The following is a 55,749-nucleotide window of genomic DNA, read 5'->3' as shown; positions in this document are numbered from 1 at the left end:
CCCGAGGCGGCTGCCGAGTTCACGAGCCCGTTCTCGCCGGGTGGCGGCTACCGCTGAGCCGTGTTCCCTGATCTTTCTCGGTGGCGACGGCCGAGGCGGACAGGAGCGTCGAAGCGGCGAGGCTGCCCCAGAGGGCGACAGGGCCGTGGGAGGCGAGAGAGGTCATGACAGCCGGGGAGACGGCGAGGCCGAAGCCGGTGGAGAGCTGGAAGCGGGAGAGGGCGCGTCCGAGGACGGGGGACGGGGCGAGGGCGGTGACGAGCGCGGTGGCGCTGCCGGCGTAGATGATCTCGCCGATGGCGCAGACCACGGAGACCGCGGCGACGGCCGGGGCGCTCCAGCGGTGTTCCGGCGACGTGGCCGCCAGGAAACCGAGGTAGGACGCGGCGAGCACCACGCCGGCCAGAGTCAGCACGGCCCGGCGGGAGAAGCGGGACATCAGGACGGTGACCGGGACCTGCAGGATGACCACCAGCACCGTGTTCGCCACGAAGATGGCCGCCGACCACAGCGGGGATGCGTGCAACTGGGTCACCAGGACCAGAGGCACCGCGATTTCGGGGACGTTGAGACAGAAGACGTAGACCACGTTGGCGGCCAGCAACGCACGCATCCGAGGTGCGGGCCCGCTGGCCCCGCCTTGGGACGGAACAGCGGCCGGATGCGCACGCAGGCGGACCGACCATGCCAAGGCCGCCGCGGCGAGATAGGCGAGCCCGGTGACGGCGGCCAGCGCCTGCAGCGCTGTGGTGCCGCCCGTAAGGCATGCGGTGGCGAGGAGGGCGCCCGCGCCCAGGCCGGCGTTGCGCAGGGCGCGGCCTCCCGCGAGAGCGGCGTCGCGTTCGCGGCCGTGGGCGACCGTGGCCACGAGGGCGGCGTGGGCGGCAGGCCATGCCTGGTTGCCGATGCCGAGGAAGAGCGCCGCCGTCGCGAACAGCCAGACGTGCCCTGCGGGGGCGGCCAGCAGCAGCGCCACGCCCAGCACCCGCACCAGCATCGACGCCGCCACGACCGTGCTGCGTGCGCCCCGGTCCAGCCAACGGCCGACAGCGGGCATGCACACCAGACCCACGACGATGCCGGCCGTCATGGCGATGCCGGTGGCCGACGCGGACAGCCTCAGCACCATCACCCCGTAGAGCAGCAGGAAGGGCCGTAGCAAGCCGGTGCCGAGCGCGTCCACGGCCAGGGCGATGGCATAGCGGGGGCCTCCGGAGGCGCGGAGGAGGGCGCGCGCATGGATCTTGGTGGTGGTCGCCATGGCGTCCACGGTGCGTTCGGCCGCCCGGCCCACCCATGCCGGTTGACGAATACCGTCAACCGGGACGGTCGTCGGCCATCCAACCAGCGAGGATGTGGGGATGACGTTGAGGATCGACATCGGCGGCCTGCCGTCCGGGGGACTGCGGTTCGCCGCCTCCCCGCTGGCGGAGCTGACCGCGATGCTGCACGTGCTGGCCGAACCCGGGCATCACCCGCAGCTCGCCGGCTGGGCCGGAGGCGTCTGGGCCGGGCTGCGACCGGAGCTGGCCGAGCGGCTCAGGGAGGCGGAGTTCCTCTGGCGTTCCTCACGGGCGGACTTCCTGGTGCCCGCTCGTCCCCGGCCGACCCTCGCCGAGGAGTTGGACGAGGTGGACCGGATCGATGACGAAACCTATGTGACCGCCGCGCTCATCACCACGTGCGGCAGCAACCGGGTCCACTTCGCCGCACCGTCGCCGCTCGCCGACGCGGCGGCGCGCGATCGGGCCCTGGACCTTGCCCAGGCCCGCGGCGCGCTCCAGGAGGCGTTCGCGGAACGGTTGCTCGCGGACCCGGCCGGCGTGCGAACCCGGGTGCGCGGCACCCTCGAACAGTGCGCCGAGGCCTTCTTCGACCTGGCCTGGACGGACGTCGCCGTGCGACTGGCCACCGACCTGCGTCTGAAGAACGACCTGCTGAAGCAGCAGGGCATCGGGGCGGCGCTGGCGTCGGTCTCCAGCGCCGTGACCCTGGCGCCGGACGGCGACCACATCATCGTGGACAAGCTGCAGGACAGCGCGACCACCGCCCGCGGCACCGGGGTCACCTTCCTCCCCAGCGTTTTCGGCCGCCCGCACCTGGTGGCGGTCTACGCGCCCGGATGGCAGCCGGTGGTGCAGTACCCCGTCGCCGAGGCGAGTCCATCGGAACCGGTATCGCTGGAAACGGTCACGCTGCGTCTGGAGGCGCTCGCCCATCCGGTCCGGCTGCGGCTGCTGCGCACCCTGGCCCGAGGCCCGCACACCACCGGTGAGCTGGCCCACGCTTGGGGACTCTCGCCCCCGGAGGTTTCCCGCCACCTCGCCGTCCTGCGCCGCGCAGGTCTGCTCACGGCCCGACGGCAGGGCCGTTACGTCCGCTACACCGCCAATTTGACCGACCTGACCGCCCTGGGAGCCGACCTACTGGCGGCCGTCCTGCGCTGACCAGCTTCGATCCCCGAACACGGGCAACCGGGATCCCGAAACGGAACAACGCCGAGAAGTCACCTCAGGCGGGCAGCGGCGGCGGGGTGGTCAGAGCGGGCTTCAGGCTTGTTCTGTCTCATGCGTCCGGTTCATTGGCTCCCATGTCGGAGTGGCACGGTGGTGGACATTTCCGTCCGGCTCGAAGACCAGGTAGCGGTCGAAGTCTTGGGCGAACCAGCGGTCGTGCGTCACGGCCAGGACGGTGCCCTGGTAGGCGGTCAGGCCGTCCTGCAGAGCTTGGGCGCTGGCGAGGTCGAGGTTGTCGGTCGGCTCGTCCAGCAGAAGGAGGGTGCAGCCGGACAGCTCCAGCAGCAGGATCTGCAGGCGTGCCTGCTGACCGCCGGACAGGGTCTGGAAGGGCTGGCGTCGCGTGGGGGCGAGTTCGTATCGGGCCAGTGCGCGCATGGCGTCGTTCAGGGTCGTCCCGAAGTCGGTCGTGATGATTTCGGCAGGGCCGCGGTCACGCAGGTCGGGGCGCGTGTGGGTCTGGACGAAGTGGCCGGGAGCGACGCGGGCGCCCAGCCTCGCCGTGCCCTGATGGGGGACTGAGGACGGGTCGGCGAGCAGCTTGAGGAACTGTGACTTGCCCGACCCGTTCGCGCCGAGGACGGCGACGCGCTCGCCGTACCAGACCTCCAGGTCGAACGGCTCGGTCAGGTCGGCGACCGCGAGTCCTTCGCAGACCACGGCGCGTTTCCCGGTGCGTCCGCCGCGCAGGCGGACCCGGATGTTCTGCTCGCGCGGCGGCGGCTCCGGCGGCCCCGCCTCCTCGAAGCGGGCCAGGCGGCTGCGGGCGGCCTGGTAGGTCGAGGCGACGGCGTCGTTCGCGGCGGCGCGCTGGCGCAGGGCGTGGACCGAGCGGCGCAGCCGGGCATGCTCCTCGTCCCAGCGGCGGCGCAGTTCGTCCATGCGGGCGGCGCGGTCGCGGCGCGCGGCCGGGTAGGTGGCGAAACCGCCGCCGTGCACCCAGACGGTGCCGGACTCGACGGTGATGATCCGGTCGGCGGCCCCGGCGAGCAGGCGGCGGTCGTGGGAGACCAGCAGCACGGTCTTGGTGGTGGCTCGCAGCCGTTCCTCCAGCCATTGCTTGCCGGGGATGTCCAGGTAGTTGTCCGGCTCGTCGAGCAGCAGGACCTCATCGGGTCCGCGGAGCAGCGTCTCCAGCATGAGCCGTTTCTGCTCGCCGCCGGACAGGGTGCCCGCGGGCCGGTCGCGGACGCTTTCGTACGGCAGGCCGAGGGCCAGGGTCGTGCAGGCGTCCCAGACGACTTCCAGGTCGTAGCCGCCGGCCTCGGTGAAGTCGCTGATGGCCTGGGCGTAGGCGATCTGGGTCTCTGGGGCGTCGGTCAGCGCGGCTTCGGCGCGTGCGAGCGCGCCGGTCGCCCCCCGGATCCGCGGCGGTGCGACCGACAGGAGGAGGTCGCGGACGGTGCGGTCCTCCGCAGTGAACTGGCGCATCACACCGAGGCCGCCCGTGTTGGCGACCTTCCCCGCGGAAGGGGCCAATTCCCCGGCGATGAGCCTGAGCAGGGTCGTCTTGCCGCCGCCGTTCGGTCCGACCAGGGCCGCCTTCGCGCCCTGCCCCACACGGAAGGACACCTCGCGCAGCAAGGGCCGTCCATCGGGCAGCGCATAGGCCAGGTCGCTCACATCGATGTGCCCCACGAACCACCTCTGAACGATGATCGGGTGACTAGGCCATTGATCCGGTACTCGTTCACCGTACTAGGCTGGGCGGATGGGGACGAGCCGAGCGGGCGACATCTGGTTGAAGCAGCCGCGCGGACGGCGGGAGGCGCCGCCGCTGTCGCGGGAACGCATCGTCGCCGAAGCGGTCGCGCTCCTGGACGAGGAGGGCGCGGACCGGCTGACCATGCGGCGGCTGGCCGAGCGGCTCGGCACCGGCTCGACCACGCTGTACTGGCACCTGGACACCAAGGACGACGTGCTCGACCTGGCCCTCGACAGGGTGTTCGCCGAGGCCGAGGTGCCGCCGGCGACCGACGACTGGAGCGCCGACGTCACCGCGATGGTGGAGCGGTGGCGTGCGGTGATGCTCCGGCACCGATGGACCGCGACGCTGATGGGCCGGCCGATGCTCGGCCCGAACGTCCTCACGCGCACCGAGTTCCTGCATGCGGCCCTGCAACGCGCCGGGCTCACGGGCGCGCCGCTGACCGCCGCGGCCTACGGACTGTCGCACTTTGTGATCGGGGCCGCGATCAGCCAGCTGTCCTGGCACGGCGGGGACGAGCCGTCCACCCGCGACGCCGCCGACAAGATCCTCGCGGCCCGGCGCGAGACGTATCCGACGCTGGCCGCGCATGGTCATCCCAGCGACAACGACTGGGACGACGCGTTCCACCGCGGCCTGGGATACCTGATCGACGGAATCCGCGCGAACGGCACCGGGTAGCCGGCGCCGCATCTTCGGCGGCCCACGCTGCGCCGTCGCTTCCGGCGCTCGGGGTCTTGGTCAGGCCGGAAGGAGACCCGCCCCCGACTCGGGGGTGTCGGGGGCGGGGCTCGAGCATGGGGCGGTCCGCAGTCCGGTCGGGCGCACCCCGCCGACGGTCACGGTGGGGTTTCCGTGGCCGTCGTCTACCACTCAGCGTTCTGGATGTCCGAAACGTCACTCATGCCCCCGGTCCAGCCGCCGGGCAGCGGAGCCGACGGGTTACCAGGGCACCACGCCGGCGTCTTCGAAGAAGGAGCCGGTGGGGCCGTTGTCGGGCAGGGTGGCCAGGTGGATGGCTACGGCGGCGCCTTGTTGGGCGGTGCGGACGCCGCGGAAGCCATTGAGATCGGTTGCGCAGTAGCCGGGGCAGGCGGCGTTGATCAGGATGTTGGTGTCGTGCAGTTCCTTGGCGTATTGAAGGGTCACGGCGTTGAGGAAGGTCTTGGAGGGCGAGTAGGCGGCGGAGATCGGGCCTACGGCCTCCACGCTGGACTGAGAACTCTGGCGGGTGAGAGACCCGACGCTGCTGGACATGTTCACGATTCGTGGTGCGGCGGACCGCCTGAGCAGCGGCAGCATGGCGTTGGTGACGCGGATGACGCCGATCACGTTGGTCTCCACGACCGTTCGCATGGTCGCGGGGTCGACGGTCGTGGGCGTCTGCGGCATTCCGCCGGTCACCCCGGCGTTGTTGACCAGCACGTCGAGCCGTCCGAAACGCTCGGAGACCAGGGAGGCCGCGGCGGCGACGCTCTCGTCGGAGGTCACGTCGAGGGGTACCGCGAACGCGTCGACCCCCTCGGCGCGGAGTTTCTCGACGGCCTCCGAGAGCCGCTCCGGGGACCTGGCCCCCACGCCGACGGTGTGGCCAAGGGCGCCCAGCCCGACGGCGATCTCGTATCCGATTCCCTTGTTGGCGCCGGTGATCAGCGTGATCGTCTGTTCGCTCATACCCGAAATCCTGGCCGCTCGGCCGAAAACACTCCAACACCGCCTGGGTAGCGTTCGATACCTCACGGGTATTGATCCCCGGGTACGGTGAGAGCATGGAGACGCGGGAGTTGCGGTACTTCGTCGCCGTCGCCGAGGAATTCCATTTCGGCCGCGCCGCCGAGCGCCTCGGGATCGCCCAGCCGCCCCTCTCACGGGCGATCAAGCAGCTGGAACGCCGCCTGGGCGTTCAGCTTCTCGAACGTACCAGCCGTACCGTCGAACTCACCGAGGCCGGAAAGGTCCTGCTCAGGGAGGGCCAGGCTGCCCTCGACGCGGTCGACGCCGCCGCCCGCCGCACCCGCCGCGCCGCCGCCGGGGAGCCGAAACTGGTGCTGGTCACCAAGGCCGGGGCGTCGAGTGAACTGCTGCCGAAGCTCCTGGACGCCTACGCCGCCGAGCCCGGCGCGGTCGCCGTCGAGGTCCTGCTGTGCGGGATCGGAGAGCAGGAGCGGCTGCTCCGCGACGGCCGGGCCGACGTTGGCCTGCTGCACAGGCCGTTCGACTCGACGACCGGCCTGGACATCGAGGAGCTGAGCACCGAGGGCCAGATCCTGGTCCTGCCGAAGGGGCATCCCCTCGAAGGCCGTACGGACCTGCGCATGGCCGACATCGCCGGCCTTCCGCTGCCACGCTGGCCGCACTGCGACGGCGGCTACCCCGACGGCCCGGGACCCGAGGTGCACGACCACGCCCAGCTCTTGCAGCTGATCGCGCTGGGCAGGGCGGTGGCCCTCCTGCCGGAGACCGCCCGGATCCATCTCCGCCGCGACCTCGCGTTCGTGCCGATCCTGGACGCGCCGACCGTCACCACCGTGATCGCCTGGCCGCCGCACAGCCGGTCCCTGGCCCTCGCCGGGCTGATCCAGACGGCCACCCGCCTTTAGAGCGGGAGCCATGTGGCGAGGCCCTTTCATCGCTCACATGTTCACTGAGTTATCGCGCATGCCTCTCGTGATAATTGTGGATTGTCGCTATCCGTTTCTTAGGGCTGGCGCAGTTTCGCGGCGTGCGATCGGGCGGTGGTCGCGGTGGCCGCGTCGCCGAGTGCTTCGGCCACGTCGGCGTGCTTGAGCCAGTTGAACGGGCTGGACGGTCGTACGCTGATCCGCTCGCTGACCAGGACGCGGGCCAGATCGAGGCGGCCGGAGCGGAGGGCGGCCTCCAGCAGGGTCTTCTGCACCGCGTCGCGCTGCGCGTGGCTGCCGCCGAATTCGTTGACGTGGTGCCTGATGGGGGCGAGGAGGTCGACGGCGGTGGTGTGGTCTCCGCGGCCGAAGGCCACCAGAGCGCGGCAGACCGGAAGGCCGACGCGTGCGGTCATCGCCTGGTTGGTGACGTCGGGCAGGGGAGCGGCCAGGTAGGCCTCGCGGTCGGTGATCAGCCGGTCGGCGTCGCTGAAGCGGCCGGCGCCGACGAAGGCCATCACCGCGTGCATGTCATTGAACGCGTAGAAAGGCTCCTGGGCTTTCGACGCCCATGCGTCGGCCAAGGCGTTCCACCTTGCGTTCTGGTCATCGCCTTCGAGAAGCAGGCGCCAGAGCAGGGCGGCGGCGTCCAGCAGTTCCATCGCGGTGCCTGTCGACTCCGGGCCGTGGAGTACGGCGTCGTAGATCTCCAGGGCCCGGGCCGTGTCTCCGGCCTCCAGTGCGTAGAGCGCGTAATGCCACCATGCGTGCACGTTGAAGAACGTGCCGGTCGACCAGTCGGTCAGACGTTCGTCCAGGTAGGTGGTTCCTCGCCGGAAACGGCCTTGCATTTCGTAGGTGTGAACGACCGCGTGGATGCCCCAAACGTCCTGGGGGTCGAGTTCGACCGCGCGCAGCCCGACCTCTTCCGATCGGTCGTAGTGCCCGGCCTCCTCCAGCCCGAAGGCGTACATGCCGAGCAGTTGGCCGAAGTGCCGGTCGGTCTCGCTCCATGCCGTCAGCGCACCGCCGACCCGGTCGCGCAACGCGCGGGCGTCCCCGGTGAAGTAGTCGATCTGATGGCCGACGAACAGCGCGAGGACGTCGCGCGGATACTCCTCGCTGATCTTGCCGAGCAAGCGGCCGCAGCCGGGGAAGTCGCCTTCCAACAGGCGGTCGACCGCCGCGACGTGTGCTCGCTCCCGGGGGAGGAGCCCGGAGCCGTCCACGCGCGACCGGAACTGTCGGAAATGCTCCGCCGCGGCCCGCGCGTTCTCGGGCTCGGTGCTCAGCAGTTGGAGGTATGCCGAAAGGACGTTGCCCAGCGGGAAGTCGGGATCCGCTTCGAGTGCCTGCTTCGCTTCGGTGTCGACCTCCGGGCGGAAGTGCAGCAGTTCATGGATGGCGTTGTCGTAGTGTTCGAGTGCGGTGCGGCTTCCCGTACCGATGGCCTGCCCGTGCTCGTCGGTCCTCATGGCTGTCCGGGGTCCGCCGGACGCTCGACGTGCGCCCACAGGCTGGGCAGGTTGACCACGATTCCCTCCTGCGTGCTGCGGGCGATGACCACGACTGCCTCCTCGTCGGGGGAGGGGTTCTCTTCACGGTGCGGGACATAGGGCGGGACGAAGATGTAGTCGCCAGGCCGGGTCTCGACTCGGACCTCCTCGGTGCCTTCGGCGAAGACGAAGACCGGGCGGCCGGAGACGATGTAGATCGCCGTTTCCGCCTCGCCGTGGTGATGGTCGCCGGAACTGGTCGCGGGCCCGACGTGGGTGCGGCCCATCCAGAGCCGTTCCGAGCCCACCCTCCTGCCTGAGATCGCCTCGTACCTTCGCATTCCCGATGTCTGTGCGGTGTCGGGGTCCAGGTCGGCGCCGCGGACATGCTCGATGCGGCCATGCCAGGCAGCCGTCCCCCATGCGTGATTAGTCACTTGTGTCCCTTTTTGGCCGTTCCGATGGGGAACCCCGGCGTGGCCCGGGTTCCTCGCGCCGTGCTCGTGGTCGTCGCCGGCGGCACAAAGCGGCAGTGATCTCCGCGGGCTTGTGCACCGTCCAGTCCGAGAGGGCGCGGAGTGTAAGCGGAAGAGATTCTTGTGAGGACGATTCAGCCTTGCATGCGATAAACCGTCCGGGCAACGGGCCCCGCCGGGTGGCCTGGGGGAGTACCTGAGTGGCTGGCAGTCGTGGGAATACCCAACGCGGGTTTCGCAGCTGCCCGCGGGCGAGCGGGTTCTCGGTCTCGGGCGAGCATCTCGCGCACGACCGCGCCTGGCTCTATGTGCTCCTGGGCGGCCCGATCGTGGGCACCGCGACGATCGCGGCGGTCCTGGCCGCCTACAGCTCCGAGATCTACCCGACGCGGATTCGCTCGCGCGGGTCGGGGCTGTCGGCGGGCGTCGGCAAGCTGGGCGGCGTCGCCGTCACGGTCGTGCTGGTGGCGGGCGCGACGGTGCCGTCGATCAACACGACCGCGCTGCTCGGGGCGGTTCCGCTGCTGCTCGCTGTACTGGTCGTCGCGGTGTTCGGCGTGGACACCAAACGGACCGCCGGCGCCGCCGAGGGCACGGCCGTCCAGCCTGCCGACGCCTGACACACCGGCCAGGACCCAACGGTCGACCCTGCCCGACAAGCCAGCGGTGCCCAGATGCGCTGGCTGTGGCTTCAGCGCCAGCCGAGTTCGGGTGCGACGTGGGTCAGGATGTTCTCCAGGACGTGTGCGTTGTAGTCCACGCCGAGCTGGTTGGGGACCGTGAGCAGGAGTGTGTCCGCGGCCTGGATGGCCTCGTCGTCTGCGAGCTGCTTGACCAGCACGTCCGGTTCGGCCGCGTAGGAGCGCCCGAAGATGGCCCTGGTGTTCTCGTCGATCATCCCGATGTGGTCGTCAGAGTCGGCGTTGCGGCCGAAGTAGGCACGGTCGAGATCGCTGGTCAGCGCGAAGATGCTGCGGCTGACCGACACGCGCGGCTCGCGTTGGTGCCCGGCGTCCTTCCACGCCTGCCGGTAGGCCTCGATCTGCTTGCGCTGCTGGACGTGGAGCGGCTCGCCGGTCTCGTCGTCCTTGAGCGTGGAGCTTTGCAGGTTCATGCCCAGCTGGCCCGCCCACACGCTGGTGGCGTTGGAACCCGAGCCCCACCAGATGCGGTCGCGCAGTCCCTCGGAGTGCGGTTCGACACGCAGGAGCCCGGGCGGGTTGGGGAACATCGGCCGCGGGTTCGGCTGGGCGAAGCCCCTGCCCTGCAGCACCGTGAGCAGGACCTCGGTGTGCATGCGCGCCATGTCGGCATCGGTGTCGCCCTCGGACGGCTCGTACCCGAAGTACCGCCACCCGTCGACGACCTGTTCCGGTGATCCCCGGCTGATGCCGAGCTGCAGCCGTCCACCGGAGATCAGGTCGGCGGCCCCGGCGTCCTCGGCGAAGTACATCGGGTTCTCGTAACGCATGTCGATCACGCCCGTGCCGATCTCGATGCGCGAGGTCTTCGCGCCGATCGCGGAGAGCAGCGGAAAGGGCGAGGCCAGCTGCCTGGCGAAGTGGTGCACCCGGAAGTAGGCGCCGTCGGCGCCCAGTTCCTCCGCGGCCACGGCGAGCTCGATCGACTGCAGCAGGGCGTCCGCCGCCGACCGGGTCCGCGACCCCGCGGTGTCACTCCAGTGACCGAACGAGAGAAAACCGATCTTCTTCACACCCACGTCAACCGTCTCAGCGCCCACGAGATTCCAGCACGGCCGGCCACACGCCCACCCCGCGCTCCTCGACCGTCGCACCTCAAGAACAGCGCGATCACCCGGCATCGGCCGAGAGACCGGCCAGATCCTCGACGATCAGGCCTCATCGGGACTCGTCCCTGCGCATCCCGTCTCATTGCGATCGGGGGTCGCTGGGCAGGACGCGGTCGAGTTGGCTGCGGGAGGTGATGCCGAGCTTGGTGAAGACCTTTCGCAGGTGGTACTGGACGGTGTGCGCGCTGATGTAGAGGCGGGTGCCGATCTCGGGGTTGGACAGCCCGTCGCGGGCCAGGCGGGCGATCTGGGCCTCTTGGGCGGTCAGTTCCTGCTGCCTGGTGGGCCGGGCGCGTTGGTGGGCGGTCGCGCCGGTGGCCCGGAGTTCGCGTCGTGCCCGTTCGGCGAATCCCGCCATGCCCATGGTTTCGAGCATGTCGTGGGCGGTGCGCAGTTGCTCGCGTGCGTCGAGGCGGCGGCGTCGGCGGCGGAGCCATTCCCCGTACAGGAGGTGGGCGCGGGCGAGGTCGAGGCGGAGCCGGGTCTTGCCGAGGCGGGCGATCGACTCGCGGTACAGGCGGTCGGCCGTCTCACCCTCGGTCAGCAGCGCGCGCGAGCGGGCCAGAACGCCCAGTCCCCAGTCGGTTTCGGTGGCGCCGGCCATCTCCTCGAGACGGTCGCCGGCCCATGCCGCGGCTTCGGCCATGCCGGTGCGGGCGGCCGCCTCGATGAGTTCGGGTACCGCCCAGACGAGCGAGCCCAGGTCGTCGTCGAAGGCGCAGGCGCGTTGCGCCGCCGCGGCGGCCTTGTCGTAGCGGCCGAGGCCGTTGTTGAGCATCGCGTTCGCCCATTGGGCGAAGGTGATCCCGACTCCCTCCCCGCGCCGGGCGGCGTCGTCCACGGTGGCGTCGATCAGGGCCAGTGCTCTGGTCTCATCGCCGCGGAGCGCGGCCAGGCCGAAGGCGCCGTAGGGCGCGAGCCCGCTTCCGGTCGCCTCTTTGACCGTCTGGATCTCGTCGGTCAGCGTCACCGCGGCCGTCAGATCGCCGGCGAGCAGCAGTGCGTAGGTACGTGAGGTCAGGGCGAGTGGAAGCTCGCTGAGCGCTCCGGTCTCGCGGGCCAGCCGGACATGGCGGACGGAGAGCGCGTCCCAGCGGTCGTAGTCCCAGACTCGCAGCGCCGCCGAGGTGGACGCCAGCCACAGCCAGTGCAGTTCCTCTTCGGCCGACATGCCGTCACCGAAGACGGCCAGGGACTCGCGCAGCAGCGGGAAACCCGCCGCATACCCCTCGTTGAAATGTGCGGTCAGGCCGTCCAGGAGCAGGTCGGGTGCGCGCGGGGCGTGTGCTGCCGGCGGAGCCGTACGGGCCTGGCGGGCCACCTCCAGGATGCCGCTGCCGGGTTCGGCCAGCCGACCGGTGAAGATCGCGGCCGAGATCGCGTCGAGGTACGTCGCGCGGGACAGCTCAGGGTCGACGGGTTCGAGTTTCTCGGCCGCCTTCAGCAGGAGCGGCGGGGCTTGCGCCCCTCGGCTGGTGATGAACGCGAGCTGGGCTCGCATCAGGTCGATACTCGCCCGCTGGTAGCGGCCGAGCGGCCCGGATTCCGCCATGGCCAGCAGATCCCGCGCCGCGTCGAGCGCACCCGCCTGGATCTTGGCTTGGGCGGCGGCCAGCGCCCGCTCGGCTCGTCGCGCCGGATCGAGCGTGAGTGCGGCCGCCTGGTTCAGGAACGCGGCCGCCGCGGCGAGGCCGCCGCGCGCGAGCGCTCGCCCGGCCGAGCGTTCCAGCTCGGTCGCGATGTCCTCGTCCGGGCCGGGGGCCGCTCGCGCCTGGTGCCAGGCGCGCCGGTCGGGATCGAGCTGCTGGTCGGTGACTTCGGCCAGGGCCTGGTGCGCCCGCTGCCTGTCGTGGGTGGACGCCGAATGGTAGGCGGCGGAGCGGGCCAGCGGATGGCAGAACCGTACGCGGGTGCCGAGCTCGGCCAGGCCGGCGTCGGCCGCGGGTGCCGCCGCGCCGGCGCCGATCCCGAGCCTGGCGGCCGCTCTCCAGACCAGCGCCGGATCGCCGGTCGGGTCGGCCGCCGCGAGTGACAGCAGCCGCCGGGTCTGGTGCGGAAGCGCGCCGATGCGCCGCCGGAAGCCTTCCTCGATGCTGCCCGCGAGCGGTGCCGGGCCGGGGAGGCCGAATCCGCCGGCCAGTTCCGCCGCGGTCAGGCCTCGCGGCAGCTCCAGGAGCGCCAGCGGGTTGCCGCGCGTCTCGGCGATGATCTGGTCCCTGATCCGCCCGTCGATCGGCCCGGTCAGTACCGAATCCAGCAGCGTGCGCGCGCCCTCGTCCCGCAGGCCGGGGACCGCCAGCTCCGGCAGCCCCGCGAGGTCGACGCTCGGCGTCCGGGCCGCGAACACCAGGCCGACCGATTCCGATCCCAGGCGCCGGGCGGCGAACGCGAGGGCCTGCGCCGAGGCCTGGTCGAGCCACTGCTCGTCATCGACCAGGCACACCAGCGGCCGTTCCTCGGCGACCTGGGACAGCAGGCTGAGTACGGCAAGGCCGATCAGGAACCGGTCCGGCGGCGGCCCGGTGTTCAGGCCGAACGCGGTGCGCAGCCCATCGCGCTGCGGCGGCGGCAGGTCCTCCAGCCGATCCAGCATGGGCGTGCACAACTGGTGCAGTCCGGCGAACGCCAGTTCCATCTCCGACTGGACGCCGGCGGCGCGCGCCACCCGGCAGCCCGGGGCGTGCTCGGCCAGGTAGTCGAGCAGGGCCGTCTTGCCCACACCGGCCTCGCCATGCAGCACCAGCGCCCGGCTTTCACCGACCTGCACGATCGCCGCGACCAGCTGGTCGAGCGCTCCGCATTCGGCGTGACGGCCGGTCAAGTCCGCGTCGCCTCCGGGCAGATGCACGGCTGCCACGCTATCCGGTCGGCCGGGGCACTACCCGTCATGGCTACCCAGCTGGGGGATGCCGGACCGTTGCCGCCGACTCAGGCTGAAGGCATGACAACCGTCCATCACCGCTACGCGACCGTCAACGGTCGGCGGCTGTTCTACCGGGAGGCGGGTCCGGCCGCGGCGCCTGCCGTAGTGCTGCTGCACGGCTTCCCGACCAGCTCTTTCATGTTCCGCCATCTGATCTCGCCGCTGGCCGGCCGCTATCGCGTGATCGCCCCCGACCATCTCGGGTTCGGCCTGTCCGACGCGCCCGCCGCCGACGAGTTCGACTACACCTTCGACGCCCTGGCCGGGCTGACCGAGGGGCTGCTGGACCAGCTCGGGGCCGGCCGGTACGCACTGTACGTCCAGGACTACGGGGCGCCGGTGGGCTGGCGGCTCGCGCTGCGAAATCCGGATGCGGTCACCGCGGTCATCACCCAGAGCGGCAACGGCTACGAAGCGGGTTTCGCGGAGGAGTTCTGGAAGCCGGTGCGGGAGTACTGGCGCGACCAGAACCCGCAGACCGAGGCGGGCGTACGGCAGGCGCTGACCCTGGAGGCGATTCGCTGGCAGTACCTGCACGGCGTGCCCGATGAGACCCTGGTCAGCCCGGATACCTGGAACCACGACTTCGCCCAGGTGTCCCGGCCGGGCAATGATCTGGTGCAGTTGGCGCTGCTCGCCGACTACGCGAGCAATCTGCCGCTGTATCCGAAGTTGCACGCCTGGCTCCGGGACAGCGGGGTGCCGGTGCTGGCGGTGTGGGGCCGAGGCGACGAGATCTTCCGGCCCGAGGGCGCGCTGGCGTTCGCGCAGGACGCGCCCGGCGCCGAGATCCACCTGCTGGACGCAGGCCACTTCCTGCTGGAAAGCCACCTGGACGTCGCCGCGGCCCACATCCGCGGGTTCCTGGGCAGGACGTTGCCGTGACCGGACTGCTGGACGGTCAGAGCGTGCTGGTGGTGGGACGGGCCGGCGGAATCGCCCGCGCGGTCGCGGTGGCCGCCCGCGACGCGGGCGCACAGGTCATCGCCGCCGGCCGCGACAAGGACACCCTGGCCGCCGCCTACGCCGGGGAGCCCGCCATCAGGACCGAGACCGTCGACGTGACCGATGATTCCTCGATCGCCGCACTGGGCGAACGGCTCGGCGGCATCGACCATGTGGTGTCCACCGCGTCGGCGCGAGCCCGGGGACGGCTGGCCGACCTCGACCGGGAGGCCGTCCGGCTGTCGTTCGACACGAAGGTGATCGGCCCGCTCATGCTGGCCAAGCACCTGGCCCCCCGGATGACCGAGGCGGGATCGTTCGTCATCTTCTCCGGCGTCGCCGCGGTGAAGATCACGGCCGGCACGCTCGGGGTGGCCGTCACCAACGGCGCTGCCGACGTCCTCGCCCGTTCCCTCGCACTGGAACTGGCCCCCATCAGGGTGAACGCCGTCTCTCCCGGCGTGATCGACACCGGAGCCTGGGACGCCTTGGGCGAACAAGGCAAGGCGGACTACTTCGCCGAGATGAGCGCCCGTAACCCGGCCCGGCGCGTCGGCACCGCCGCCGACGTCGCCGACGCCGTCCTGTACGCCATGACCAGCACCTTCCTCACCGGCCAGACCCTGCACATCGACGGCGGCGAACCACTTTCCTGACATCACCGAACTACCGGAAAGGAGCCTGACGATGGGTCTTTCCTGGCAGCAGGGCCCGCTCGGCGCCGGCGCGATCGGCCACTTCCTGGCCCCCGGCCCGCTCCCGGAGCGACTGCTGTTCGCCGAGCCGCTGCGCCGGCGGATGCGGGTCCGGTACGGCGGCCTCTGGATCGCCGACAGCGAGGACGTCGTGCTGCTGCACGAGCCCGGCCGCTACCCGGTCGCGTACTTCCCGCTCGGCGACACCGCCGACGGCGCGCTGGAGCCCGTCGAGCACGTCACGCGCCACCGCGACCTGGGCCCAACCTCCTGGTACACCGTGCGAGCGGGTGCGCACAGCGTGCCGCGCGCGGCCTGGCGGCACACCGACCTGCCCGGCCACGCCGGTGGCCTGAAGGGACGGGTGGCCTTCGCGTGGCGGGCCATGGACGCCTTCTACGAAGAGGACGAGCGGATCGTCGGGCACGCCGCCGACCCCTACCACCGCCTCGACATCCGCCAGACCAGCCGCCATCTCGTCGTACGGCACCAGGAGCGGGTCATCGCCGACACCAGGCGCCCGCTGGTCCTCTACGAGTCGGGGTTCGCGCCCCGCTGGTACGTTCCCCGCGCCGACATCGCCGCCGACGCGCTGACTCCGGCGAAGGGCCAGACCTTCTGCCCCTACAAAGGCCTGTGCAGCTACTACAACATCGCCGACGCCCGCAAGGCGGCGTGGTCGTACGAGGACGCCTGGACCGAGGTGCGGCGCATCTCCGGCCTGGTCTCCTTCGAACCGGACAAGACCGAGATGGAGCTGGACGGCACCCGGCTGAGGCTCGAACCCGGCCAGACCGTCCTTCCGCACGGCGTCGACCGCGACCTCACCCTGGACGAGGCGGGTTCCGGCGGGCAGCCATGACGGGCACCGCCGGGCCAGTGCTGCTCTCGGTGAACGTCGGCATGCCGAAGGACGTGTCCTGGAAGGGCAGGACCGTCCACACCGGCGTGTGGAAACACCCGGTGGCCGGGCCGGCGACGGTGCGCCGGCTGAACATCGACGGCGACGGTCAAGGCGACCGGGACGGGCACGGCGGTGAGCAGCGGGCCGTACTCGTCTATCAGATCCAGTCGTATGAGTACTGGCGGAGCTACTTCGGCCGGGACGACTTCGGCTACGGCCACTTCGGGGAGAACCTCTCCGTCGACGGTCTGCCGGACGACGAGGTCTGCATCGGTGACCGGTACCGGATCGGCACGGCCGAGTTCGAGGTCACCCGGCCACGGGTCACCTGCTACCGGGTGGGCCTTCGGACGGCCGAGCCGGAACTGCCCGCGTTGCTGGTCGGCCACCACCGGCCCGGCTTCTACATGCGGGTCGTCCACGAGGGGCGGATCCAGGCGGGGGACCAGATCATCAAGACCCGGACCGGTCCGTACGGGGTGACCGTGGCCGAGGCCGACGCGCTGCTCTACCTGCCCGGTCGCGACCCCGCCAGGCTGCTCGACGCGTCTCGGATTCCGGCGCTGAGCCCCGGCTGGCAGGGATCGTTCCGGGACCTGCTGGCCGCCGCCCAGGACACCGTCCCGGGATGGACGGGGTTCCGGCCGCTTCGCGTGACCGAAGTGGTCCCCGAGACCGGCGCCGTCTCGTCGATCTACCTGGCCGCGCCGGACGGAAGCCCGCTGCCCGCCGCCCGGGCCGGTCAGTATCTGACGCTGCGGATCCCCGGCGGGGGCCCGCCCGCTCCGGTGCGCAGCTACTCGCTGTCGTCCGCTCCCGATGCCGGCACCTACCGGATCAGCGTCAAACGGGAGCCGCACGGCCTCGTCAGCCGCTGTCTGACCGGCGGCGTACGAGCGGGTGCGGTCCTCGATGTGGCGGCGCCTCGGGGCGACTTCGTCCTCGACAGTGGCACCGGCCCGGTCCTGCTCATCTCCGCCGGGATCGGCGTCACGCCGGTGTTGTCCATGCTGCACGCACTCGCCACCGTTCGCAGTGACCGCGACATCTGGTGGCTGCACGGTGCCCGAGGACCCCGCGAGCATGCGCTGGCCGCCGAGGCGAAGGCTCTGCTCGCCTCTCTGCCGCACGTCCACGAGCACGTCTTCTACAGCGCCGCCACACCCGCCGAGCGGAGCCTTGCCCACGCCGCGCCTGGACGCCTCACCGAAGACACGCTGAGGGCGCTGGCCGTGCCGGCCGACGCCAGCGCGTACATCTGCGGGCCGGCCCCGTTCATGACCGACATTCACGAGGCTCTCACCGGCCTCGGCCTCGACGCCGCTCGCATCCGCACCGAACTGTTCGGGGCGCTGCCCTCGACCAATCCCGGGCTCACCGGGCAGCGCCGCAGGCCGCCCCACCCGCCGCCCGGGCCCGCCGGAACCGGCCCGGAGGTCGTCTTCGCCCGCAGCGGTCTCTCCGTGCCGTTCGCGACCGGACGAGGCAGCGTGCTCGACCTCGCCGACGCCTGCGATGTCCCCACCCGCTGGAGCTGCCGTACCGGCGTGTGCCACACCTGCGCCACGCCCCTGCTCTCCGGCGACATCGCCTACGCGCCGGACCCGCTGGAACCCCCGCCCGACGGGCAGGTGCTCATCTGCTGCGCCAGGCCCCGCACCGACATCGTCCTGGACATGTAGGCGAGGAACACCATGACGATCGACGAGAAGCCTTTCGCCGTAAGCCCGGGCGACGGCCCGGTTCCCGCCGTCCTCGTCCCTAGGGCACCAGGACAGTCCAGCATCAACGCCGTGATCCGGCACGCCGTGACCGCCGCGGCACGCCTGGCGCTCCGCCGGGCTTCGACGGGAGGAACAATGTCCGACATTCCGGCCGATCTGAAGTACAGCGACGATCATCTCTGGGTCCGGCCCGACGCCGGCACCGGCCTGGTCCGGGTCGGAGTGACCGACTACGCCCAGCAGTCCCTCGGCGACGTGGTCGCCGTGACCCTGCCCGGGCCCGGTGACACGGTCGAGGCGGGTGAGGCCTGCGGCGACATCGAATCGGTCAAGAGCGTCAGCGACCTGATCACGCCCCTCACGGGAACGGTCCGTACCCGCAACGACGACCTTCCCCGCACGCCCGAACTCGTCAACACCGACCCGTACGGCCGGGGCTGGATGTTCGAGGTCGAAACCGATCCGGCGACGCTGGACGGGCGACTCGCCGCCCTGATGGACGCCCGCGCCTACCGCGACCTGGCAGGCGCCTGATGGACTACCGGCTCCAGGTCGTCACCCTGTCCGTCGGCGACGTCGACCGGGCGGCGGCCTTCTACACCCGGCGGGCCGGCTTCACCCTCGACGTCGACTACCACCCCGCCCCCGGCTTCCGCGTCGTCCAGCTCACGCCGCCCGGATCGTCCTGCTCGGTCCAGATCGGTGTCGGCCTCACCGACGCGGCACCCGGATCCGCACGTGCCACCTACCTGGCCGTCACCGACATCGAAGCCGCCCACCGCGAGCTCACCGAACGCGGCGTCGAGATCAGCACCATCCGGCACAAGTCACCTATCGACGACTGGAAAGGCGGATGGCGGCCGGGGACCGACCCGGAACGCCGCGATTACGCCAGCCTCGCCGACTTCGCCGACCCGGACGGCAACGCCTGGGTGATCCAGGAGATCGGCCACCGCCCGCCCCAAGCGGAGCCACATCACACCGAGCCGAGAGAAGGGATGACGCGATGAACAGGTCACCAGCGGAAGACACCTACGACGTGATCGTGATCGGGACGGGGCCGATCGGGCAGACCGTCGCCGACCGCGCCCGTGCCGCCGGGCTCAGCGTGGCGGCGGTGGAGCGGGAGCTGGTCGGGGGTGAGTGCTCGTACTGGGCGTGCATCCCCAGCAAGGCGATGCTGCGGCCGGTCGTGGCGGCCGCCGACGCCCGCCGCGTCGCCGGAGCACGCCAGGCGGTGACCGGCCCCGTGGACGCCTCCGCCGTGTTCGCCCGCCGGGACGAGTGGGTGAGCGACTGGACCGACACGGGCCAGGCGACGTTCCTCAAGAGCATCGGCGCCGACCTGGTCCGCGGGCACGGACGGCTCGACGGAGCCCGGCGGGTCGCGGTGGAGACGCCGGACGGGGGGACGATCACCCTGGCGGCCCGCCAGGCGGTGGCGATCTGCACCGGGAGCCGCCCGGTCCTGCCAGAGCTGCCCGGCCTGGCCGAGGCGCGTCCCTGGACCAACCGGGAGGCCACCGACGCGCACACCGTCCCCGAACGGCTCGCCGTGGTCGGCGGTGGCGGAGTCGGAGTGGAGATGGCCAGCGCCTGGCAGGGGCTGGGCTCGTCCGTCACGCTGCTCGCCCGGACGGACGGACTGCTGCCCCGGATGGAGCCCTTCGCCGGGGAGATGATCGCCCGCGCGTTCACCCAGGCCGGGATCGACGTGCGGATCGGCACCACCGTCACCGGGACACGCCGCCCGGGCGGCGCCGGGCCGGTCACTCTGAGCCTTGGAGACGGTGCCGACCTGGAGGCCGATGAGGTGCTGTTCGCCACTGGCCGCCGGCCGCTGACCGACGACATCGGCCTGCAGACCGTCGGCCTGGAGCCCGGCTCGTGGCTGGACGTCGACGACACCTGCGCCGTGCGCGCCCTCGGCGATGGCTGGCTGTACGCCCTCGGCGACGTCAACCATCACGCACTGCTCACCCACCAGGGCAAGTACCAGGCTCGCATCGCCGGCGCCGCGATCGCCGCTCGCGCCGCGGGGCAACCCCTCGACACCGCGCCGTGGGGCGCCCACGCGGTCACCGCCGACCACCGCGCGGTCCCGCAGGTGTTCTTCTGCGACCCGCCGGCCGGCTCGGTGGGCCTGACCGCCGACCAGGCCGAACGCGCCGGGCACCGGATCCGCGTGGTCGACGTCGATCCCGGGCGGAAGGTGGCGGGGGCCGGGCTGTACGCCGACGGCTACACCGGGCGCGCCCGCATGGTCGTGGACGAGGACCGTGGCCACCTGCTCGGCGTCACCATGGTCGGACCCGGCGTCGAGGAACTGATCCACTCGGCCACCGTCGCCGTCGCCGCCCAGGTGCCCGTCGCCCGGCTCTGGCACGCCGTCCCGTGCTTCCCGTCCATCAGCGAAGTCTGGCTCCGCCTCCTCGAGGCCTACCGCGGCTGACACGTGCGCGGTTCCCCGGAGCCCAGAGGTTGGGTGCCTCCGGGCCCCCTCCCCGGGCTCCCCCTGCTTCTCCGCGATTCCGTCGACGAGGCGGCGGAGAAGGGATTCTGCGGTTAGTAAGAGGCTGCTGCGAGCAACGTTCCTAGCGCCATGGACACCGATGCCGTGAAGGGCACCCCGGGCGGGAGCCCCTCACGGTCCCAGCCGGGGCCCCCGACCACCACCTGCAGCGCGGGATTCGTGGCGGCCAGGTCGGTGAGCCAGGACGGGTCACCGGTCTCGGACGTCTGCGACCACACGAACGCCGCGCGCGCCCCAGACCGTTTGACCGCGGCTGCCAGAGCCGCTGACGGCACCCGTGCACCCAGCATGAGTCTCGCCGCGCCGGTCTCGGCCAAGGCTGCCGCCAGCACGAGGAGTGGCAGGGTGTGCTCCTCATCCGGGGCGCATGCCAGCACCACGGGACTACGAAGCCGGCCTGCTGAGAACTGCGCCTGAGGCGACGTCACCGCAAGGAGGCAGCGCGACACCACGGCCGACAGAAGATGTTCCACCTCTATGTACTCGCCGGTCGTCGAATGCCTGCTTCCGAGGTCGACGAGGACCGGTGCGATCACCTGTTCCCACGTCGCGGTGACGCCCTCTTGCCGCAGGGCTGATTCCAGGATGCCGGTCATCACGAGCTCGTCCAGCTCCATCGCCGCATCCGCGAGGTTCCTGATCCGCGAGGCTAGCGAAGCGGCGTGCTCGGTGGCAGAGATGTCCAGGGCACGGTGGGCGGCCGCATCGTGGCTCTGTGGTTCCTGCTCCTGTCCGTGCGGTGTCCGCAGAACCGCCTCGGCCGCCTCCGCCGGCGGCGCTCCCGCGGAGATCATCTGCTGCATGGTCTTCAGCCGGGCAACGTCGGCCGGGGTATAGCGGTGCTGCCTTTCGGAGCCGCTGCCCGTCGGGCCTACGCCGTAGTGGTGATCCCAGGTGCGCAGGGTGGAGGGCGCCACGCCCAGCCGACGCGCGACCGCCGCCACCCCGAGCCCGCTCATTTCGGGACCCGGCTCCCCACCTGTCAGGTCGTCCATGCTCATCCCCTACCCAGGGTGGCCCGCGAAGAGCGCGCTTGTCCGCCCACGGACGCGGGAGTCTCGCCGGGCTGCTGGACAGAAGACAGGTGAGAAGCCCGAAGTCTTTCGTCCTCTGGGGACGTTGGACACCTCGGCGGCTGGGCTTGGGGTCGCGGCGTCTCTGTTAGCTGTCCGCTCAGTCGTCGTTGTCTCGTGCGGCGGCGGCGATCGGCTCGAGTTCCGCGACCAGCTCGTCGAGTTCGTCCGCGCTGAGCACGTCGTACGGCGGTGCCGCCAGCTCGTCGGTGAGGGCCTCGATCCGCTCCTTGGCCTCCCGGCCGGCGTCGGTGAAGGCACCGTCGGCGTTCACGAGGCCGCGGCCGCGCAGGCCGTCTACGACGGCGGCCAGTTGCGCCTTGGGCAGGTGGTGGATCCGGCCGAACTCCTCGGCCCGCATGCCGAGGGAGAGAGCCATGAGGACGTGGGCTCCGGTGCCGCCGATGCCGTGCGCGAGGAGTGCGGCGTTGTGGCCGTCCCCGCGGTGCTCGCGCAGCAGCGTCGCCGCATGCCAGAGCCTGGCGACCGGCTCCTCGGGGACGTCGAGCGCCCGGAGTCCGGCGTACAGTGCCCGGCCCTCGGTCGGCGCGCTGACCGCTGCTCGGGTGGCGAGATCGGCGGCCCGCGCCAGACCGGGGGAGTCGGCGAGCTGTCCGATCATCTGCCGCAGCGCGGCGGCGCTGCCCCGCTCGCGCACGGCGATCGCCTCCTGCGGGGTGATCTTCCCCCAGACCCAGGGGATGTGCCGCGCCACCTCGCCGCCGGCGAAGTTGTAGAAGACCGCGTGCACCACCTCGGCTGATGCCTGCCCCAGCGGCGCGGCCCGGCCGGCGAAGTATCCGTCCCAGTAGTTGCGCATGCCGAGGGCCAGGAACGCCTCGTTCGGGATCTCGGAGTAGGTGACGGTGGCGATCGGCTCGACGAGCTCGGACATCCGGTGGACCTTGGCCTGTGAGTGCTGCATCGGTCGGCGCCTCCTGTGATCGCGACGGCCGCCCCTGTGGACGGCCTCTCAACCTGGCTACGAACAGCGCGGCCCGAATCCGACAACTTCGGCCGAACGGGGGGTGGGGGCTTCGGCCCGGGTGGTGGGGATCAGTCGGCAGCCACTGGGAGCAGGGAGTAGAGGGTCATGCCCTGGTAGTCCTGTCCGCCGGACACCTCGAAGTTGCCCTGGAAGGTGAACTCGCCGTGCACGAAGTTGAGCCCGTTCCAGGGGCGCTCGTCATTGCCGATGTTCACGTGGTAGGCGGTGCAACGTCCGATTTCCGGCTTCTCGTTCTCGGAAAGGCCGCCCTCGCAGGCGGACCAGACCTGGAAGATGACGTTGTCGTGTTCGGCGCCGCTCACGTCGATGGCGGCGCCCTTCCCGTCGGTGATCTTGAGGTCCATGTTGAGGCCGACCTTGAGCCGCACCTTGCGGCCGATGTTGTTCTTCAGGAACGTGCCGAAGCCGGAGCGGCTCTCGCTCAGATCGGCGACCGACCCCTCGAACGAGGGCCGGGAAGGGGCGGTCACCGTCGCGCCGGCGGCGGGACGGCCGGTGGGCGGCCGGTCGCCGTTGTCGCCGTCCCCGCCGCCGAAGTAGCGGAAACCGACCGCCGATCCCAGGACCAGGACGGTGGCCGCGGCTCCGGCGATGACGCCTACGCGGCGCCGCGTACCCTTCCGCCCGTGGCCGTCCGGTACCAATCCCTGGCGCACCGCTGTTGCCACGTCCGCCGGCACTGGCTGCGCTGCCAGTGCGGTGATGTGCTGGTAGGCGGAGTCACTGGCGAATCCATCCTGCAGGCCGCCTGGAACGGGAGGACGGCCGCCGGCAGCGGCTGTGGACGTTCGCGCAGGTGCCCCGCATGCAGCGGCCAGTTCTCGCGAGGTGGGCCGATCAGCGGGGTCCTTGGCCATCGCCGCCGCCAGCGGTGCCGCCAGCTCGGCGGGCAGCCCGGCCAGGTCGGGGTCGTCGTTGATGGTGCGCAGCAGCACCGCCTCGACCGGGCCCGCCCCGAACGGCGGACGGCCGGTGGCGGCGTAGGCGATCGTCACCCCGAGGGAGAACACATCGGCGGGCGGGCCGAACGCCTGCTCGCGCAGAACCTCGGGCGCGACGTAGCCGGGGGTGCCGTTCCAGCCCCCGGTGCGGGTGATCTGCGTCTGGTCCTCGCCCCGCGCGATCCCGAAGTCGATCAGTCTGGGGGCGTCGGGGGCCAGCACCACATTGGAGGGTTTGACGTCGCGGTGCTCCACCCCCTGGGCGTGCACCTCGGCCAGACCCGTGGCCAGCGCGGCCAGCAGCCGCACACAGGTGCCGACGGGAGGCGGGCCGTACCGCTGCACGGCCTGGCGCAGCGTCGGGCCGGGCACATACTCGGTGGCCAGCCAGTACGGCTCCTCGACCAGGCCAGAGGCGACCATCGCCGCCGCATACCGGCTGCGCACCCGCGCCACGGTCTGCGCCTCCCGCCGGAACCGCGCCAGCATCTGCGGGTCGTCCAACCCCTCGCGCACGACCTTCAACGCGATGTGCCGGCCCCCACCGGCCAGCGCCAGGTAGACCAGCCCCATTCCGCCCTCGCCCAGCCGGCCCAGCAGCGGATAGCCGCCGATCGCGGCCGGATCAGCCGGACGCAGCGGCTGCACGGCGCACCCCCGAGAAGACCAAGATCATGGCGCGCATGATCGCAGTCCCGTCGGTCACATGTCATCTCGGTTCTCCGCCCCGGCGATCGAAAGCCGCGTCGAGGCCTGGACCCCTGGCGGCCTTGGCGCGGGGGCCTCTGACGTGGAGGAAGCCGTTCGCTCGATGAAGAGCTCGGCTTTCCCTTGGCCTCCGCGACGAAGGCGCCTCCGTCTCCGACTTCAGGTGGATCCGCTCGGCGGGGATGCCGTGCTTGGCGAGCGCGTCGAGTCGTCGGCCGAGGTCTTGATGCGTGGTGGACACGCGTGCGTAGGCACCCCTGTCTCAGCTTGCGCCCGGCACACGCCTCCTAGTCGACCACTTCGGAGCGCGTCGCCCTCATCGCCGACGGAGGCAACTCCCTCCGCTGACTCCGACGACATACCCACCAACCCGCCCGCGTGAGCTCACCGCCATCATCGGGGCTGAGCCGTCGGCCGGGGCGGTCTGGGTGTGCTGCAAGGTCTCGGCGTCGGCGGCTGTGCCGAGCGACCGGCGGCGACCCAGCCGAACGGGCCGTACTGCACCGGCCCGTCGCCCCCGGCTAGGACGCAGCCGCAGGTGCGGCGCCAGGCGTGGTCGCGGGCCTCAACGCCGTCGAGGTGGGTCGAAGGTCTCGGCGAGTGTCGCGTCGCGGGAGCCGTTTACACCCAGTCGGCTGGTTGCACTGTTGCGTGGAGGTCGGTGTAGGAGTCGAGTGCGTGGGTGCCGCCGCTGCGTCCCAGGCCGCTGGCCTTGGTGCCGCCGAATGGGAGGTCTGCCCGGCGGGCGCAGGTGTTGATGCCGACCTGTGCCGCGGCCAGCCGGGCGGCCATGCGGTGCGCCGCGTCGAGGTCGCGCGAGTAGATCTGGTCGGTCAGTCCGTAGCGCGTCGAGTTGGAGATGGCGACCGCCTCGTCGTCCGAGGTAGCCGGGGTGACGCAGATGACCGGGCCGAACGCCTCTTCCTGCATGACGGTCGCGTCGGGGCCGACGTCCGTCACGAGGGTGGCGGGGTGGAAGTAGCCGTGGTCCGGGACGTTCGCCGCGGTGTGCACCGTTGCGCCCTCGGCGCGGGCACCGGCCACCAGGGCGGCGACGCGGTCGCGCTGGACGCCGCTGATCAGGGGAACGGTCGTCGTCGCGGGGTCCCGCGGGTCGCCGTGCACGAGGCCGTCCAGCGCGGTGCGCAGGCGGTCGACCAGCTCGTCGTGCACCGAGGTGTCGGCGATGATGCGGGCGGGCGTCACGCAGATCTGCCCGGAGTGGACCGTCCACGCCCGGGTCGCGCCGGCGACGGCGGCGTCGAGGTCGGCGTCGGCGCGGACGACGAGCGCGCCCTTGCCGCCGAGTTCGAGGAGGAGCCGTTTCATGCCGGGCGCCGCCGACCGGTAGATCTCGGTGCCGACGACGGTGCTGCCGGTGAAGCTGATCGCGCCGACCTCCGGGTGGTCGACCAGCGCGGCGCCGGGCTCGGCGCCCGCGCCCGTCACCAGGTTGACCGCGCCCGCCGGTGCGCCCTCCGCCCGCAGGGCCTCGTTGAGCGCCTCGGTGAGCGCGACGACGAGCAGCGGGTCCTGCGGGGCCGGCTTCATCACCACGGTGTTGCCGGCGAACAGGGCGGGCGCGATCTTCCCGACCATCGCGAGCAGCGGGAAGTTGTAGGGGCTGATGCAGCCGACCACACCGACCGGGGTGCGCGTGACCGTCCCCGCGAGGCCGGACGCCACGGGTTCCGCCGGGACGGTGAGCAGGTCGGCGGGCAGGGCGGACCAGTGCCGGAGCCGGGCCAGCGCCGCGTCCACCTGGGTCTGCTCGGCGACCGCGCGGCGGGCGCCCGTGTCGGCGATGGCCAGGTCGACGAGTTCGCCGCGCCGCGCTTCGAGCAGTTCGCCGGCGCGGCCGAGGACACGGCGGCGGGCCTCGACCGGGGTCGCCGCCCAGGCGTCGCGCGCGTCGGCGGCGGCGGCCACGGCGGCGCCGGCCGCGGTGCGGTCGCCGTCGGCGACCACGGCGATGACCCGCTCGGTGTAGGGGTCGGTGATCTCGTACGTCGATCCGGTGCTCAGCCGGTCGCCGGCGATGAGATGGGCGGTCGTGGTCACGAGGTGCTCCCGAAGCGGAGGAAGCCGCGGTCGATGCGGCCGTGGCGGAGGTCGTCGACGAGTCGTCCGGCGTCCTCCGGGGGCACGACCGCCGACACGAGCGGGGTCAGGTCGAGTTCACCGCGCAGGACGCGCTCGGCGAGTTCGGGCAGTTTCCGGTGCGGGTCGACCGAGCCCATGCGGCAGCCGAGCAGGGACTTGTCGTGGAACAGTTCGCGCACCACGAGGTCGATGGCCGCGCCGGTCGGCGGCAGCCCGAGGATGACGGCCCGTCCGCCCCAGGCGAGGGCCTTGACGGACGCTTCGAGGAGTCCGGTGTGGCCGGCGCACTCGAACGCGGCGTCCACGCCGCCGGGCACCAGCGCCTGGACGGCCGGGACGATCTGGGCCGGTTCGGTCGGGACGAGGAAGTCGGTGGCCCCGCAGGTGCGGGCGATCCGTTCCTTCGCCGGGTTGCGGTCGACGACCACGATGCGGTCCGCGCCGGCCGCTCTGGCGGCGAGGACGGCGTTCAGCCCGATCCCGCCGGCGCCGGTCACGAGCACGGTCTCGCCGGCGCGGAGCCGGGCGCGGTCCTCCACGGCGCCGAACGCGGTGACCGTGGCGCATCCGAGCATGGCGGCGACCGGGTCGGAGATCTCGGTGGGCATCGGGATGACCTGCTCCTGAGCCACCACGATCCGCTCGGCGAAGGCGCCGATCCTGACGAACTGGTGCACGACGTCGCCGCCGCGGGAGAACGGGCTGTCGACGGCCCGGCCGGAGGCGGGGCACAGGGTCGGACGGCCTTCGCGGCAGTGGCGGCACTCGCCGCATCGGCGCAGGACGGTGAGCGCGACCCGCTGCCCAACGGGGACGCCGGTGCCGGGGCCCGCCGCGGTGACCGCGCCGACGGCCTCGTGGCCGAGGACGGCGGGCGTGGGCTGGGGGATGCGGCCCTCCATCGGGCTGATGTCGCTGTGGCACAGGCCGGCCATGGCGATGTCGACGGCGACCTCGCCCGGACCCGGCGGGCGGACCTCGACGGCCGAGTCGACGTGGAGACCTGTTCCGTCCCAGACCAGCGCGCGCACGGGCACCCCCGTTCTATTCATTCCAATCTGCTTTTGCTGAACGGAATCTACCGTCGCGCCGCGTGTGGTCACAAGACGGGCCCGGCGTCTTGTCTCAGGTGGGGCGCGTCCGCCCGGCCATCCGCGACGCTCTCCCGTATCTCGCGGCGCAGCAGCTTCCCCGCCGCCGACCGCGGCAGCTACTCGGCGAACGCCCAGCTGCGCGGGATCTTGTAGCCGGCGATGCGGGAGCGGAGCTCGGCGCCCAGCGCCGCCGCGATCTCCTCGTCGGTTCCCGGACGGTCGGCGACCACGACCGCGTGCACGCTCTCGCCCCATTTCTCGTCCGGCCGGCCGACGACGCACGCGTCGGTCACGCCCGGGAGTTCCAGCAGCGCGTGCTCGATCTCAGCCGGATAGATGTTCACGCCCCCGCTGATGATCAGGTCGGCGGACCGGTCCGAGAGGTAGAGGTAGCCGTCCTCGTCGAGCCGGCCGAGGTCGCCGAGCGTGACGTGCCCGTCCAGGCGGGACGCGGCCGTCTTTGCGGGATCGCCGAGGTAGGCGAAGGACATCTCCACGTTCCTGAAGTACACGGTGCCGACCTCGCCGACCGGCACCTCGTCGCGGTCGTCGTCCAGGATCCGCAGGCTGACGTGGGGCAGCGCGCGCCCGACGCTGCCGACGTGGGTCAGCCACTCCTCCGAGGTGATCACCGTGGCCGACCCCTCGGTGCCGCCGTACAGCTCGACCAGCACCGAACTGGAGATCAGGGCCCGGTCCGTCCTGGTCGAGGTGGAGGAGGCGCGGGACCGGGTCGAGCGGGTGGCGCGGCTCGACGCCGGACGGCTCACCGTCGCGGCGGCCTCGACCCTGGCGATCCATCCGCTCGGCCCCTGGGTCGGGCGCCTGCTGGACGCCCATCCGGGCCTGCGGGTGCACGTCCGCGAGCCCGGGTCGGTCCCGGCCGTGCTCGCCGAGATCACGGAGGGCGCGGCCGAGATCGGGCTGGTCGAGCTGCCCGTCCACCGGGCGTCCCTGGAGACCGTCGAGCTGGCGCGGGACGAGACGGTCATCGCGGCCGGCCCCGGTCTGGCCGCAGGCCTCCCCGACCCCTTGCCGCGCGCGCTCGTCCGGGACCTGCCCTCGGGCGCGCTCGCCCTGGCGCCCGGCGGCCGGACGGCCAGCGAGCGGACCATGGCCGAGGTGCTGGGCGAACCGCGGGTCCGCAGCGTGCGGCGACAGCTGCTGTGGGACCTCGTGGGCCGGGACGTCCTGGTCGCCTTCGTGTCGCGGGCCGTCGCCGAGCGGCTCCTCCCGGACGCACGGCTCAGGTCCCTGGATCCGCCGGTGTTCCGCCGGGTCGGGCTGGTCCGCCGCCCGGAGCCGCCGACCCCGGCGGCGCGGACGTTGCTGGAGATCACGTTGCCGCCGCGTACGCGGCGGCCGCGAAGAGCCGCGCCACCGGCGACGCCGTCCGGGGTCCCACGCCAGACCGACCGTGAGGCCCGGCGCGGTTCGGCGGACACCGCGGCCTCGGCCTGCCGGGTCTCGCGCAGGATCCGGCGCGCGGGGCTGAGCAGGCCGTGACCGGCCGGGGTCAGCGTCATGCCGCGCCCGGTCCGGTGGAACAGGGCGGCGCCGAGTTCCTTCTCCAGCGCGTGCACCGCCTGGGAGATGGTCGACTGGGGGACGTCGAGGGCCGTCCCCGCGCCGCTGATGCTCCGCGCCTCGGCGACCGCGACGAAGTGGCGGAGCTGCTGCAGCTCGATGACGGCCTCCGCTCCTACAGTCCCAGCGACTTGGCGATGATGACGCGCTGGACCTCGTTGGTGCCACCGTAGATACGGGAGACGCGCGCGTCGGTGTACATGCGGGCGATCTCGTACTCCCGCATGAACCCGTACCCGCCGTGGAGTTGCAGGCACCGGTCGATCACCCGGTTCTGCGTCTCGGTGCAGTAGACCTTGACCGTGGACGCCTCGGCGGCGGTGAGCTCGCCGGCGTCGTGGGCGCGCATGGCCCGGTCGAGCAGGGCGCGCCCGGCGGTCACCTCCACGTGGCAGGACGCGAGCTCGAACTTCGTGTTCTGGAAGGACGACAGGGGCCGGCCGAGCGCCGTGCGGTCCCTGACGTAGGAGACCGTGATCCGCAGTGCCTTCTCGGCCGAGACCTGGGAGCCGAGGGCGATGCCGAGCCGCTCCTGCACGAGGTTGTGCGCGAGGTAGCGGAAGGCCTGGCCCTCCTCGCCGAGGAGGTGGTCCGCGGGGACGGCGACGTCGTCGAAGAACAGCTCGGCCGTGTCGGTGGCCCTGAGCCCGGTCTTTTCCAGGTTCCGTCCCCGGCCGAAGCCCTCGCCGTCGGCGTCGACGACGAGCAGGGACAGGCCCACCCGCCGGTCGGCGTGCTCGCTGGTGCGCGCCACGACGACCACCAGGTCGGCGTTGATGCCGCCGGTGATGAACGTCTTGCCGCCGGACAGCGTCCAGTGGCCGCCTTCGAGCCGCGCCGTCGTGCGGATGCCGGCCAGGTCGGAGCCGGTGCCCGGCTCGGTCATCGCGATGGCGCCCATCCGCCGTCCCGCCGCCATGTCGGGCAGCCAGCGCCGCTTCTGCTCCTCGGTCCCCTGCCGCAGGATGTAGGGGATGACGAGGTTCATGTGCGTCGCCGCGCCGCCGAGCGAGACGCCCGCGCGGCTGCACTCCTCCGACCACACCGACGAGTAGAGGAAACCGTCCTCGCCTTTGCCGCCGTACTCCGCCGGGACGCGGAGGCCGAGCATGCCGAGGTCCCCGAGCTTCCGGTAGAGCTCGTGCGGGACGCACCCGGCCGCCTCCCAGTCCGGGAAGTGGGGGACGACCTCCTTCGCGAGGAGGGCCCGCACCGATCGCCGGAACGCCTCGTGCTCCGCGTGGTAGATCGACGTCTGCATCGCATGACTCCTTGACCGCTCGGGGACGGTCGTCATTCAAGGGTGGTGCGGTGCTCGCCGACCAAGACGTGCCGCCGAACCCGGGGTCCTCCCGTGCCTATGCGAGCATCGCGCCGATCCGGTCGATCTGGGGTAGGGCGTCCTCGAAGAGCAGTGACAGGTAGATGCCGTCGACGTGCGCCGAGAGCTCCTCCAGCCGGGCCCGGCACGCGTCCGCGCGTCCCACCACGGCGAAGCGGCCGAGCAGGTAGTCCTCGATGTCGGGCCGGTCCGCGAACATCGCCGCGTTGGAGGTCGCGCCGGAGCGGCCGTGCGAGCCGTAGTCGTAGGCCGCGTAGCGCTCGGCCAGCACGCCGGCGTACTCCGCGGGCACGTTCTTGCCCTCGAAGGTCGACGCGAAGGCGAAGTGCGAGGCGCTCACCGCACGTGGGACGAGGCGCCGCCGCAGTTCGCGCACCTCGTCGTCGTCCCGCCCGACGGCGATCCGCATCGAGGCCCAGATCTCCGGCGGGGCGGCGGCCGCGTCGCGGGCCTCCCGCGCGCGCTCGCGGATCGTGCCGAGCGCGACGGGATCCCCGCCGACCCCGGCGATGACGCCGTCGGCGACGCGCCCGGCGCTGCGCGCGGTCGCGGGGCCGCTCGCGGCGACGAGCAGGAAGGGGTCGACGCCGGCGGCCCGCGCGGACCCGGCCACCGAGCGTCCGAAGTCTTCGAGGCCGGCCAGGGACGCGGGCCGCAGGCCGAAGGTGTGCACGGCCGAGTCCCCACGGCCGAACCCGAGGCGGAACCGGCCGGGGTGCGCGGCGGCCAGGGTCCGCACGGCGCTGGCGTGCACCGACCAGTGGCGGGTCACGGGATTGGTCACGCTGGTGCTCACGACCAGGGAGGACGTCGCGCCGAGCGCGTCGGTGCAGGCGGAGTACAGCTCCCCGTAGTTGGGGGAGTCGCCGATCCCGATGCCCCACAGGCCGGCCGCCTCGCATCGGGCGGCCACCTGCCGGGTCAGACCGGGGGAAAGCGGGAGCCAGTTGGCGCACAGGCGCATGGTCGTTCCTCTCCGTCGGGTCGACGACCCTTGACACAGCCTCGGATCACACAGATGATTCATACCAGGGTAATCAGATTTCGTTCAATAAAATTCATCTGACGTGACGATGCTGGGAGGGGCCCCATGACCGAGGCCGTGCGCTCCGAGTCGCCCCCGGCGGGCGACGTCGCGCCGAACGCCGACAAGATCCGCATCGAGGGGTTGTCCTACCGCTACCGTCGTCGCGGCCGGGAGGACGTCGTCGCCCTCGACGACGTCGACCTGACCGTCGGCCGCGGCGAGTTCCTCTCGGTCGCCGGGCCGTCGGGGTGCGGGAAGTCGACGCTGCTGCGGGTGCTCGCGGGGCTGCAGAAGCCCACCGGCGGAGTCGTCCGGATCCACCGCGAGCACCAGGACCGGCCGCTGTGCGCCCCGGTGTTCCAGGAGTACTCGATCTTTCCGTGGCGCTCGGTCGAGGCGAACGTGCGCCTGGGGCTCGACGCCGCCGGCGTGGACCGCGCCGAGGCGCGCCGCCGCTCCCACGAGTGGATCGAGCGGGTCGGCCTGGCCGGGTTCGAGAAGGCGCTTCCGGGCAACCTGTCCGGCGGCATGAAGCAGCGCGTCGCCCTGGCCCGCGCGTTCGTCGTCGAGCCCGAGATCCTGCTGATGGACGAGCCCTTCGCCGCGCTCGACGCGCAGCTGCGCAAGGTGCTCCAGGAGGAGCTCCTCGCCATCGTCCGCGAGCACCACTACACGGTCTTCTTCGTCACCCACAACCTCGACGAGGCGATCCTCCTCTCCGACCGGATCGCCCTGATGTCGGCCCGTCCGGGACGTGTCCGCCGCGTCGTCGACGTCCCGTTCGCGCGGCCGCGGTCGGCGGAACTGAGGAAGGACCCGCGGTTCGTCCGGCTGGAGGAGGACCTCTGGGCCGACCTGAAGGGCGACGTCGAGGCGATCGAGGGGGCCGTCAAGTGACCGTGCAGATGGACCGGGGCGTCTCTCGGAACGAGGACGGCTGGGTCGAGCGCCGGCCCGATCCCAAGCAGCGGTCGGCGGCCGACCAGGCGAGGCGTGACGGCGTCCTGCGCCTCCTGCTCGGCCTCGTGCTCCCGGTCGGCGTCCTCGTCGCCTGGGAGATCTCGGCCAGGTCGGGCTGGATCGACGCCCGCTTCTTCAGCCAGCCGAGCGCGGTGGCCGCGAAGGCGGGGGAGGACCTGCGGAGCGGGCTGCTCTGGTCCGAGCTGAGGATCACCATCGTCCGGCTGGTGACCGGCTACGTCATCGGATCGCTGGCCGGCATCCTCATCGGCCTGCTGATGAGCCAGGTGAAGGTCCTGCGCTGGATGCTGGAGCCGCTGATCCGCGCGCTCTACGTCATCCCGAAGCTGGCGCTGCTGCCGCTGTTCCTGCTGCTGTTCGGGCTCGGCGAGGTGCCGAAGCTGGTCTTCATCTCCCTCGGCACGTTCTACATCGTCGCCTTCACCACGCTGTCGGCCGCGATGATGATCCCCACCGCGTTCCACGAGGTCTCGCGGTCCTACGGCCTGTCGCCAGGCCAGCGGTTCCGCTGGATGATCGTCCCGGCGATCACGCCGCAGATCGTCTCCAGCCTCAGGCTCGCCTCGGGCATCTCCATGCTGCTCGTCGTCGCCGTCGAGTTCGTCAACGCCCACGAGGGCCTCGGCTACTACACCTGGCACGCCTGGCAGGTCTTCGTCCCCGACCGGATGTACGTCGGCGTCGTGACCATCTCGATCGTCGGCGTGCTGTTCAGCGGGCTGGTCGGGCTGCTCGGCTCCCGCCTGTCGCGCTGGGCGGACAGCGAGTACGCCCAGAGCCGCTGACCCGGCCGCCACCGCACACATCCCATCCATCGCGCAGGACCCGCCCGCGTTCGACGACGAGCGCCGGGACGGTCCCGCGCACCCGCAGACGGGGAAGCAGCACAGCGCATGACCACGACATCCGACCAGCGGCCGGCCGATCCGGGCCCCGCCGCCCAGCAGACCGACCTGTCCGAACTGCGCGAGATCGCCCGCCAGGTCGCGGAGAAGCGGTACGCCCCCCACGCCGAGCGGTGGGACCGCGACCGGACCGTCATCACCCATGACGAGCGGCGCTACCTGGGGTCCCTCGGCTGGCTGGGCATCGCCCTCCCCGAGGAGTACGGGGGCGCCGGAGGAACGTTCGCCGAGGCGCTGACCGTGGTGGAGGAGCTCGCCAAGGTATGGCCGCCGGCGGCCTTCCAGGTCTTCGAGGCCAACGTCGGACCGGCGCAGCACCTGGTGCGGCTCGGCACCGAGGAGCAGAAGCGGCGCCTCCTGCCCGGCGTGATCAGCGGCGACAACGCGATGGCCATCGGCATCTCCGAGCCGGACGCCGGATCGGCCGCCACCGACATGGTCACCCGCGCGGAGATCAGGGGCGACACCGTCGTGGTGCGCGGCCTGAAGCGCTGGATCTCCAACGGCGGGGACGCGGACCGCTACCTCGTCTACTGCCGGATGAGTGACCTCCCGGGCGCCAGGGGCATCGGGGCCGTGATCGTCGAGGCCGACCGCGCGGGCGTCTCGTTCGGGGCCCGCGAGCGGCTGATGGGCTTCCGGGGCCTGCCGTCCGCGGACGTGATCCTCGACGACGTGGAGGTCCCGGTCGAGAACATCGTCGCCCGGCCCCCCGACGGCTTCCGCGCCCTGTTCTCGATGTTCTCCATCGAACGGCTGGGCAACACCACGATGAGCCTCGCGCTGGGGCAGGCAGCCCTGGACAAGACCATCGCCTACGTCCAGGAACGCGAGCAGTTCGGCCGGCCCATCGCGGAGTTCCAGGCGGTCCAGGTCACCCTCGCGGACATGCTCCTGGAGGTCGAGTCGGTGCGCATGCTCCGCGACCGCGCCGTGGCCGGGCTCGACGCCGGCACGCCGAGCACCCTGCACGTCTCGCTCGCCAAGTGCGCCGCCAACGAGATGGCCAAGCGCGTCACCGACATGGCGATGATGCTGCACGGCGCGAACGGCTACACCGAGGAGTACGGCCTGGAGCGCATGCACCGGGACGCGCACGGCTGGGCGCTCGCCGGAGGCACCCCCAACATCCAGCGCACCCGCATCGCCGCCGAGCTGCTCGGCCGATCCTTCGACCAGCGCCCGGTGCGGCGCGGGGCCGCCGCCGGCGGACGGGAGGCCTGAGCCATGGCCGAGCTTCGTGACGTCGTCATCGTCGACGGGTGCCGCACCCCCATGGGCAAGGGCAAGCCGGGGGGCGCCCTGAGCGGCCTCCACCCCGTCGAGCTTCTCGCCCAGACCCTCACCCACCTCGTCTCGCGGACGTCCATCGACCCGGGCACCGTCGGCGACGTCATCGTGGGGTGCGTCAGCCAGGCCGGTGAGCAGTCCGCGACACCCGGCCGGATGGCGTGGCTCTCGGCGGGCTTCCCCGTCCACGTCCCGTCCACGACGGTCGAGCGCAAGTGCGGGTCGGGGCAGCAGGCGATCGAGTTCGCCGCGCAGGGCATCGCGACGGGCCTGCACGACGTCGTCATCGCCGCGGGGGTCGAGTCGATGAGCCGCGTCCCGATGGGCGTCGCCCGCATCGAGCAGGACCCGTGGGGGCCCGGCGTCGCCGGGCGCTTCCGCCTGGTCCCGCAGGGCGTCGCCGCCGAGCGGGTCGCCGAGACCTGGGGCATCACCCGCGAGGAGCAGGACCGGTTCTCCGCCGAATCCCACCGGCGGGCGCAGGCCACCGCCGAGTCCGGCGGCTTCGACGGCGAGATCGTCCCGATCGCCCTTCCGGACGGCGGCGAGGTGACCGCCGACGAGACCATCCGCCCGTCCACCACGGTCGAGCGGCTCGCCGGGCTCAAGGCCGTCTTCGAGTCCGAGGACCACGCCGACCTCCTTCCGGGCCGCACCTGGTCGGTCACCGCCGGGAACAGCTCCCAGCTCACCGACGGGGCGGCGGCCGTGCTGCTGATGAGCGCGGAGAAGGCCGAGCGGCTCGGCCTCACCCCGCGCGCGCGGATCACCGGCTCGTCCGTCGTCGGCGACGACCCCGAGATGATGCTGACCGGCCCCATCCCGGCGACCCGGCGGATCCTGGAGCGCACCGGCCTCGGGCTCGACGACTTCGACGCCTTCGAGGTCAACGAGGCCTTCGCGTCCGTCCCGCTCGCCTGGGCCGGGGAGTTCGGCGTCGACCGCGCCCGGCTGAACCCGCGCGGCGGCGCGATCGCGCTCGGCCACCCGCTCGGCGCGAGCGGATGCCGCCTCTTCGTCACCCTCCTCAACCACCTGGAGCAGACCGGCGGCCTGCGCGGTCTCCAGACCATGTGCGAGGCCGGCGGCCTCGCGAACGCCACCGTCCTCGAACGGATCTCCTGACGGCGCACGCCACCGACGACACGAAGGGCACAACGAATGGACATCCGGGGCAAGGCGGCACTCGTCACCGGGGCGGCGTCCGGCCTGGGCCGGGCGACCGCGCGGGAGCTGGCCGCCGCCGGAGCGCACGTCGTCCTCCTCGACCTGGAGAGCAGTGACGGCGAGCGCGTGGCCGCGGAACTCGGCGCGGGCGCCGCGGGCCGGGTGCGGTTCGCCGCGGCCGACGTGACCGACTCCGACCAAGTCGCCGCGGCCGTCGAGGCCGCGACCGGGCTCGGTGAGCTGCGCGCGCTCGTGCACTGCGCCGGCCGGGGCGGGCCCGTCCGGGTGGTCGAGAAGGACGGCACGCCGGGCTCCATGGAGCGGTTCCAGAGCGTCGTCCAGACCAACCTGATCGGGACGTTCAACGTGCTGCGCCACGCGGCCGCCGCGATGGTCGCCCTCGACGACCTGCCCGGCGGTGAGCGCGGTGCGTGCGTCCTCACCGCCTCGGTCGCGGCGTGGGAGGGGCAGATCGGCCAGCTGCCGTACGCCGCGTCCAAGGCCGGTGTGGTCGGCATGACGCTCGTCGCCGCCCGCGACCTGGCCCGCGCGCACGTCCGCGTCAACACGATCGCGCCGGGCCTGTTCGACACCCCGATCCTCTCCCGCGTGCCGGGGCAGGTCCGGGACCGCCTGGCCGCCTCGATCCCGCACCCGGCGCGCCTGGGCGACCCCGCGGAGTTCGCGTCCCTGGCCGCCCACATCCTCACCAACCCCATGCTCAACGGCGAAACGATCCGGCTCGACGGCGCCATCCGGATGGCCCCGCGATGACCTCGGCCGAGCCCTCGCTCCCTCCCTCCGAAAGGCAGCCCTCCATGAGCGTCGACACCACGACTCCCGCAGGCGGACCCCCGGCGGGGGACGGCCCTGCAGAGCAGGAGCCGATGTTCGATTCCGCCCGCGACGTCTGGGACCCGGCCCTGCTCGACCCGGAGCCGGCCTATGACGGCATGTGGGCGGAGCTCACGCCGCGCCAGCGCGAGATCCGGGAACGGGCCCGCGAGGTGGCCGTCCGCGAGCTGCGCCCGATGGCCGCCCACTGGGACGAGACCGAGGAGTTCCCGCGCAAGACGTTCGGGGCCGTCCTCGAAACCGGGCTCGTCGGGCTCACGATCCCGAAGCAGTACGGCGGCCAGGGTGAGAGCCTGCTCGAAGGGTGCATCGTGGTGGAGGAGCTGGCGCGCGCCTGCCTGAGCACCGCGATGTCCGTCCAGCCGTTCCTGAACGGCCCGTGGCGCGCGATCCACGTGCTCGGCACCGAGGAGATGAAGGACCGGCTGCTCCCCGGGGTCGCCGTCGGCACGAACCACTTCGCGATCGCCATGAGCGAGCCGGCCGCCGGCAGCGCCGGCACCGACCTGCGGGCCACCCTGACCCCGGACGGCGACGGCTTCCGCCTGACCGGCACCAAGTGCTGGATCACCGGCGGCCACGTGGCCGACACCATCATCGTGTTCGCCCGGCTGGCCGGAACCGCCGGCCCCTACGGCATCGGCGCCGTGGTGCTCACCGGGCGGCCGGGCGGCATGGGCGAGTTCCACATCGACCCGAAGATGGGGATCCGGGGCGTCGCCGAGTGCCTGGTGCACTTCGACAACGTGCGGATCGAGCCGGAGGACGTCCTGATCCTGCCCGAGGAGCACTCCAAGAGGGGCACCGGCATCCTCGTCAACCAGTTCAACCCCGAGCGGTGCGGCAACGCCGCCATGTGCACGGGCCTCGGCCAGGCCGCCCTGGACGCGAGCGTCGGCCACCTCAACGCCCGCCGCCAGTTCGGCCGCCCGCTCGCGGAGTTCCAGGGCCTCCAGTGGAAGATCGCCGACATGGCCCTGGACGTGCACGTGTCGCGCATGCTGCTGTGGCGGGCCGCCCGCAGCGGGGACGGCGGATTCCCCGACCAGACGGCGACCCTCATGGCCAAGCTGCACAGCAGCGAGATGGTGCAGCGGGTCACCAACACGGCCATCGGCGTCCACGGCGCGCGCGGCTACTCGCGCCGCTGGCCCGTGGAGCGCTACTTCCGCGACGGGCGCGGCCTCACCATGGGCGGGGGGACGCCCGAAGTGATGCGCAACGTGCTCGGCGCCCAGGTGCTCGGCGTCAGCGGCAGCCAGCGGAGGAAGTGACGTGGCTCTGCGACCCCAGCTGGACCGGACGGTCTACGGCGACGAGCACCGGGACTTCGCCGACATGGTCGGGGCCTTCCTGCGCGACGACGTGGCACCCCGCGTCGCCGAGTTCGAGGCCGCGGGGATGGTGCACCGGGACGTCTACCGGGCCGCCGGGAGGCTCGGCCTGGTCGGCCTGCAGATCCCGGAGGAGTACGGCGGCGGAGGGCAGGACGGCTTCCTCTTCAACTGCGTCGTGACCGAGCAGGTCGCCTACGAGCGCGTGACCCTCGGCTCCCTGCGCGTGCACACCGACGTCGTCACCCCCTACGTCCTGTCCCTCGCGACCGGCGAGCAGAAACGCCGCTGGCTCCCGGGGATGGCGAGCGGCGAGCTGATGACGTCGATCGCCATGACCGAGCCGGGAACGGGCTCCGACCTGGCCGGCATGCGCGCGACGCTGCGCCGGGACGGCGCCGACTGGATCCTCAACGGGGCCAAGACCTTCATCACCGGCGGCGCGCAGGCGGACCTGATCCTCGTGGTCGCCCGCTCCTCGTCCGGGGACGACCGCCGCGCCGGGCTGACGATCGTCGCGGTCGAGGCGGACATGCCGGGCTTCAGCCGCGGCGCCAAGCTCGACAAGCTCGGCCTCAAGGCGCAGGACACGACCGAGCTGTTCTTCGACGATGTGCGCGTACCCGCGGCCAACGTGCTCGGTGAGGAGGGCGAGGCGTTCCGCTACCTGTCCTCCCACCTGGCCCAGGAGCGGCTGTCCATCGCGGTCAACTCGCAGGCCCAGGCCGTCGCGGCGCTGGACCTGACCTGCGACTACGTGCGCGAGCGGGAGGTGTTCGGGCAGCCGCTCGGCGCGTTCCAGAACACCAGGTTCGCCCTCGCCGAGCAGGCGGCGCAGATCGCGGCCGGCCAGGCGCTGGTCGACCAGGCCATGGCCCGGCACGAGCGGCGCGAGCTCGCGCCGCCGGCGGCGGCCCAGGTCAAGCTGTTCTGCACCGAGCTGCACGGCCGTGTGGCCGACGCCTGCCTGCAGTTGCACGGCGGCTACGGCTACGTCTGGGAGCAGGACATCTGCCGGATGTACGCCGACGCGCGGGTCGCCCGCATCTACGGCGGCACCAGCGAGGTCATGAAGAGCATCATCGCCCGGACGCTCCAGCTGACCTGACCCGGTGAGGGAGCCCGCGTGAAAGAGCCCCTGCCGCACCATCCTCGGAGGGTGTGGCAGGGGCTTCGCTCGTTGCCCGTTCGCGGGTCGCCCGGTCAGACTTCCCGGACGACGGCCGGACGGCCGAGGCGGGTGCTCATGGCCTCCGCCTCCTGCAGCACGCCGGCGACGACCCGGTCGCGGATCTCCTCGGCGCGCGCGGTCGGGATGGACACGCCGAGGGCGCCCACGACGTCTCCGGTGGCGTCGAAGACGGGCGCGGCGCACCCCCACAGATCGGGCCAGCGCACCCCGGGGCCCGCCGCGTAGCCGCGCAGCCGGATCTCGGCCAGCATGTCCGCGACCTGCGCGGGGTCGCGGGAGTCGCCGTTCTCTGCCTGCTCGGCGAGGGCCCGCTCGACGGACGCCTCGTCGAGCTGTGCGAGCACGGCCTGGCCGGTGGTGACCGCGAGGAGCCGGTACCGCTGACCGAGCCGCACGTGCGCCCGGACCGGCTTGATCGGCTCGGAGTGGGCCGCGTAGGTCACCGCGCCCTGCTCGTAGACGGCGTAGACCGCCGTCTCGTCCAGCTCGGCGGTCAGCCGGTCGGTGTGCTCGCGGGAGATGGCCGACAGGCCGACCGAGGTGTTGACCGCGCAGCCGAGCCGCCAGACCAGCATCGTCCCGCGCCAGGTCCGGTCGGCCTGCTGCACGACGTAGCCTTCGTCCGCCATCAGGCGCAGGATCCGCAGCAGCGTCGGCGGCGCCAGCTCGGTGCGCTCGCTGAGCGCCTTGAGCGTCTCCGGACCGTGGTCGCAGACCGTCTCGAGCACCCGCAGCGTCCGTGCGATCGAACCCTCGGCCACCGCTCGGCCTCCTGAATCGACGGGACGGTTCCACCGGAGCCTACCGCAGTTTTGCTGAGTCGAATTCAATTGCAGGTCAGGCGGTGAGTGCGGCCGCGACCCGTGCGCGGTGGTGGGCGGCCGTGCCCAGCAGCAGGGCGCCGACGGTGCAGCGCTTGAAGTAGTGGTGCAGGTCGTGCTCCCACGTGAAGCCGATGCCACCGTGCAACTGCAGGGCGCCGCCGGCGACCTCCTCGGCCGCCTCCGTCGTCCAGGCCATCGCGGTCGCGGCCACGAGGGCGCGGTCGCCTGCGCCGGACTCGAGCGCATCGGCCAGTTCGAGCACCATCGAACGGATGGACTCGACCTGGATCAGCATGCTCGCGCACCGGTGCTTGACGGCCTGCCGGGCGGCGATCGGCATGCCGAACTGGACCCGCCGGCCGGCGTACTCGACGGTGGTGTCGAGCAGCCAGGCCGCCAGTCCCAGCAGCGTCGCGCAGTGCAGGGCGAGCGCGAGCAGCCGCGCCTCCCCGACAACGGAGGCCAGGGATTCGCCACCGGCCGGCAGGAGGGTGGCGGGGGCGCCGTCGCAGACCACCCGGACGAGCGGCTGGGTCGCGTCGAGGTTCTCCAGCGGCTCGATGGTGGTGTCGCTCGTCCGCACCAGTGCGAGCCGGGGGCCGTCCGCCGCTTCCACGGCCGCCACGACGACGTCGGCGATGTCCCCGTCCGGCACGAACGGAAGGGTGCCGTGGACCAGCCCGTCGCGGTAGCCGAGCGCGGGCGCGGACCAGGTGCCGTCCTCGGCCAGCAGCCCGTACGTCGACAGGCCGGTGACCTCGCCGCCGGCCGGGCCGATGAGGGCGCCCGCGACCGAAGCGCTCAGGAACGGCAGGGGAGCGGCCGCCCGGCCCAGCGCCTCGGCGACCAGGCACGCGGTGACGACGTCACCCGCCTCGGCCGGTTCGAGCAGCCCGTTGGCCGTCAGCTCGGCCCAGAGCCCCGCGTCGAACGTCCTGGGCCCTGGCGCGTGCCGCATCGGCCCCAGCGGGTCGCGCTTGCGGAGCAGGGCGCCGACGCTCTCGGCGAAGTCCGTCTGCTCGGTGGACACCGGCTTCATGCGTTCCCTCCCTGGGAGGACGTGAACTCGCGCCAGGAGACGGTCTTGCTGGGGTCCGCTCCGCGCGGCATGCCGAGGGCGCGCTCGGCGATCTGGTCGCGGAGCACCTCGGAGGCGCCGCCGGCGATGGTCTTCGGTTGCACGCGCAGGAAGGCCCAGGCGTCGTACGCGCGGGCGCGGTCGCCGGGGGCGTGCGCGACCGCGCCGAGCCCGGCGCCGCCAAGGATCCCGCGCTGCAGGCGCTTGGTGTGCTCGGCCTGGAGCACCTTGTTGTACGGCGTCCCGTTCGCGACCGGAGGCAGCCCTTCCGCGCGATGCAGGGCGTTGCGCCGGTTGTTCAGCGCGATCGCCTGGGACTCCACGTACAGGCGCACGATCGCGTCGGCCTGGACGGGGTCGGCCCCCGGCAGGCGTTCGGCGATGAGCTCGTCGACGGTGCGGCCGACGACGGAGCCGGGGGTGGCGGCGCCCGCCCCCGAGCCGGCCACGCGCTCGAGCTGGAGCACCGCGCGCACGACCTCCCAGCCCTGGCCGGTCGCCCCGAGGCGGTACCGGTCGGGCACCACGACGTCGTCGAGGGTGACCTCGAAGAACTCCGCGTCGCCGGTCATCTGCAGGATCGGCCGGACCTGGACGCCGGGCGTCGAAAGGTCCACGAGGAAGCAGGTCAGGCCGGCGTGCTTGGGCACGTCGACGTCGGTGCGGGCGACCGCGAGCCCCCAGCGGGACCGGTCGGCGCGGCTGGTCCAGATCTTGCGGCCGGTGAGGTGCCAGCCGTCGCCGTCGCGACGGGCGCGGGTGCGGACGGAGGCCAGGTCGGAACCGGCCTCCGGCTCGCTGAAGAGCTGGCACCAGAGGACCTCGTTGCGGGCGATCGGAGGGAGCAGCTCGGCGGCGACGTCGTCGCCCGCGAACCTCATGATCGCGGGTCCGACCCAGCCGGTGCCGATGGCGCTCTCCACCGTGCCCACCCGCCAGCGGGCGAGGGTGCGGCGGACGTCGACCGCCTCGTCGGCGGGCAGCGCGCGCCCGCCCAGGTGGGCCGGCCATTCCGGGACGAGCCAGCCGTCCGCCGCGACCGTGCGGACGAGATCGGCGGTCGCGCCGGCGTCGAGGCCGGCGAGGTGGTCGGCCAGACCGTCGCGGTCGCCGGCGTCGACCAGCTCGGTCCAGCGCGCGGGCAGGACCCGCCGCAGCAGCTCCTCCAGCCGCAGCGCGGCGCTCATCGCACGACCCTGGCGTCGAGGGCGATGATCCGGCCGTCGACCACGCCGATCGGGTTGCACTCGACGAGCGCGGCACCGGTGCGGTCGGCGAGGTCGGCGAGGGCGAACGCCGCCGCGGCGAGCCCCGCCGCCAGCCCGTCGTACCGTCCCGGCACGCGGTCGAACAGCTCGGCCGCGAGCCGCCGGGCGAAGTGCTCGGCGCCGAGGGCCGCCGGCATGGCGACCGTCCGGTCCAGCAGCTCGACATGGGCGCCGCCGAGGCCGGCCGAGACGACCGATCCCCACTGGGGGTCGCGGCGGACGCCGGCGAACAGCTCCATCGACGCGCGGAGCTGGCGCGCCACGATGAGCGGGACACCGCTCGCGAGGAGAGAGGCGGCGACTTCGCGGGCGGTGGCCTCGGTGACGTCGAGCCGGACCCCGCCGGCCCGCGCCTTGTGGACGCCGGCCGCGACGTCGGACTTGAGGACGACCGGCCAGCCGAGGCGCTCGCCGTGGGCGAGCACCTCGCCGGCCGTGGTCGCGGTACCCCAGCCGGCGACCTCGACCCCGGCGTCGGAGACGAGCCGGAGGCTTCCGGACGCGGTCGGGTCGGAGTCGAGGGAGCCACGGCCCGTGGCGGTCGTCCGGAGCACGGCGACACCGCCCGACCTCGGCGGCGCGCAGGACGCGAGGACGCGGCACGCCGAGTCGAGGTCGGGCAGGACGACCTCGCCGGCCTCGATGCGCGGCCGGACGGTGGCCGGGTCCCGGTCGAGGGTGGCGACGACCGTGGGCGGCGCGGCGCCGGCGTGCGCGCCCGCGGCGGCGGCCTGGTTCTCACGGCCGATCACCACGACGAGGTCGACCTCGCCGCTCTCGCGCAGCGTCGCGCAGACCTTCTCGAGGGTGGTGTCGTCGCCGATCGTCTGCGCGGTCACGTCGACGGGGTTGCGCGGCGAGGCGATGTCCGGCAGGTGCGCCATCAAGCGCTCCTGCAGCCCCGCGCTGAGCACCGGGACCTCCAGGCCGGCGCCGCCGAGCAGATCGGCGGCCACGACGCCGGCGCCGCCGGAGCCCGTCACGATGCCGGCGCGGCGCCCGGCCGCGCGTCCCATCAGGGACAGGCCCAGCCCGGCGAGCACGAGTTCGCGGTCGGAGCGGACGAGCGCGGCGCCGTACGCCTCGAACAGCTCGCGCGTCACCGCGGTGTCCGTGCTCACCGCCGCGGTGTGGGAGGCGGCCGCGGTGGATCCGGCCTCGGAGAGGCCGCCGAGCAGGCACACGACCGGCACGCCGCGGGCCGCCGCGTCGGCCAGCAGTGCTTGGAGCGTTCCAGCGTCGCGGATGCCCTCCAGGTAGAGCAGCAGGACCCTGGGCTCGGCCGCGGCGAGCACGCCACGGGCCAGGGTGCAGGCGTCCAGCTGGATCTCGTTGCCGCTGCCGATGAAGCCGTCCAGGTGGAAGCCGTACCGGGCGGCGGCCGTGACGACGCGGGCGCCGAAGGCGCCGCTCTGGGAGACGAGGAAGGCGCCGCTCCCGCGCCGGCAGTCGACGAGGCTGTCGAACGCCTGGGCGAAGGTCAGCACCGCGCGGTCGGGCGCGTGGTAGAGCCCGACGGTGTTCGGGCCCAGGACGATGGTGCCCCGGGTGGTGGTCAGCGAGCCGCCGCCGGTCTCCTCGAAACCGGAGGCGAACACGACGGCGAACTTCGCGCGCCCGTCGATCCGGTCGAGGACTTCCTGCGCCGCCGCGGCGGGCACGCAGAGCAGCGCGACGTCCACATCGCGGTCGAGACCGTCCCGGGGGGCGGGCGTCAGCACCTCGCCGCCGAACCGAGCGTCGCGCAGGTGCCGCAGGGTGCGGGCGCCGAGGCCCGTCTCCTTCGACATCCCGCCGATGACGGCGACGGTGGCGGGAGACAGGAGGGGACGCAGGTCGGGGACCCCAAGGCCGGGCCTGCTCGTCACGTCCGCGCTCATCGCAGCTCGGCCGGGATGCGGGTGTGCTTGGTGGTGCCCCATTCGGGTGCGCGCTTCTCCTTGAAGGCCGCGATGCCGCGCAGGGTCTCGCCGCAGGTGCGGATCCAGGTCAGGACGCGGCGCTCGCGGTTGTACGCCGCGACCCGGTCGGTCGACTCCAGGAATTCGTACATGAGCCGCTTCGTCGCGGTCATCGACACCGGCGCGCAGCGCTCGGCCATGTCGGTCGCGAGGTCCACGGCGACCTGGAGCACGTCCCGCGGGGCGGCGATGTGGGTCGCCAGGCCGCGGCGCTCGAACTCGGCGCCGTCGATCGTCCGGCCGGTCAGCAGCAGGTCCATCGCGACGCCGAAGCCCGCCAGCCGGGGCAGGAGCCAGGTCGAGCCGCGGTCGGGCATGATGCCGACCCGGTTGAACGAGAACGCGAGCCGGGCCGAGTCGGCCACCACGCGGATGTCGGCCTGCATCGCCCAGGTGAGGCTCACGCCGATGGCGTCGCCGTTGATGGCCGCGATGATCGGCGTGCTCAGGTTCCACGGCGCCTTCTCCGGCTCGGTCAGGGTCTCGACACCGTGGGTCCTCTCGTCGCGCCAGTTCATGTCGAGGTCCGCGCCGACGCCGAAGTGCTCGCCGCGCCCGCTCACCACGACCACCGCCACCTCCGGGTCGGCGTCGAAGGCGACCAGCGCCTCCTGGAGCTGGAGGGCCATCAGCGGGGTGTAGGAGTTGCGGCGGTCCGGGCGGTCCAGGAAGACCAGGCCGACGCGGTCCTTCCGCTCGACGGTGACGTGACGTTCGGTCATGGGTTCTCCGGTGTTCTGCGAGCGTATGGCGCTGTAGGGGGTCCCGGCCTCTACTGTCGCGCCCGAGCGGGCATATGCGCAAAGACCTCTTTTTCGCAGGTCCCATCGATCCGCCCTATGTCTGGCTAGGGTGGACGGCCATGGACCTCCGGACGCTGCGCTACTTCGTCGCGGTCGTCGACGAGGGCGGCATCACCCAGGCGGCACGCGTCCTGTTCGTGAGCCAGCCGTCGCTCTCCCTGGCGATGCGCCGGCTCGAGGACGAACTCGGCGTCCGGCTCCTCGACCGGTCCGGGCGGCGCGCCCGTCCCACCGCCGACGGCGCGCGGCTGCTCGGCCTGGCGCGCCAGGTGATCGCCGAGGCCGACGGCGCCAGGGAACGGGTCCGGCAGGTGGCCGGCCTCGAGGTCGGCAGGCTGGTCGTCGCGACGTCGACGACGCTCGCGGTGCACCCGCTGACCCCGCTCGTCGCGGCGCTGCGCGGGCGGCGTCCCGGACTCGAGATCCACGTCCGGGACGCGGGCACCGCGGCCGGAACCTTCGACCTGGTGCGCTCGGGCGAGGCCGAACTGGGCGTGGCCGACGTCCTGCCCCCGGACGCGGGATGGGGCCGGTGCGACCTCGGCGCCGAGGAGATCGTGCTGGTCGCGAGCCCGGAGTTCGCCGCGGGGCTGCCGGAGCCGGTCGCGCGCGCACGGGTCGCGGGCCTCGACCTCGGGGTGGTCCCCTCGGACCTGGACTCCGCGAGCGCCACCGCGACGGCCGTCGCGTCGATGGCGGGGCGGGTCCGGGCCCGGTGCGCCCACCGGGCGATGCTGTGGGAGCTGGTCAGGGACGGCACGGTCGCGACGTTCGTCGGCCGGGACACGGCGGAGGCCGTCATGCCCTGGGCGTCGCTCCGCTCGCTCGACCCGCCGCTGTGGCGGGACGCCCACCTGGTCTGGCGCGAGCAGGCGCTGTCACCCGCCGGCGCCGCCCTCGTCGACCTCGCCCGCGGCCGCGACGAAACCCCGGGCGACCGGTGAGAGGCGGGCCGGGTCGAAGACCAGCCCGACCGACTGGGTGAACGGCGGGTCCAGCGGCCGCACGTGCGCGCCGGCGGCGGCCGCGTCCGCGGCGAGCCGCGGGCCGACGATCGTGGCGCCCACCCCGGCCAGCATCAGCGAGGTGCGGGCCTCGCGCTGGTCGGCGACCACGGCGGCCGACAGGGGAGTCCGGGCCGCGGCGCGCTCGAGGGACGAGTTGCGGCCCGCCGCGACGAGCACCGTCGGCACGGCGGACAGCTCCCGCATCGTCACCGCGCCCTCCGGGACGGCTTCGGAACCCGGCGGGAAGGCGACCCGCAGCCCCCACGAGCCGATCGGCAGCACCGTCAGAGTTCCGGCCACCGGCGGGGACACGGGCAGCCGGGTGCAGACGATCTCCGCGGTGCCGCCGGTCAGGACGTCGGCCACCGCGTCCTCCCGGTCGAGGTCGTGCACCCGGACCGCGCGTCCCGGCGCGGCGCGGAGCCACGCCGAGACGAGAGCGGAGAACGGGCCGCCGACCACGGGCGACAGGGCCGCGAGCTCCAGCCGGCCGCCCCGGCCGGCCGCGGCCAGGATCTCCCCGGCCTGCCCGCAGTCGCGCAGGATCCGGCGCGCCGGCCCGACCAGGGCGTGGCCCGCCGGCGTCGGCGACATCCCGCGCCCGGCGCGGTGGAAGAGCTGCGCCCCGAGTTCCTGCTCCAGGGCGCGGATCGCGGCCGACACCGTCGACTGCCGGACGCCGAGCCGCGCGGCGGCGGCCGTCGCGCTGCCGGTGTCGCGGACGCTCAGGAAGGCCCGCAGCTGGTGGAGCTCCACGCCGGCAGCCTAGCGCCGGGGCTCAGCCGCCGGTCCAGGCCGCGGGCCGCTTCTCGGCGAAGGCGCGGGCGCCCTCCTGCGCGTCGTGGGAGGCGAACACCTCGTCGACGTACGGCCGCTGGCGGGCGAACCGCTCCTCGCGCGGCCAGGCGCGGGACTCGACGATGATCCGCTTGCTCGCGGCGACCGCGAGCGGTCCGTTGGCGGCGATCGTCCGGGCGAGGGCGAGAGCGGCGTCCAGTGCTCCTCCCTCGTCCGTCAGCGTGCCGACCAGGCCGAGGGCGTGCAGCCGCTCGGCGTCCACCGGGTCGCCGGTCAGCGCCATCTGCATGGCGACGGTCTCGGGCAGCCGGTCCGGCAGGCGGTGCAGGCCCCCCGCCGCGGCGACCAGGCCGCGCTTCACCTCGGGGATGCCGAACCGCGCGGTCGACGCCGCGACGACCAGGTCGCAGGCGAGCACGAGCTCGAAGCCGCCGGCCAGCGCCCATCCCTCCACCGCGGCGATGAGCGGCTTGCGGGGCGGCGCCGCCGTCACTCCGCCGAAGCCGCGTCCCGGGATGCTCGGCCGCTCGCCGCGCAGGAAGCCCTTGAGGTCCATGCCCGCGCAGAAGCTGCCCCCGGCGCCGGTGATCACGGCGAGCCGCAGGGCCGGCTCGCCGTCGAGCCGGTCGAGGGCGTCCGCGATGAGCCGGGCCATGTTCAGGGTCATCGCGTTCTTGGCCTGCGGCCGGTTGAGGGTGATGACCAGCACGTTCTCGCGATCCTCGACGAGCACCTCGGGTGCTCCGCCCTCCTCGGCCGTCGCGGCAGAGGGCGCGGTTTCGTGGGCGTCGCTCACGGGGGTCTCCTCCGAAGTGAATGCGGCCGAATGTCGGCACGAGCCTTGACAGACCAGTGATCGCGGTCACAGGATTGCACACAGTGGAATAAAGTTCCACTGATGGAAATGATCGATGAGCAAGGAGATGGGCCACGATGCGTCGAGTTCCTGCGCGTTCGGTGACCACCGCCGCTGCCACAGTGCTGGCGCTGTCGAGCGCCCTGGCCGCCTGCGGCAACCCCCGGAGCGGCGACGGCGGGGCGGAGGAGAAGTCGGCGGCGCAGATCTGCCCGTCCGCCGGCACCAAGGGCACGATCAAGATCGGCATGAGCTCCCCGCTCGCCGTGTTCGCGCCGCTCCTGCTCGGCATCCAGACCAAGGCGTTCGCGCAGGCCGGCGTCGACGTCGAGATCGAGAAGATCCCGAGCGCCGAGTCGCTGCCGCTGGTCGCCCGCGGTCAGCTCGACGCGCAGATGACCTCGCTGAGCTCGTCCCACTTCAACACGCTGAACGACGGCGTCAACGTTCGTTGGATCGTTCCGATGGACAAGCAGCAGGAGATCCCGGCAGGTACCCCCGTGCCCGGCTACTGGTCCCGCAAGGACATCGTCGGCAGTGCCACCGCCCCCGACCTCTCCAAGCTCAAGGGCGCCGCGGTCAGCACCCCCACCGGCGGCACCGGCGTGAGCGGCCTGATCCTCGACAACGCCCTGCGCAAGGTGGGGCTGAGCGTCAAGGACGTCAAGCTCTCCCAGCCGCTGGTCGGCCCCGACGCGCTCAACGCACTCGCCAACGGTGCGGTCAAGGCCGCCTGGATCTCCGCTCCCCTCGAGGTCGAGGCCGCCAAGAACCCCGACCTCGTTCCGATCGCGGGCTACCCGCCGGGCGTGACCGGCACCGCCATCATGGCCGGCCGGACGCTCCTCGACCGGCCCGAGCTCGCCGTCAAGTTCACCCAGGTACTGAGCAAGGTCACCAAGAAGTACCTCGACGGCGACTACCGCAAGAACGCCGAGACGGTCGACCTGCTCGCCGCCGCCGAGGAGGTCGACAAGACCACGATCAAGAATTCGGCCCTCCTCGCCTTCGACCCGTCGTTCTCGATGAAGGGGACGGAGAAGTTCGCGGACGACCTGCAGACGTTCTCCCTCAAGCGCGGCGAGCTGGAGTACGACAAGCCGCTCGACTCCGCGGACCTCATCGACACCCGGTTCACCGAAGCCGCGGCGAGCTGCGACCCCGTCGTCGGATGAGCGAAGGCGTCCCAGGGCTCCTGCGCGGTGTCCGTGTCGTCGAGCTCGGCGGCATCGGCCCCGTCCCGCACGCCGGCATGCCGCTCGCGTCTCTCGGCGCGGACGTCACCGGGTCGAGCGGCCCGGTGAGCCGGACGCGCGGGCCTGGGACGCCACACGCCGGGGGAGGACGGCCATCCACCAGAAAGGTGATGGACGATGAAGTTCGGAATGCCGATCCCGTACGCCGCCGGGTTCAAGCAGGCGGTCGAAGGGCTCCGGGCGCTGGAGGACGCGGGCCTCGACGCCGTCACCGTCCCCGAGGCGTACACCTTCGACGCCGTCAGCCATCTCGGCTACATCGCCGCACGGACCAGCAGGGTCGAGCTCGCGAGCTCGATCCTCAACATCTACTCGCGCACGCCCGCGCTCCTCGCGATGACGGCCGCGGGCCTCGACCACGTCTCCGACGGCCGCTTCTCCCTCGGCATCGGGTCGAGCGGCCCCCAGGTCATCGAGGGTTTCCACGGCGTCCCGTTCCACGCCCCACTCGGCCGCACCCGGGAGATCGTGGCGATCTGCCGGCAGGTGTGGAGCCGGGAGAAGGTCGAACTGCACGGCCGCCACTACGACGTGCCGCTCACGCCCGAGCGCGGCGGCAGTGGCCTCGGCAAGTCGCTGAAACTCATCAATGCGCCGGTGCGACCGGCCATCCCGATGACCCTTGCGGCGCTGGGACCGAAGAACATCGCCCTGGCCGCGGAGCTGTTCGAGGCGTGGCAGCCGATCTTCTACCACCCCGAGTCCGCGGACGAGGTCTTCGGCGACGCGCTCGCGGAGGGCCGAGCCAAGCGCGACCCTCTCCTGCCCGACCTCCGGGTCATCGCGGACGCCAAGTTCTTCATCGGTGACGACGACCACGAGCTCGAATCGGCCCGTGCCAAGGTCCGCGCCGCCCTCGCCCTCTACATCGGCGGAATGGGCGCCCGCGGCAAGAACTTCTACCACCACCTGGTCACCCGTCTCGGCTTCGGTGCCGCCGCGGACGAGATCCAGGACCTCTACCTGGGCGGTTCCAAGGATGCGGCGGCCGCGGCCGTCCCCGCCGCGCTGGTCGACGGCATCTCGCTCGTCGGGAGACCAGACCACATAGAGAAGAGGGTGGCGGCCTACGTCGAAGCAGGCGTGGACCAGCTGAACCTGTCGCCCGTATCGACCGACAACGACGAGCGCGCCCGCCAGTTCGCACACCTGAAAAATCGCGGACGCCGTCACAGAGCAGGCATGACCCACCGGTCGCCCGGCCGGGAACCGTCGCGATCATCGCCGGAACCGTGGGCGTCAGCGTCGGCCCGAGTGCGGATCAGGGCCGTTCCAGCAAGCGGTCGACCAGCCCGGCGATGTAGTCCGGGGTGAGCGGGCCCGCGCCGAACAGGACGCGGATGTACATCGGGGCCATGATGTGGTCGAGCACGCCCAGCACGTCGGGTGGACGCTCGCCGCGTTCGCCGGCGCGGTCGAGCATGGCCTGGACGAACCGGGTGCGTTCGGCGAGAAAGTCGTCACGCGCCCGCAGACCGCGTTCGCCCCTGTTCGACAGGGCGACGGTCAGGCGCAGCACCGCCAGGCCGTCCGGTCCCGTGATCTCGCGCGCCACCTGGGCCGCGTAGGCGTGCAGGTCGCCGGACAGACTCCCGGTGTCGGGCATCGGCGACTGCGCGTTCAGGCGCGTGAGAACCACGTCGGTCAGCAGGGACTCAAGGGTGCCCCACCGGCGGTAGATGCTGGTGTCGGCCACGCCCGCACGGGCCGCGACGTCACCGACCGTGAATTCCCCGTAGCCGCGCTCGCCGACCAGGTCGGTGACGGCCTGATGCACCGCCGCTCGGACGCGGGCGCTGCGCCCGCCGGGCCGCCGGGCCGGCCGTCTCTCCTCCATGCCCGCACCTTAGCGCAGCTCGCAGTTGCGTTTACGGTTCCCACCGTCTAGGTTCCTAATGCAGTAGAGAACTGCATTAGGAGGATCGATGGCGAAGTCCGCACCGCGGATGGCCGCGCCCAACCGGGCGGCGTTGCTCACGGTGACCTGCCTGGGGCAGTTCATGGTGCTGCTCGACAACACGATCGTCGGTGCGGCGCTGCCCGACATGCAGGAGCGGCTGCACACGCAGTTGACGGGGCTGCAATGGATCGTCGACGCCTACGTGCTGCTGGTCGCCATGCTGCTGCTGTCCGGCGGCGTCTTCGCCGACCGCTTCGGCCGCAAGAGGATGTACCTCACGGGCGTCGTGGTGTTCACCGCCGCGTCCGTCCTGTGCTCCGCCGCGCCCTCGATCGGCTGGCTGATCGCCGGGCGGGTGCTGCAGGGCGTCGGGGCCGCGGCGCTGAGCCCCGCCTCGCTGACCCTGCTCACCGCCGCGTACCCGGTCCCGCAGGAGCGGGTGAGGGCGATCGGGCTGTGGGCCGGATTCAGCGGAATCGGTCTGGCCGCCGGACCACTGGCCGGCGGCGTTCTGGTGGAGGCCTTCGGCTGGCCCGCCATCTTCCTCGTCAACGTGCCCGTCGGCGCGGTCCTGCTGGTCGCCGGCCTGCGCACCCTGGACGAGTCCCGCAACCCGAGCGCGCCGGCGATCGACGTCCCGGGAACGGTCCTGTCCGTCCTGGGCGTGGGGGCGCTCACCTACGGGCTGATCGAGGGCGGCTCCCGTGGCTGGGCCTCGCCCGTGATCCTGAGCGGCTTCGCCGCCGCGGCCGTGATCCTCGCCGTCTTCGTGGTCGTCGAAGGACGGGTCGCGGCACCGATGCTGCCCTTGCGACTCTTCCGGCAACGGCTGTTCACGGTCTCCAACACGGCGATGATCGTGGTGGGTTTCGCGCTCATGGGCTCGTCGTTCTTCTTCTCCCAGTTCTTCGTCTACGTCCAGGGCAGCTCGATCCTGCGAGCCGGGGTGCAGACCCTGCCCGCCACCCTCGCGATGGTCGTCGTCAGCCCGTTCGCGGGCCGGTTCGCCGCCCGGTACGGCTTCCGGATCATGGTCACCCTCGGCCTGGCGCTGGCCGGGCTGGGACTGCTGGCCCTGGGCTTCGTGCAGGCCGACACCGGCTACACGAACGTGTGGTGGCGGCTGGCCGTCGTCGGCATCGGGTTCGCCCTGACCATGTCGCCGCTGACCGGCGCCGCCATCCAGTCGGTCAGCCCGCAGGAGGGCGGCCTGGCCTCGGGCGTCAGCAGCACCACCCGGCAGATCGGCGCGGTCCTCGGCGTGGCGGTGCTCGGAGCCGTCGTCCGCACCCGGGAGTCCGGTGGCGCCTCCTTCGAGGAGGGACTCAACAGCGCCTTCGTCGTGGCGGGCGTCGTCACCCTGGCCACAGCCGTGTTCACGGGCCTGTGGCTGACCAGGAGTACCGAATCGTCACGTCCGGCAAGCCCGGCCCCGCGCGTTCATGAGAACGCCACGAGTCACTGACCACGGCCAGAGATCCGGGGAACAGCGACCGCGAGGCCTTTGCCTGCACGGGTACTTCGAGGAGCACCGCCGCTCGAAGTACCCGTGCAGGGCCGCGCACAGTCCCAGGGGTTGTCACACCAGGACTGAGTTCGCTTGGGTCTCGCGCTGTGCGACATGTCCGGCCAGCTTGATCAGCAGCATGACCGAAGCCGCCAGGGTCAGCGCGCCGAGCAGCGCACTGAGCACTGAACCGAGCATCATGAACGCGGTGTGCGACACGAGGATCCCGCCGATGAGCCAGATCCGGTGCCGGTCGCTCCAGTTGGCGGCCGTGCGCCAGCGCAGCACCACCAGCCCGAACGGGACGGCGGTCATGGCCCCCACGACCAGGAGGAGAACCGGCGCCATCATGTCGCCGAGCAGCATCGTGGATCCGAGGCCGAGCGGGAGCACCGTCGTCAGGAACGCCATGGTCAGATACATGGACACGAACCCCACCACCCCCGGGCGCGGCGCGCGCCGATCGGCCCGGCCGAGTTCCTCGCGGTGCGGGAGGGCGACGCCCATCAGAGCGAGCACGGCGAGCCCGATGATGAGTGCGGTGAACACCACCATCGCGCTCCACGGCATCTGGTATCCGGGGTCGACGATCGCCGACACGATGGTGCGCAGCCCGACCACGCCCACGAACGCCAGGGCGCCGACGCCGACGAATCCGCCCCGGCCCAGGTACGGCCGGTTCCGGCGATGCGGGAAGAGCAGGTCGACGAGGGCGATGGGGACGAGGATGCTGAGGACCACGTGCACCCCGATCTGGGACTCCCAGTAGGTCCAGTTCAGGCCGAGGAAACGCAGGCCCCAGTCGGCGGCGCCGTACATCCGGGGGCTGGTCAGGGCCTGCAGGCCCAGCCCGTCCTCGGCGAGCTCGTAAGCCAGGCCCAGCAGCACGAGACTCGGCCAGCCGCCGCCGACCCGGACGACCGCCTCCCGGATGAGCAGGACCCCCGCCCCGTACATCACCAGCAGCAGTGGCAGAAGCAGCCAGGACTCCGGTACGGCGACCGCGGTGAAGGTCAGTTCCGCGCACGCCGTGGTCAGGAGGACGAGCGCCCACGGGGCGCTGATCCGGCGCCAGTTCAGTCGTCCGGTCATCAGGCCGCGCCCCCCGTCCCGGTGCGGGCCGTGTGCGCGAGCAGCAGCTCCTCAAGCTTCGCGGTCTGCGCCTCGGCCAGGGCCATGGCCTGCTGCTCGTACGCCGCCCGCAGCGCCGGGTCCTCCGGCATCGGCGGGGCCATGTCCGGCTGGAGCCGGGACGTGTTCAGCCAGTGGCCGATCTCGGCGTTGCCCGCCCAGCGCAGCTGCTCGAGGTTCCCGGAGATGGCGAAGCGGAGCCAGTCGGCGTCGGTGCGCGGATTCTGCGAGACCGGGCAGAGCGCGTTCTTCTCCGCGTCATCGCCGTACGCCGTCTCCACGTGCGCGATGAGCGCGGCGCTGAACACCGGCTGGCAGACGCGCACCGACTGCGTGGTGATCAGCCCGTCCTGGAAGATCGGAACGATGGGGCGCTGCTTGATGGCGTCGGCGGTGCAGTCCACATGCAGCGCGCGGGGGCCGGTCGGTACGGTGCCGCCGTCGAGTTCGATGTCGGTCCGGGTGATCTGCTTCACCCGGCCGAGGCGCACGACGTGCTCGATCCGGCGCAGCTGGTCGAGCTCGGCCCGCGAGACGGTCGCGCAGCGGAACGCCGTCGGCCGGTCGTCCGCGGAGATGCGCAGTACGGTGCCGGCGGCGTTGAGCCGTTCGAACAGGTCGGGGACGGACTCGGCGCCCATGACGGCCTCGTGCCGGGCCATGTGGTCACGCACGATCTCCTCGGGCCGGCGAAGCGGCATCGGCTGCACGGTCCTGCGGTCGATGAGCCACGGCGCGCGGGGCATGATCCAGGTCAGCTTCGCCGGGTCGACCCCCTGCTCGAGCAGCCAGAGGCAGGCGTCGATGCCGGTCTTGCCGGCGCCGACGATGACGTACCGGTCGTAGGGCGCGCGAACGCCGGGCAGGCGGTTGGGCGGCACCAGGTGAATGCCGTCGGCGACCGGGAACTCCGGCGGCTGCATCGCCGGCACGGTCACGCCCTGGTAGGTGGTGTCCACGACCTTCCGGCGCACGGTCACCTCGTACTCGTCGCCGGAGGTCGTGAGGTGGAAGCGGCCGGCGCCGTCGTACTCGGCCATGGGGAAGTACGACACCCGGCCGGACGGCAGGAACGTCTGCCGCATGATCTGGTCGTAGTAGCTGCAGATCTCGCTCGCTCCGGCCAGCTCGTACAGCCCGGCGTTCCAGCCGGCGCTGTCGACCGCTCCGTTGCCGAGCGGCCGCGAGTTCACCCCGTACATCACCGAGGGCTGGTGCAGCCGCACGTACGGGTAGGCGACCGTCCAGTGCCCGCCGGGCTGGTGGTAGCGATCGACCATCACCACGGTCGCGTCCGATTCGGTGAGAAGCGTGTCCACGAAGGCCATTGCCGTCGCGCCGGCTCCGACCACGAGGTAGTCGGTCTCGATCCTGGTCACCATCGCATGCTCCATTTCTGCTCCTTGGTCATTCAGGTGCGCGCTCATTCTTTGGGGGCCGGACGAAGCGCTGTTCCGGGCCGAACCCCAGGCCCGAAGTCTCCAGAGCCGCCGGATTCGCAGCGGGCCTGACGTCGCCGCCGTCATTCTCGATATCGCTGATCGAGCCGCCGAATACGCACTCGACGTCATCGCGCTTGCGGCGTTCAGAATCCGCGCGAGGCCGTCCGGCGGATCGCCCTCTCGGCGATGGGCCGCCGGAGTCTCAGGACCCTTCCGCGCTCAGCGCCGCGACCCGCTTGCCCGAGTGATCGACGAACGTCATGCCTTGCACACCGGTGTGCGGCTGCCGTCCATGAGGGTCGATGCCCGTCCGCTCGGCGACTCGCCGCGGGATGTCGACCGCGTACCGGCCTGCACGCAGGCCGGGTGCGCGTCCACGACGGTCGGCTAGAAACCGAACCTGTGTAACCAGCACGCCGGCGCGGGGCCGGTGATCCCGGCGCCTGAGACCAGGACGCGGCGGCTTCTCATGGGTTTCCCCCTGGACGTGTCGCCGCCTGCGCGAGGTGCTCCGGTCGAGGACGCGCCGGTTCGGAGCAGCCGTCCCGCAGACGGGTGTTCGTACGGCGTATCTTTCACTCAATACACCGTAACCACAGAAAAGCCCCTGCTCTACGCACAGCAGGGAAGAAGTGAACTAGTCCATCAGGAAAGTCAACTAGTTCAGTTGCACCGGAGATCGCGGTCGGGACAGAGTGGGCGACTGCCTGGGGGGGATGATCATGTCGGCGACACGGCGACCGGATCCGCCGTACCTTGTGATCGCGGCCGAGATCCGATCGCGCATCGAGTCCGGCGAGCTCAGGCCCGGCGACCGGGTGCCGTCGATCCGCCAGATCGCCCAGCGGTGGGGGGTGGGGGGGGGGGGGGGGGGGGGGGGGGGCGGCGGCCGGGGCGCGGGGGGCCGGCGGGGACCCCGCGGAGGGGCGGGCCCCGGGGTGGGCGGGGGAGGAAGAGCA

Annotated in this window: 49 protein-coding genes and 1 pseudogene; 24 read left to right on the top strand and 26 right to left on the bottom strand. The window is 72.3% G+C overall.

Translation table 11 applies throughout. The annotated features are described in order from the left end of the window. Positions 1-19: 19 nt before the first annotated feature. Positions 20-1,261, bottom strand: a complete 1,242-nt coding sequence (locus AB0C84_RS31795) for an MFS transporter (protein WP_361073747.1) — start codon at positions 1,259-1,261, stop codon at positions 20-22. 100 nt (positions 1,262-1,361) lie between these two features. Here AB0C84_RS31795 and AB0C84_RS31790 point away from each other — a divergent pair, with 100 nt between their 5' ends. Continuing rightward, positions 1,362-2,447 carry a helix-turn-helix domain-containing protein gene (locus AB0C84_RS31790; protein WP_361073745.1) on the top strand — a complete coding sequence of 362 codons (1,086 nt, stop codon included), beginning with the start codon at positions 1,362-1,364 and terminating at the stop codon, positions 2,445-2,447. 102 nt (positions 2,448-2,549) lie between these two features. On the opposite strand, the gene AB0C84_RS31785 is transcribed toward AB0C84_RS31790, so the two are convergent. After that, positions 2,550-4,154 carry an ATP-binding cassette domain-containing protein gene (locus AB0C84_RS31785; protein ID WP_361073743.1) on the bottom strand — a complete coding sequence of 535 codons (1,605 nt, stop codon included), beginning with the start codon at positions 4,152-4,154 and terminating at the stop codon, positions 2,550-2,552. A gap of 73 nt (positions 4,155-4,227) precedes the next feature. Between AB0C84_RS31785 and AB0C84_RS31780 the strand changes: the two genes are divergently transcribed. After that, the gene (locus AB0C84_RS31780; protein WP_361073742.1) at positions 4,228-4,905 is read left to right on the top strand and encodes a TetR/AcrR family transcriptional regulator; all 678 of its coding nucleotides are present in this window, start codon (positions 4,228-4,230) and stop codon (positions 4,903-4,905) included. 261 nt (positions 4,906-5,166) lie between these two features. Here AB0C84_RS31780 and AB0C84_RS31775 read toward each other — a convergent pair whose 3' ends face one another. Beyond that, positions 5,167-5,898: an SDR family oxidoreductase gene (locus AB0C84_RS31775; protein ID WP_361073740.1), complete on the bottom strand. Its 732-nt coding sequence runs from the start codon at positions 5,896-5,898 to the stop codon at positions 5,167-5,169. Between the two features lie 95 nt (positions 5,899-5,993). On the opposite strand from AB0C84_RS31775, the gene AB0C84_RS31770 reads away from it, so the two are divergent. Further along, the gene (locus AB0C84_RS31770) at positions 5,994-6,824 is read left to right on the top strand and encodes a LysR family transcriptional regulator (RefSeq protein ID WP_361073738.1); all 831 of its coding nucleotides are present in this window, start codon (positions 5,994-5,996) and stop codon (positions 6,822-6,824) included. 98 nt (positions 6,825-6,922) lie between these two features. On the opposite strand, the gene AB0C84_RS31765 is transcribed toward AB0C84_RS31770, so the two are convergent. Both AB0C84_RS31765 and AB0C84_RS31760 read right to left on the bottom strand, forming a co-directional pair. Further along, positions 6,923-8,320 carry a tetratricopeptide repeat protein gene (locus tag AB0C84_RS31765; protein WP_361073736.1) on the bottom strand — a complete coding sequence of 466 codons (1,398 nt, stop codon included), beginning with the start codon at positions 8,318-8,320 and terminating at the stop codon, positions 6,923-6,925. Continuing rightward, positions 8,317-8,682, bottom strand: a complete 366-nt coding sequence (locus AB0C84_RS31760) for a cupin domain-containing protein (RefSeq protein WP_361073734.1) — start codon at positions 8,680-8,682, stop codon at positions 8,317-8,319. The genes AB0C84_RS31765 and AB0C84_RS31760 overlap by 4 nt, the downstream gene beginning before the upstream one ends. A gap of 335 nt (positions 8,683-9,017) precedes the next feature. On the opposite strand from AB0C84_RS31760, the gene AB0C84_RS31755 reads away from it, so the two are divergent. After that, positions 9,018-9,437, top strand: a complete 420-nt coding sequence (locus tag AB0C84_RS31755; RefSeq protein ID WP_361073732.1) for a hypothetical protein — start codon at positions 9,018-9,020, stop codon at positions 9,435-9,437. 71 nt (positions 9,438-9,508) lie between these two features. Here the strand turns inward: AB0C84_RS31755 and AB0C84_RS31750 are convergent, their stop codons facing one another. Continuing rightward, positions 9,509-10,531: an LLM class flavin-dependent oxidoreductase gene (locus AB0C84_RS31750; protein WP_361073793.1), complete on the bottom strand. Its 1,023-nt coding sequence runs from the start codon at positions 10,529-10,531 to the stop codon at positions 9,509-9,511. 175 nt (positions 10,532-10,706) lie between these two features. Continuing rightward, complete coding sequence (locus AB0C84_RS31745; RefSeq protein ID WP_361073730.1) at positions 10,707-13,475, bottom strand: AAA family ATPase; 2,769 nt, start codon at positions 13,473-13,475, stop codon at positions 10,707-10,709. Positions 13,476-13,568: 93 nt separating this feature from the next. Between AB0C84_RS31745 and AB0C84_RS31740 the strand changes: the two genes are divergently transcribed. Genes AB0C84_RS31740 through AB0C84_RS31710 form a run of 7 tightly spaced genes read left to right on the top strand, consistent with a single transcriptional unit; the run spans position 13,569 to position 20,270 of the window. Then, on the top strand, positions 13,569-14,435 hold the full coding sequence (locus tag AB0C84_RS31740) for an alpha/beta hydrolase (protein ID WP_361073728.1): 867 nt from the start codon (positions 13,569-13,571) through the stop codon (positions 14,433-14,435). Then, the gene (locus tag AB0C84_RS31735) at positions 14,432-15,151 is read left to right on the top strand and encodes an SDR family oxidoreductase (RefSeq protein ID WP_361073726.1); all 720 of its coding nucleotides are present in this window, start codon (positions 14,432-14,434) and stop codon (positions 15,149-15,151) included. Before AB0C84_RS31740 ends, AB0C84_RS31735 begins: the two co-directional genes overlap by 4 nt. Positions 15,152-15,182: 31 nt before the next feature. After that, positions 15,183-16,052, top strand: coding sequence for a DUF427 domain-containing protein (locus tag AB0C84_RS31730; RefSeq protein ID WP_361073724.1), 870 nt, complete (start codon positions 15,183-15,185; stop codon positions 16,050-16,052). Then, positions 16,049-17,776 (top strand): MOSC and FAD-binding oxidoreductase domain-containing protein, encoded by a 1,728-nt coding sequence (locus AB0C84_RS31725; RefSeq protein WP_361073722.1) that lies wholly within the window; start codon positions 16,049-16,051, stop codon positions 17,774-17,776. The genes AB0C84_RS31730 and AB0C84_RS31725 overlap by 4 nt, the downstream gene beginning before the upstream one ends. A gap of 12 nt (positions 17,777-17,788) precedes the next feature. Further along, a complete protein-coding gene (gene gcvH, locus AB0C84_RS31720; protein WP_361073720.1) occupies positions 17,789-18,352 on the top strand; it encodes a glycine cleavage system protein GcvH in 564 nt (187 codons plus the stop codon). Next, positions 18,352-18,828 carry a VOC family protein gene (locus tag AB0C84_RS31715; RefSeq protein ID WP_361073718.1) on the top strand — a complete coding sequence of 159 codons (477 nt, stop codon included), beginning with the start codon at positions 18,352-18,354 and terminating at the stop codon, positions 18,826-18,828. The genes gcvH and AB0C84_RS31715 overlap by 1 nt, the downstream gene beginning before the upstream one ends. Further along, positions 18,825-20,270 carry an NAD(P)/FAD-dependent oxidoreductase gene (locus AB0C84_RS31710; RefSeq protein ID WP_361073716.1) on the top strand — a complete coding sequence of 482 codons (1,446 nt, stop codon included), beginning with the start codon at positions 18,825-18,827 and terminating at the stop codon, positions 20,268-20,270. The genes AB0C84_RS31715 and AB0C84_RS31710 overlap by 4 nt, the downstream gene beginning before the upstream one ends. A gap of 113 nt (positions 20,271-20,383) precedes the next feature. On the opposite strand, the gene AB0C84_RS31705 is transcribed toward AB0C84_RS31710, so the two are convergent. The 6 genes from AB0C84_RS31705 to AB0C84_RS31680 all read right to left on the bottom strand — a co-directional run bounded on the left by AB0C84_RS31705 (position 20,384) and on the right by AB0C84_RS31680 (position 27,953). Continuing rightward, positions 20,384-21,346 (bottom strand): MerR family transcriptional regulator, encoded by a 963-nt coding sequence (locus tag AB0C84_RS31705; protein WP_361073715.1) that lies wholly within the window; start codon positions 21,344-21,346, stop codon positions 20,384-20,386. Positions 21,347-21,524: 178 nt separating this feature from the next. Further along, entirely contained in the window at positions 21,525-22,349 is an 825-nt protein-coding gene (locus AB0C84_RS31700) for a hypothetical protein (RefSeq protein WP_361073713.1), read from the bottom strand. Between the two features lie 131 nt (positions 22,350-22,480). Further along, entirely contained in the window at positions 22,481-24,022 is a 1,542-nt protein-coding gene (locus tag AB0C84_RS31695) for a serine/threonine-protein kinase (protein ID WP_361073711.1), read from the bottom strand. A gap of 681 nt (positions 24,023-24,703) precedes the next feature. Continuing rightward, a complete protein-coding gene (locus AB0C84_RS31690) occupies positions 24,704-26,143 on the bottom strand; it encodes an aldehyde dehydrogenase family protein (protein ID WP_361073709.1) in 1,440 nt (479 codons plus the stop codon). Then, positions 26,140-27,237 carry a zinc-binding dehydrogenase gene (locus tag AB0C84_RS31685; protein WP_361073707.1) on the bottom strand — a complete coding sequence of 366 codons (1,098 nt, stop codon included), beginning with the start codon at positions 27,235-27,237 and terminating at the stop codon, positions 26,140-26,142. Before AB0C84_RS31685 ends, AB0C84_RS31690 begins: the two co-directional genes overlap by 4 nt. Positions 27,238-27,395: 158 nt before the next feature. Further along, positions 27,396-27,953: an AMP-binding protein gene (locus AB0C84_RS31680; protein ID WP_361073791.1), complete on the bottom strand. Its 558-nt coding sequence runs from the start codon at positions 27,951-27,953 to the stop codon at positions 27,396-27,398. On the opposite strand from AB0C84_RS31680, the gene AB0C84_RS31675 reads away from it, so the two are divergent. Next, positions 27,913-28,785, top strand: a complete 873-nt coding sequence (locus AB0C84_RS31675; protein ID WP_361073789.1) for a LysR family transcriptional regulator substrate-binding protein — start codon at positions 27,913-27,915, stop codon at positions 28,783-28,785. The genes AB0C84_RS31680 and AB0C84_RS31675 overlap by 41 nt on opposite strands. Before the next feature lie 56 nt (positions 28,786-28,841). On the opposite strand, the pseudogene AB0C84_RS31670 reads toward AB0C84_RS31675, so the two are convergent. From AB0C84_RS31670 to AB0C84_RS31660, 3 genes and pseudogenes are all read right to left on the bottom strand, one after another. Then, positions 28,842-28,916 (bottom strand): annotated as a pseudogene (locus tag AB0C84_RS31670) (hypothetical protein); the annotation flags it as partial. Positions 28,917-28,981: 65 nt separating this feature from the next. After that, positions 28,982-30,127, bottom strand: a complete 1,146-nt coding sequence (locus tag AB0C84_RS31665) for an acyl-CoA dehydrogenase family protein (RefSeq protein WP_361073705.1) — start codon at positions 30,125-30,127, stop codon at positions 28,982-28,984. A 97-nt stretch (positions 30,128-30,224) separates the two neighbouring features. Continuing rightward, positions 30,225-31,172, bottom strand: coding sequence for an LLM class flavin-dependent oxidoreductase (locus tag AB0C84_RS31660; RefSeq protein WP_361073703.1), 948 nt, complete (start codon positions 31,170-31,172; stop codon positions 30,225-30,227). A 126-nt stretch (positions 31,173-31,298) separates the two neighbouring features. On the opposite strand from AB0C84_RS31660, the gene AB0C84_RS31655 reads away from it, so the two are divergent. The 7 genes from AB0C84_RS31655 to AB0C84_RS31625 all read left to right on the top strand — a co-directional run bounded on the left by AB0C84_RS31655 (position 31,299) and on the right by AB0C84_RS31625 (position 38,875). Beyond that, positions 31,299-32,132, top strand: coding sequence for an ABC transporter ATP-binding protein (locus AB0C84_RS31655; protein ID WP_258940928.1), 834 nt, complete (start codon positions 31,299-31,301; stop codon positions 32,130-32,132). Next, positions 32,129-33,001 carry an ABC transporter permease gene (locus AB0C84_RS31650; protein WP_361073701.1) on the top strand — a complete coding sequence of 291 codons (873 nt, stop codon included), beginning with the start codon at positions 32,129-32,131 and terminating at the stop codon, positions 32,999-33,001. The genes AB0C84_RS31655 and AB0C84_RS31650 overlap by 4 nt, the downstream gene beginning before the upstream one ends. A 108-nt stretch (positions 33,002-33,109) precedes the next feature. Beyond that, positions 33,110-34,345, top strand: coding sequence for an acyl-CoA dehydrogenase family protein (locus AB0C84_RS31645; RefSeq protein WP_361073699.1), 1,236 nt, complete (start codon positions 33,110-33,112; stop codon positions 34,343-34,345). A 3-nt stretch (positions 34,346-34,348) separates the two neighbouring features. Then, a complete protein-coding gene (locus tag AB0C84_RS31640; protein ID WP_339153423.1) occupies positions 34,349-35,536 on the top strand; it encodes a thiolase family protein in 1,188 nt (395 codons plus the stop codon). Positions 35,537-35,572: 36 nt separating this feature from the next. After that, positions 35,573-36,352, top strand: a complete 780-nt coding sequence (locus tag AB0C84_RS31635) for an SDR family NAD(P)-dependent oxidoreductase (protein WP_258940924.1) — start codon at positions 35,573-35,575, stop codon at positions 36,350-36,352. A gap of 113 nt (positions 36,353-36,465) precedes the next feature. Further along, entirely contained in the window at positions 36,466-37,707 is a 1,242-nt protein-coding gene (locus AB0C84_RS31630) for an acyl-CoA dehydrogenase family protein (protein ID WP_361073696.1), read from the top strand. A 1-nt stretch (position 37,708) separates the two neighbouring features. Continuing rightward, positions 37,709-38,875, top strand: a complete 1,167-nt coding sequence (locus AB0C84_RS31625) for an acyl-CoA dehydrogenase family protein (protein ID WP_361073694.1) — start codon at positions 37,709-37,711, stop codon at positions 38,873-38,875. Between the two features lie 95 nt (positions 38,876-38,970). Here AB0C84_RS31625 and AB0C84_RS31620 read toward each other — a convergent pair whose 3' ends face one another. The 5 genes from AB0C84_RS31620 to AB0C84_RS31600 form a co-directional block, all read right to left on the bottom strand. Continuing rightward, the gene (locus AB0C84_RS31620) at positions 38,971-39,720 is read right to left on the bottom strand and encodes an IclR family transcriptional regulator (RefSeq protein ID WP_361073692.1); all 750 of its coding nucleotides are present in this window, start codon (positions 39,718-39,720) and stop codon (positions 38,971-38,973) included. A 76-nt stretch (positions 39,721-39,796) separates the two neighbouring features. Continuing rightward, positions 39,797-40,822 (bottom strand): acyl-CoA dehydrogenase, encoded by a 1,026-nt coding sequence (locus AB0C84_RS31615; protein WP_361073690.1) that lies wholly within the window; start codon positions 40,820-40,822, stop codon positions 39,797-39,799. After that, entirely contained in the window at positions 40,819-42,048 is a 1,230-nt protein-coding gene (locus AB0C84_RS31610) for an acyl-CoA dehydrogenase family protein (RefSeq protein ID WP_361073688.1), read from the bottom strand. Before AB0C84_RS31610 ends, AB0C84_RS31615 begins: the two co-directional genes overlap by 4 nt. After that, entirely contained in the window at positions 42,045-44,009 is a 1,965-nt protein-coding gene (locus AB0C84_RS31605; protein ID WP_361073686.1) for an acetate--CoA ligase family protein, read from the bottom strand. Before AB0C84_RS31605 ends, AB0C84_RS31610 begins: the two co-directional genes overlap by 4 nt. Further along, entirely contained in the window at positions 44,006-44,812 is an 807-nt protein-coding gene (locus tag AB0C84_RS31600) for an enoyl-CoA hydratase/isomerase family protein (protein WP_258940917.1), read from the bottom strand. The genes AB0C84_RS31605 and AB0C84_RS31600 overlap by 4 nt, the downstream gene beginning before the upstream one ends. Positions 44,813-44,952: 140 nt before the next feature. On the opposite strand from AB0C84_RS31600, the gene AB0C84_RS31595 reads away from it, so the two are divergent. Then, positions 44,953-45,837: a LysR family transcriptional regulator gene (locus AB0C84_RS31595; RefSeq protein ID WP_361073684.1), complete on the top strand. Its 885-nt coding sequence runs from the start codon at positions 44,953-44,955 to the stop codon at positions 45,835-45,837. On the opposite strand, the gene AB0C84_RS31590 is transcribed toward AB0C84_RS31595, so the two are convergent. Together AB0C84_RS31590 and AB0C84_RS31585 are read right to left on the bottom strand one after the other, a co-directional pair. Beyond that, positions 45,772-46,656, bottom strand: a complete 885-nt coding sequence (locus AB0C84_RS31590) for a LysR family transcriptional regulator (protein WP_361073682.1) — start codon at positions 46,654-46,656, stop codon at positions 45,772-45,774. The two genes, AB0C84_RS31595 and AB0C84_RS31590, sit on opposite strands and share 66 nt — an antisense overlap. Before the next feature lie 22 nt (positions 46,657-46,678). Continuing rightward, on the bottom strand, positions 46,679-47,431 hold the full coding sequence (locus tag AB0C84_RS31585; protein ID WP_361073787.1) for a crotonase/enoyl-CoA hydratase family protein: 753 nt from the start codon (positions 47,429-47,431) through the stop codon (positions 46,679-46,681). A 200-nt stretch (positions 47,432-47,631) separates the two neighbouring features. On the opposite strand from AB0C84_RS31585, the gene AB0C84_RS31580 reads away from it, so the two are divergent. Both AB0C84_RS31580 and AB0C84_RS31575 read left to right on the top strand, forming a co-directional pair. Further along, positions 47,632-48,729 (top strand): hypothetical protein, encoded by a 1,098-nt coding sequence (locus AB0C84_RS31580; protein WP_361073680.1) that lies wholly within the window; start codon positions 47,632-47,634, stop codon positions 48,727-48,729. Between the two features lie 198 nt (positions 48,730-48,927). Beyond that, positions 48,928-50,124: an LLM class F420-dependent oxidoreductase gene (locus tag AB0C84_RS31575; RefSeq protein WP_361073678.1), complete on the top strand. Its 1,197-nt coding sequence runs from the start codon at positions 48,928-48,930 to the stop codon at positions 50,122-50,124. Here AB0C84_RS31575 and AB0C84_RS31570 read toward each other — a convergent pair. Then, the gene (locus AB0C84_RS31570; protein WP_258940912.1) at positions 50,072-50,647 is read right to left on the bottom strand and encodes a TetR/AcrR family transcriptional regulator; all 576 of its coding nucleotides are present in this window, start codon (positions 50,645-50,647) and stop codon (positions 50,072-50,074) included. The two genes, AB0C84_RS31575 and AB0C84_RS31570, sit on opposite strands and share 53 nt — an antisense overlap. 88 nt (positions 50,648-50,735) lie before the next feature. On the opposite strand from AB0C84_RS31570, the gene AB0C84_RS31565 reads away from it, so the two are divergent. Continuing rightward, positions 50,736-52,175 (top strand): MFS transporter, encoded by a 1,440-nt coding sequence (locus tag AB0C84_RS31565; RefSeq protein WP_361073675.1) that lies wholly within the window; start codon positions 50,736-50,738, stop codon positions 52,173-52,175. Positions 52,176-52,289: 114 nt separating this feature from the next. Here AB0C84_RS31565 and AB0C84_RS31560 read toward each other — a convergent pair whose 3' ends face one another. Together AB0C84_RS31560 and AB0C84_RS31555 are read right to left on the bottom strand one after the other, a co-directional pair. Next, positions 52,290-53,309, bottom strand: a complete 1,020-nt coding sequence (locus AB0C84_RS31560) for a hypothetical protein (protein ID WP_361073674.1) — start codon at positions 53,307-53,309, stop codon at positions 52,290-52,292. Further along, entirely contained in the window at positions 53,309-54,742 is a 1,434-nt protein-coding gene (locus AB0C84_RS31555) for a hypothetical protein (RefSeq protein ID WP_361073672.1), read from the bottom strand. The genes AB0C84_RS31560 and AB0C84_RS31555 overlap by 1 nt, the downstream gene beginning before the upstream one ends. A gap of 764 nt (positions 54,743-55,506) precedes the next feature. Between AB0C84_RS31555 and AB0C84_RS31550 the strand changes: the two genes are divergently transcribed. Further along, positions 55,507-55,749: GntR family transcriptional regulator (locus AB0C84_RS31550; RefSeq protein ID WP_361073670.1), on the top strand; the 243-nt coding region annotated here is incomplete at its 3' end.

Source organism: Actinomadura sp. NPDC048955, assembly GCF_040649435.1.
GTDB classification, from domain to species: domain Bacteria; phylum Actinomycetota; class Actinomycetes; order Streptosporangiales; family Streptosporangiaceae; genus Spirillospora; species Spirillospora luteofluorescens.
Note: the sequence above shows the minus strand (reverse complement) of the source record. Positions and strands in the feature narration are given on the sequence as shown.

Excerpts from the sequence above, each read along its gene's own strand:
- AB0C84_RS31795 (WP_361073747.1), bottom strand. The coding sequence starts at position 1,261 with ATGGCGACCACCACCAAGATCCATGCGCGCGCCCTCCTCCGCGCCTCC.
- AB0C84_RS31790 (WP_361073745.1), top strand. The coding sequence starts at position 1,362 with ATGACGTTGAGGATCGACATCGGCGGCCTGCCGTCCGGGGGACTGCGG.
- AB0C84_RS31780 (WP_361073742.1), top strand. The coding sequence starts at position 4,228 with ATGGGGACGAGCCGAGCGGGCGACATCTGGTTGAAGCAGCCGCGCGGA.
- AB0C84_RS31775 (WP_361073740.1), bottom strand. The coding sequence starts at position 5,898 with ATGAGCGAACAGACGATCACGCTGATCACCGGCGCCAACAAGGGAATC.
- AB0C84_RS31770 (WP_361073738.1), top strand. The coding sequence starts at position 5,994 with ATGGAGACGCGGGAGTTGCGGTACTTCGTCGCCGTCGCCGAGGAATTC.
- AB0C84_RS31765 (WP_361073736.1), bottom strand. The coding sequence starts at position 8,320 with ATGAGGACCGACGAGCACGGGCAGGCCATCGGTACGGGAAGCCGCACC.
- AB0C84_RS31760 (WP_361073734.1), bottom strand. The coding sequence starts at position 8,682 with ATGCGAAGGTACGAGGCGATCTCAGGCAGGAGGGTGGGCTCGGAACGG.
- AB0C84_RS31740 (WP_361073728.1), top strand. The coding sequence starts at position 13,569 with ATGACAACCGTCCATCACCGCTACGCGACCGTCAACGGTCGGCGGCTG.
- AB0C84_RS31730 (WP_361073724.1), top strand. The coding sequence starts at position 15,183 with ATGGGTCTTTCCTGGCAGCAGGGCCCGCTCGGCGCCGGCGCGATCGGC.
- AB0C84_RS31725 (WP_361073722.1), top strand. The coding sequence starts at position 16,049 with ATGACGGGCACCGCCGGGCCAGTGCTGCTCTCGGTGAACGTCGGCATG.
- gcvH (WP_361073720.1), top strand. The coding sequence starts at position 17,789 with ATGACGATCGACGAGAAGCCTTTCGCCGTAAGCCCGGGCGACGGCCCG.
- AB0C84_RS31715 (WP_361073718.1), top strand. The coding sequence starts at position 18,352 with ATGGACTACCGGCTCCAGGTCGTCACCCTGTCCGTCGGCGACGTCGAC.
- AB0C84_RS31710 (WP_361073716.1), top strand. The coding sequence starts at position 18,825 with ATGAACAGGTCACCAGCGGAAGACACCTACGACGTGATCGTGATCGGG.
- AB0C84_RS31705 (WP_361073715.1), bottom strand. The coding sequence starts at position 21,346 with ATGGACGACCTGACAGGTGGGGAGCCGGGTCCCGAAATGAGCGGGCTC.
- AB0C84_RS31700 (WP_361073713.1), bottom strand. The coding sequence starts at position 22,349 with ATGCAGCACTCACAGGCCAAGGTCCACCGGATGTCCGAGCTCGTCGAG.
- AB0C84_RS31685 (WP_361073707.1), bottom strand. The coding sequence starts at position 27,237 with ATGAATAGAACGGGGGTGCCCGTGCGCGCGCTGGTCTGGGACGGAACA.
- AB0C84_RS31665 (WP_361073705.1), bottom strand. The coding sequence starts at position 30,127 with ATGCAGACGTCGATCTACCACGCGGAGCACGAGGCGTTCCGGCGATCG.
- AB0C84_RS31660 (WP_361073703.1), bottom strand. The coding sequence starts at position 31,172 with ATGCGCCTGTGCGCCAACTGGCTCCCGCTTTCCCCCGGTCTGACCCGG.
- AB0C84_RS31655 (WP_258940928.1), top strand. The coding sequence starts at position 31,299 with ATGACCGAGGCCGTGCGCTCCGAGTCGCCCCCGGCGGGCGACGTCGCG.
- AB0C84_RS31645 (WP_361073699.1), top strand. The coding sequence starts at position 33,110 with ATGACCACGACATCCGACCAGCGGCCGGCCGATCCGGGCCCCGCCGCC.
- AB0C84_RS31640 (WP_339153423.1), top strand. The coding sequence starts at position 34,349 with ATGGCCGAGCTTCGTGACGTCGTCATCGTCGACGGGTGCCGCACCCCC.
- AB0C84_RS31635 (WP_258940924.1), top strand. The coding sequence starts at position 35,573 with ATGGACATCCGGGGCAAGGCGGCACTCGTCACCGGGGCGGCGTCCGGC.
- AB0C84_RS31630 (WP_361073696.1), top strand. The coding sequence starts at position 36,466 with ATGTTCGATTCCGCCCGCGACGTCTGGGACCCGGCCCTGCTCGACCCG.
- AB0C84_RS31615 (WP_361073690.1), bottom strand. The coding sequence starts at position 40,822 with ATGAAGCCGGTGTCCACCGAGCAGACGGACTTCGCCGAGAGCGTCGGC.
- AB0C84_RS31610 (WP_361073688.1), bottom strand. The coding sequence starts at position 42,048 with ATGAGCGCCGCGCTGCGGCTGGAGGAGCTGCTGCGGCGGGTCCTGCCC.
- AB0C84_RS31605 (WP_361073686.1), bottom strand. The coding sequence starts at position 44,009 with ATGAGCGCGGACGTGACGAGCAGGCCCGGCCTTGGGGTCCCCGACCTG.
- AB0C84_RS31600 (WP_258940917.1), bottom strand. The coding sequence starts at position 44,812 with ATGACCGAACGTCACGTCACCGTCGAGCGGAAGGACCGCGTCGGCCTG.
- AB0C84_RS31595 (WP_361073684.1), top strand. The coding sequence starts at position 44,953 with ATGGACCTCCGGACGCTGCGCTACTTCGTCGCGGTCGTCGACGAGGGC.
- AB0C84_RS31580 (WP_361073680.1), top strand. The coding sequence starts at position 47,632 with ATGCGTCGAGTTCCTGCGCGTTCGGTGACCACCGCCGCTGCCACAGTG.
- AB0C84_RS31575 (WP_361073678.1), top strand. The coding sequence starts at position 48,928 with ATGAAGTTCGGAATGCCGATCCCGTACGCCGCCGGGTTCAAGCAGGCG.
- AB0C84_RS31570 (WP_258940912.1), bottom strand. The coding sequence starts at position 50,647 with ATGGAGGAGAGACGGCCGGCCCGGCGGCCCGGCGGGCGCAGCGCCCGC.
- AB0C84_RS31565 (WP_361073675.1), top strand. The coding sequence starts at position 50,736 with ATGGCGAAGTCCGCACCGCGGATGGCCGCGCCCAACCGGGCGGCGTTG.
- AB0C84_RS31560 (WP_361073674.1), bottom strand. The coding sequence starts at position 53,309 with ATGACCGGACGACTGAACTGGCGCCGGATCAGCGCCCCGTGGGCGCTC.
- AB0C84_RS31555 (WP_361073672.1), bottom strand. The coding sequence starts at position 54,742 with ATGGAGCATGCGATGGTGACCAGGATCGAGACCGACTACCTCGTGGTC.